Below are 54,781 nucleotides of genomic sequence, written 5' to 3' on the forward strand. Positions count from 1 at the left end.
CGTCGGCTTCGTCCGTGAACGGGATGGCCACAACCACCGGCCCGAAGATTTCCTCTTGCGCGCAGTACAGGTCGTTGGTGCCGGCCAACACCGTTGGGTTGATGTAATACCCGGGCCGGTCCGGGATGGGGTCGGCATTCGCGCCGACCAGCCTGGCACCGTCTTTCAATGCACCCTCGACCATGGTTTTTACGTGGTTGTACTGTTTGGCGTTGTTGATCGGGCCGATTTGAGTCTCAGGGTCGCTCGGGTCGCCGACCTTGAAGTTCGTGGCCGCTTGCGCCAGGGCCTGGGTGAACGTGTCAAAGATCGACGCCTGAACCAGCAATCGCGAGCCCGATACACAACTCTGGCCGGCCCCGGAGAAGATCGCGGCCTGCGCCCCGCGCAAGGCGACGTCCAGGTCAGCGTCCTCGAACACGATGTTTGCCGATTTGCCGCCCAACTCCAGCACGGCAGGGATGCAACGTTGCGCGGCGGCGACGGCGATGTGCCGTCCTGTCGCTGGCGAGCCGACAAACACCACTTTGCGGATGTCTGCCTTGGCAATGAAGCCTTGGCCGATGGTGTGACCGAAGCCGGCGATGATGTTGACCAGCCCTTTGGGCACGCCGGCGCGCTCGATCAACACCGCGACCATCAACGACGACAAGGCCGTCAGCTCGGAGGGCTTGAGAATGACCGCGTTACCCGCCGCGATCGCCGGTGCGATCTGCCAGCCGCAGGTAAAGATCGGTGCATTCCACGGGGTGATTTGCAGGACCGTGCCCAGGGGCTCGTACGTGACGTAGTTCAGGTGCGAGGTCGGCACGGGGATCACTTCGCCGTGCAGTTTGTCTGCCCAGCCCGCGTAGTACTCGAACATTTCGGCGACTTTGGTCACCTCGACCCGGGCGTCACGGATCGGTTTGTTGGCGGTGAGGGATTCAACCTGGGCCAGGCTGTCGCTGTGTTCGCGAATAAGCGCGCCGACCTGGTACATCGCACGACCCCGTGCCTGTGCCGTGAGCGCCCACCATTGCGCCTGTGCGCCTTGGCTACGGCGTCGGTGTGGGCAATCAGCGCGTCATCAGCGTCGGGAAAACTCAGCAGCAGACTGTCGTCATGGGCGTTGCGAACGTCCACCGGCGAGCCGTGGCCGTCGATGAACTCGCCACCGACAAAGCTGCCGATCACGCTCCGGTCACCCCAGAAGGGGCGCATTAGGTCGAGGATGTTTTGCGTGCTCATTGATTATTCTCCACGGCCGAAAAGCTGGGCGTCGGTGCGCTGGACAATCGCGCAAAAGTCTTCGTTATCGGGCAGCGATTCGCGGCTGGCTTGCCATAGCTGGGCGACGATCCGTGACAGGGGCAGATCCAGGTCCAGGCTGTCGGCCAGGTCGCTGGCAAGGCCGACGTCTTTGCGCATCAACCCCATGGTGAAGCCGGAGTCATAGGCTTTGTTCAGGACCCAGGTGGGGAACATGATCTGGGTGGCGCCGCTGCGGCCCGAGCCGGCGTTGAGTCCTTGCAGGAGCTTTTCCGGGTCCACGCCTGCTTTCGCGGCCATCGACACGGCTTCGGCGGTGCTGATCAGGTGACAGGCAGCCAGCATGTTGTTGGCGATCTTGGCCACGTTGCCGGCGCCACATTTGCCGACGTGGACGCGGGTGCCGCTCATGCCTTCCAGCACCGGCATGGCGCGTTGCAGGTCCCCATCCTCGGCACCGATGACCATGGACATGGTGCCGGTCGCGGCCCCTTTGGGGCCCCCGGAGACCGGCGCGTCGATAAAGGCGATGCCCATCCTTGCCAGGGCGGCAGCGACCTTGCGGCTGGCTTCCGGGGTGGAGGTGGTGGTGTCAACCACGATCAAGCCTTCACGGCCAAACTCGATGACGCCGCCTGGGCCCAGGCAGACGGCTTCCACGTGCTCGGCTTTTGGCAGCGACAGAATCAACATATCCGACTGTTGAATCAGTTGATGGCGGTCGCCGACGGGTTGGACACCTTTGCATTTGGCCTGGGCCAGCGCCGCGTCGGACAGGTCGAATCCGCTGACATCAAAGCCTTTGCTGGCGAGGGTCGCGGCCATGCCGCCGCCCATATTGCCCAAGCCAATAACGCCTACTTTCATGGTCATTTCAACAGTCTCAGTTAGATGTTCTGCACGAATTCGAGGATGACGTTGCCGGCCGCTTGCGGCTCGACCAAGACCCGGCCCGGGACCTCGTGATGAGGAACCTGGTTGTGTTCGAGGATCGAGCGTAGGGCGCTCAGGCTTCGGGTGTGCAGGCGGATGGAAATCCCATGGGGGCGCTCCTCGGCACGCTTGGGAAGGGCGATACCCGGGAACTCCAGGGCCGCGGTGGCGGCGTCGATGGCGCGCAAGACGCCGCATCGGGTATCGGCTTCCAGGACCGCCCCGTTGTAGCTCACGGCATCGCCGTAGAGGGCTCGCCAGCGAGGTTCAAGGCGCTTGGGGTCTGCCAGGTACGTGATGGCGAGAATCCCGTCTGCACCATTGGGATGGTCCTGCCAGCCGCGAACCCAGATCAGTTCGGGGCGATGCTGGTGGCAGATAAAGTTGGAGGCATCGGGTAACTCCGGGTCGATGAACAGCGCCAGGGACACCACGGCTTCATCGGGGCGCCCATCAGGCAGGGTCATAGGGCGGCGAAAATCAATGCGGCCCTGGCTTTGCAGCCCGGCCTCGACCATCCGCGCATGATCGGCGTCGGCATCCTGGCTGTGCAGCGCCACCAACGACACACCTTCCTCGCCGCGATCAAGGAACTGCCCGAGCTGGCGCCCGAAACAGAAGCCGTTCACCGAATGGGTACCGAACTTGGAAGGGTCATCGACCCCAATCAGCTCGATGAAGTTGCTGGGGAACATCATCAAGGAGGTGACGCTGCCCCAGGGGTGATAGCTCACCGGCGAAGGCGAAAACCCCATCTTGCGGTACAGCTCCAAAGCCTCGGCGTGATGGCGCACGGTGACCAGGGGGTGATCGATACCCTGCGGAAATTGAGCGACGGCGGTCATGGTGGTAGCTCCTGGTCAGCCTTTGGATTTAGCGGTGAAGGTGGCAAGGGTGGCCGGGGCGTTGCCGACCACCTTGGCTGGGGCCCCGGCAACAACGGTCCCCGCGGTCACGGGTTTGAGCACCACGGAGTTGGCCGCGACGATGGCTTGGGCACCCACTTCAATGTTTCCGAGAACCGTGGCGCCTGCGCAAATCAGGGCCCCACGGCGAACCTTTGGGTGTCGGTCACCGGCCTCGCTGAGGGTGCTGCCCAGCGTGACGCCGTGCCAGAGGCTGACTTCATCCTCGACCACGGCGGTTTCACCAATCACCAGGCCAATGCCATGGTCGACGAACAGCGATTGCCCAGCCGGGCAGCGGGATGGATGTCGACGCTCCAGGTATTGGCCGCCCAGTTCTGCAGCAGCACTGCGCTTTGCACGTCCCCCTCACGCCACAACGCATGGGCGATGCGGTGCGCCTGCACGGCTTGAATGCCGCGGAACGTCAGAAAGGCCGTGAGGTGGTCAGGGCAGGCCGGGTTGACGATTTCCAGGTGCTGGATGTCCGCGGCTGCGGCCTCGGCAATGGACGGGTTGGCGTCGATGATCGACTTGAACCAGGGCTCCAGGGCGACGTTGCTCGCTTGCGCCTGCATCTGGCGGGCCAGGTTTGCGGCGAGTGCCGCCTCGAAAGAGGCATAGGCCAGCAGGTGGCTGGTTGCGTAGTCGTGCAGTACGGGATTGCGTTCGCTCAACTGCTGGGCTTGGTCGCGAAGGCGCTGCCAAAGAGGGCTCATTTCCATCTCCTGTTACTGATGGACCGAGTATGGACACGCCGCAGGTGAGCCAGCAATAATCGCAAATTCAATCTTTTGTTGCTTTTAACGCAACACAGGCAGCCCATGAGCCAAGTACAAGATCGGCGGATTCTTTATTTTTTCGAAGCGGTCAGGCTGGGCAGCGTGCGAGCGGCCGCTGATGTCCTCAACGTCGCGCCATCGGCTGTCAGCCGCCAGATAGGGCAGTTGGAACAGGAACTGGGCAGCCCACTGCTGGAGCGCCACCGACGTGGGGTAAGGCCTACGGAGGCCGGTGATCGGGTGCTCGGTTACTACCGGCAACGCCTGACTCACCAGGAGCTGCTGCTGGATTCGCTGCAGGCATTGAGAGGGCTGCAGAGCGGCTCTGTCGTCCTGGCCGTGGGGGAGGGGTTCATCGATGGGCTGGCGGGCCCGCTCAGCAACTTTTCCACGCTGTACCCCAAGATCGAGATTCAGGTGAATGTGTGCGGAACCAACGAGGTGATACGCCAGGTCGTGGAAGATGAGGCGCATTTAGGCCTGGTGTTCAACCCGGCCGCCGACCCGAAAATCCGCTCCCATGCCTCGCAACCCCAGCCGGTCTGTGTGGTGGTGAACCCTCAGCATCCCCTGACCCAAAGCGTTGGCCCGATTCCGCTGGCGGGCCTGGATGCCCATCGCCTGGCGTTACCGGGGGTTTCATTTGGTATACGCCAGATACTGACCCAGGCCGAGCATCAGTTGGGGCTGATGCTCAGCCCCACCTTGACCTGCAATACCATCGCCATGCTCAAGCGCTATGCCATGCAAGGCGGGGTGACGCTGCTACCGACCTTTGTGGTGGATGAAGAGGTGCAGGCCGGCCGCCTGTGCACACTGCCTTTGCATAATGAAATCTTTGCCAGCCCGCGGGTTCACCTGATCAGTCGTCTCGGGCGCCAATTGAGCGTGGGCTCCAACCGTTTGCTGACGATGCTGCTGCAAGAGATGCCTGCTTTCAAACCCCGTTGAGTTCCAGGCGGTGGTGATGCAAAAGACCCCAACGGACGGCTGAAATCATGGCAAGGTTGCGGCTGGTAAACCTCTCGACTCAAGGACGCGACACTTATGGACACTCCCTTTTCTGCAATCAGCGAGCGCTTGAACAATCGCCGATTTACCGTTGCAGGCAATAGCCACGGGGTCTCCGGCGCCGGCACGGTGTTTCATTATCAGGTCGAGGGAAATGACATTTCCAGCACCTACCAGGGCGGCCGGATCCGCATGGGGCACCAAGTGGGGCGCGCCACGGGGCCCGACAGCATTGAGCTGCTTTATCACTGCGTCACGACAGAGGGGGAGATTCTGGCCGGCTGGTCGCGTGGCACGGTCGGTGTTGATCACGCAGGGCGCACCACCCTTGCCTTCGTCTGGGGCTGGTTGTCGGGCGCGACGGGGGGCGGGGAATCGAGCTACGTCGAGCTGGCCGAGTAAGGCTCAAGTCTGGGTGATGGCACCGACTCCGAGCGTCCTTGCACGCCGCTCGGTCAGCCGTTGAGTGCCTGTGACAGGCCACTGGACGGCGCATCACTCTGCTGGGAGCCTGATGGCGCCATGCGCAAGGTATTGCGCCCCAGGCCCTTGGCCTCGTACAGCGCGGCATCCGCCCTGGCCAGCAGGCTGGCGGTGGTGTCGCTTTCCTCGGGCACCCCGCAGCAAACGCCGATGCTGATGTGCAGCACAATGCTCGACTGAGCGTAGTGCGCCGGTGCCTCGGCCAGGGAGGCGCGCAGTTCATCGAGCACGGCGATGGCACCATCGGGGTTGGTGGCCGGCAGCAACAGCAGGAACTCCTCGCCCCCGTAGCGACCAATGCTGTCGGAATGCCGCAGGCGCTGGGTGAGGTGGTTGACGCAGTGGCAAATCACTTCGTCGCCGGCCAGATGGCCATGCACGTCATTGATCTGTTTGAAGTGGTCGATGTCGACCATGGCCACCGCCAGGCAGGAACGGTCTCGGCGCGCACGTTCCAACTCGGTGGAGAACTGCTCGAGAATAGCCCGTCGGTTGAGAATGCCCGTCAGCACGTCGCGCAGCGCCATGTGTTGAAGCAACGATTCACTGCGCTCTTTCGCCAGCAGCACCAGGCCGAGGGAAATCATCATCGCAGTGAACGTACCAATGCTGACCGAGATGGTTTGCTTGAGGTTGCTGACGTCATAGCGCATCTCCGCCGCACCGCCGCCGAGCACCGCCACCACCCGCATGCCCAAGCCGATCAGGCTGATGCTCGAACCAATGATCAACAGCATGCGCGCACGGCCCTGAGCGGGGATGTAGCGACGGGTCCAGTAGATGATCAAGGCGCACTGCAGCATCAAGACCAGAGAGGCGGCGAGCATCCGTGGCTCCAGGGTATCGATCAGGCTGACCATCAACACCAGCATCAATGCCGCCGGCGCGAACACCCGCCACCAGGACATGGGCCTCTCGATAATCCGAAACAGGCTGGCGCCATAAAAGGCCAGCGCCACCGCCAGCAAGGAGTTGGCCGCGCCATAGGTAAACCACAGCGGCGCATGACCGTAAAAGGTGTAGCCCACATAGGCCAAGGCATGGGCCAGCAAACCAAAACCAATGGTGAGCAAACCGTCACGCTGATTGAACTGGCCGACCAGGATTAGACAGAACGCCATGATCGTCGCCACTAAAGCAACACAGGCAAACAGCGTGGGGGTATGGGCAATCATGGCGTTTCACCAGGCACGGGTAGAAGCAGTTCTGGTCGCCAGTTTAGTTGAGCCGGTCAATCGTTGGTGAGTTGTTTCGCCCTATTGGTCAGGGGGCGAGCCCAACGGCGCGGGAATGCCCCGTGCCCGGTAGCAGCGTCCGTCTCATCCCTGGGAGATGAGACGGACGTCGTTTTAACGTTGCTCGATCAAGCCATCGATCAACTGTCGCTGGAACGCCAGGAGTGCCTCCTTGGGCTGCTGCAACTGCATGAATTCCAGCAGCGGGTCGGTCACTTCGGTCCTGATACCCGCCAACTCTTCAATCGTCGCCAACCCGCAGAACGGCACGTAGGCTTCGGAATACCCGCCCTCATGCACCAGAACCAGCCGTCCCTGGCACAGGCGTTCGGCGGCTGTGCGCACCAGGCGGGTCATTTCGCGGAACGAGTCGCTGTGCAACAGCATGCGTGCCAGGGGATCGACGGCGTTGGCGTCGTAACCGCAGGCGACGATGATCAGTTCCGGTTCGAATTGCTCCAGTGCCGGGATGACGATGCGCTGCAGGGCATACAGGTACGCCTCGTGACCGCTGCCCGGGGGCAGGGGGATGTTGATGTTGGCCCCCAGCCCCGGCCCTCGGCCACGATCGGTGTCGCCGCTGTAGCCGGCCGGAAAGCAGCCGTCTTGGTGCAGGGAAATGGTCAGTACATCGCCGCGCTCTTCGAAGATCGATTGGGTGCCGTTGCCGTGGTGCACGTCCCAGTCGATCACCGCGACCTTGCCGAGGCCCAGACGTGCTTTGGCGGCTTCGATGGCGATCGGAATGTTGGCCAGGAAACAAAAGCCCATGGCGCTGTCGGCCAGGCAGTGGTGACCTGGCGGACGGGACAAAGCGTAGGCGTTGTCGGCTTCGCCGGACAACACGGCCTCGACCGCGGCCATGGCCAGGCCGGCGGAGAGTGTGGCGATCTCGTAGCTGCCGGGGCCGATGGGGGCGTTGGGGCCCAGCAGGCCGCCGCCGGCATCGCTCATGGCTTTGAAGCGCTGCAGGTACTCAGGTGTGTGCACCCGCAGCAGGTCTTCCTCTGTGGCCGCCTCGGCACTGCGTACGTGCAGCTGTCGGGTCAGGCCGGAGACGTCCAGCAGGCTCTTCAGCCGCCGTTTGGTTTCCGGTGATTCGGCATGCCCGGCGGCGGCTGGAGGTTGCACCCAGCCACCCACCGGCAAGATCAGCGCGTGGGGGCCGGCGCTGTGCCAGAGGCTGAGTTCGTCGAAGAAAAATGCACTTTTTCGGCTCATGTCTTTTCCATTTCTCGAGGGTAAAAGGGTCACTCAAGCTTTTGTGCGGCAGCTGAGAATCAGCACCAGGGAGAGCAGGGTGATGGCGGCGGCACCGATCAGTAACGGCTGGTAACCACCGGTGTTTTCGATCAGGTGCCCGGCGACGGTGGGGCCGATGGCCAGGCCGCCGCCGATCACCAGGTTGGAGGCGTTCATCAGCTTTCCGGAGCGGTCGAGCTCTGCCAGGCTGGCGAGGATCAGCGGCAGGATGAAGGTCCAGGTGAATTTGAAGGCCAGGGCTGCCAGGGCCAGGCGGGCCAGGGGTGGCTGATCCAGGAGGAGCAGCACCGAGCCGGCCATCAAGCCGTAACCGAGCAGCAGCAACAGAGGCCGTGGCAGGCGGTCGCCGATCAGTGAGGCGCAGCCAGCACCGACAATCCCCATCAGGGTAGCGATGGCGAGGACCTCGCCGCTGGATTCGGCGGAAATTCCGGCGTTGGCGCTGATGGCACCGATAAAGGTCCAGACGCCACTCAGGCTGATGTAAAAAGTCAGGATGCCGAGAATGCCCAGGCTGACCTTCCAGGTAGCGGCCCGGGTGGACTTTTCGGCGCTGCTTGCCGCCACCGGCGCGCCCTGGGGAAAGTAGCGTGCCAGTGGCAGAAACAGCGCCATCAGCAGGGCCAGGATCAGGTAGCAGGCCCCTAACCCATAGTGTTCGAACAGCCGCGGCAGGATGCTCAAACCAATGGCGCCGACCACCAGTTGGCCCATGACCCACAAACCGTAGACCCGGCTCGGGTTGGCGGTGGACGCTGCGCTGGACAGGCAGACGATCATCAGTGATCCCCCGGCCAGGGCGCTGCAAAAGCGCAGAGCGAGCAGGGTGCTGTAATCCTCGGCCCAGATGGAGAGCAGGTTGGCGGCGATGAAGATCACCCCGGCCAGGGCGGCGGCGCGACGCCAATTGATGCGCTTGAGCCACCAGAAAGCGGGCAGGGTGGCCAGGCTCATGGCGCCCAGCTCGGTGGAAAACAGGTCGCCGATCTGTGACGGGCTGAGGTGCCATTGCGTGGCCAATTGCGCGGCGATCGCCGGGGCGGTCATGAGAATGGTCGGGGTTATTGCGCCGAACAGCACGATGGCTGCCAGCAGGGCCCGTTGCGACGCGGTGAACAGGGCGTCGCCGGACAGGGGTTGAGGCTGGGCGTTCATGGGCAAGCTCCGGGAAAGTCGATTCAGAACACGTGAACCAGGCGCAGCAAGGCGTCGGTGCCGTGGTAGCCGTTATCGGTGGCGAGGTTTTGCGAGAGGCTGAACATCACTTGGTTCTGTTTATCCAGCCAATGCCCGACCTCGAAGCCGGCCTGGGTGTAGCGCTTGTGGGTGTCGTCGATGCGTTGGTCGTTGATCCGCAGTTCGCCGCCATCGGCGTGGATCAGGCGCAGGGCGCCGTAGGTTGCGGGGGTGAAGTCATAGGAGGCGAAGGCTTGCAGGCGATAGAGCGGGTCCTGTTTCAATTCGCTGCCGAAGTAGTCGTCGTTTTTGCCGTAGAGCTGGGCTTCGAGGTTGGCTTCCAGCACCCACTTTTCGCCGACCCCCTGGGTGTAGTTGTAAACGAAGGTGGTGCCCCAGCGATTGGCCCCGGGGGACACGTCGGGGCGGGTGGCGTGGTACTCGCCGACCGGCAGGGTGACCAGGGTCAGCAGCCCGCTGTAGGTGCGTGTGGCCGGATCATTGATGAAAAACACGGTGCCGCCGACTTGCGGGTCGCCGAAGCCACGCTCTGCGGTGTGCTGGCTGGAACCGGGCAAGCGGGCATCGATATCAGCGAATGGCACGATGAATTGCGGGGTGCACAGGGTGCCGCACAGGTCGGTGAAAAACACTTGGCGATAGGCCACGGCGTTGACCTTCAGCTCGGCCTTGCCGTTGCTGTCGGCCGGGCCGTGGAAGTCATCGGCGCGGGTGGCCGGAAGGTACAGCACGCCCAGGGAGGTGCCCGAAGGGGCGCCGAAAAAGTCCCGGGCGTTGAGGTCGGCGGCGCTGGCCGGCAGGCTCAATAGTCCGTTGCTGAAGGCCAGTCCGGTGGTGAAAGCCAGTGTTCGGGTGAAGGTGTTGTTCATGGGCGTAGCGCCTCTCGTTGAGTGGTGGTGTGGCGAACGGTTCGCCGGTGCTGGGCAGTCAAAAAAGTGCAGTGGCAAAAAAAAGGCAAAGGGCGCCTAAGGCCGTCAAAACGACAGCGCAAAAATCAGCGTGGGTCAGCGGTGGGGGTCAGTCGGGGGTGCTATGCAGCAGGTGGGCGATGCGGGCTTTGTCCTTGACCCCCAGCTTGCTGTAGATGGCGCGGATGTGATGGCGCACGGTGTTGGGCGACATACCCAGGTCCCGGGCGACTTCCTTGTAGGTCTTGCCTTCGCCAAAGCCTTGGGCGACGTCGTTTTCCCGGGGGCTCAGTTGCACGAACACGTTGCGGCTGCGGGCGGCCAGCAGGAACAGGTCACCCACCGCCGACGCCTCGATCTGCAAGTGCTTGCCCTCATATCCGCGGGCGTCCATGGCCACGGGCAAGAACGGCCCCGTCCAGTCCGGCCACTCGCTGAGCAGCAAGTCGACAAAACCTCGTTCCGCGCAGTGCAGGGCGCCGCGTGGGTCACTCACCGCCAGGGCCAGGTGGCGTGAGGCGGTGATGGTTTCGCGCTTGGCCACCAGGGTCCGAATATGATTGGCCGACACCGCTGCCACCAGGTGCAGCATGGCGTTGTTCACGATCAGGCAGTCGTGGGGGGTAAAGCCTGGGGCGCCGGGCTGGCGATACAGGGTGAGGTGATCGCTGAGGTGGGTTCGCGGGTCGACGTACACCACGCAGAGCAGTTCGCCAATGCCGTAGGTCTGGCCAAGCCAGGTCAGGCCGGGACCGTTGGCCGGGTCGCCCATGTCCACAATGACGGCTTGCCCGGGCTGCTCGTAGACCCGGTCGATGGTCACGTCGGTGTGGCGAATCGATTGCCAGTCCGCCAGGTAGCTCGGGGGCAGGTTGTACAGGTAGGAACTGTGTTCTACCGGCAACCCGTCAATCATCGCCGCGCGCCCCCACCAGGCACTGTCGAAGGGCAGCAACTGAGCGATGCAGCTCAGGGCGGGCTGGTGAAAGTGCTCGATATCCTTGTTCTGCGCCAGGCGCTGAAGCTCCAGAGTCATCGTGCTGAACGCCCCAAGAAGGCTGGCGAGACGGTGTTCTTGACGGCTCATTGGTGAGTACCTCTGTGCGACTGTTTTTATTGGTTTCGTCACGGGGTCAGTAAGGACCGGAACGTCGTGCAGACGTGGGCAGGGCCTGGCTCGAAGTATCGGAGGATTGCGGCGCGATCACTATCCTACAGATGCAGGATGACAGGGTTTTTCTTCATCAAAGGTGCTCGCAGGTTGGGTTTGCGGCCTTGCAGCGGCGGTACCGGCTCGAGCTGCCGATGTTCAGCACCCGCGAAACGCCTCGGAAAATAGATGAATTTTTCCGGCCTCGGTGACTCGAAATCACTGACTGGGGCTGTTGTATCCATTTGGCGGATCGGTTGTACGGATTCCGCTAATCTTGTGTACTCTTTCCGGCTGCTTTTCTTTGACCCATGGCCGTGATGAGGCCCGACCGCTAGAGCTTACTTACATGCAATCAGATGCCCGTAGCGTCGTTGTGCCCTTGCTGCTTCAGAACCTGAGGTCAGGTACAGCCTCGTTGCACACCGCCCTGGAGAAACGCCTGCCGTTTTTCTCGCCGGCCTTGAATACCCCCCATTACCTGCGCTTGATTCAAGCCTATTACGGTTTTTATCTGCCCCTGGAACAACGCCTGCTGGAAAGCGGTGTGGTTTTCCAGGACTTTGACTTGGCCGAGCGCCTCAAGACCGCCACCTTGCACCGCGACCTCAAGGCCCTGGGGCTGACGGAACAGGCCATTGCCGATTTGCCGCTGTGCGGGTCGCTGCCCGCTACCCCGTCCGCTGCAGCGTGCCTCGGGGTGTTGTACGTGCTGGAGGGCGCGACGCTGGGCGGGCAGATCCTGCGCCGTGAAATCGCCGCCCGGCTCGAACTGGACGCCAGCACCGGGGCGGCGTTCCTGGATATCTACGGCGCCGCCACCGGCCAGCGTTGGCGCGAATTTACCCAGGCCCTGGGCACTTCATCCCTGACTGAGGGTGAGCGGCAAACCGCCGTCAGCGCGGCCCAGGAAACCTTTGCCTGTTTTGAACACTGGCTTGATCGCTCAGAGGTGCTGTTATGAATCCGCTTGAAAAGAAAGCCTTTGAGGAGCTGTTGGCCAACTGTGCCAACGAGCCCATTCGTACCCCGGGCGCCATTCAACCCCACGGGGTCCTGTTGACCCTGTCCGAGCCCGAGATGCGTGTGGTGCAGGTCAGTGCCAACGTCCAAGCCCTGCTCGGCAAGGCCGTGGACGATGTGCTGGGTGCGCCGCTGGCCCTGTTGCTCGGTGAGGATTACGCGCAGCAGGTGCAGTTGGCTGCGCAGCAGCATCATCCGCTGGATGCGCCGGAGCTGTATTTCACCCTCAATGGCGGCGTCTTTGAAGGCTTTGTGCACCGGCATCAAGGGGTGCTGGTGTTGGAGCTGGAAGTCCAGGCCAAACCGATCGAGTCTCTAGGGGCTGATGGTCGTCTCAACAACCTCGGTCGCATGCTCCAGCGCTTGCATGCGGCGAAAAGCCTTGAGGCCTTGTATGACGTCAGCGTCAAGGAAATCCAGGCGATCACTGGGTACGACCGGGTCCTGATTTATCGCTTCGAGGAGGAAGGCCACGGCCAGGTGATCGCCGAAGCGTCGTCGCCGTCCATGGAGGTGTTCCAGGGGCTGTTTTTCCCCGCCTCGGACATCCCCGAGCAGGCCCGGGAGCTGTATCGCACCAACTGGTTGCGGATCATCCCGGACGCGGATTACCAGCCGGTACCGCTGGTGCCGAAGCTGCGCCCTGACACCGGCCAGCCGCTGGACTTGAGCTTTGCCAGCCTGCGCAGCGTCTCGCCCATTCACTGCCAGTACATGAAAAACATGGGGGTGCTGTCGTCCATGAGCATTTCCCTGCTCAAGGATGACAAGCTGTGGGGGCTGATCAGCTGTGGCCATCGTCAGCCATTGCATGTGCCCCATGAATTGCGCAGTGCCTGCCAGACCATTGGCCAGGTGCTGTCCCTGCAGATCAGTGCCATGGAAGCGCTGGAAGTCAGCCGGCAGCGGGAAGAAAAGGTCGACACCCTGGCGCTGCTCAATCAAGCAATGATCGACTCGCCGGAAAACGTCTTCGATGGCCTGGCCCAGCAACCGGCCTTGCTGATGGCCCTGACCCAGGCCGGTGGCGTGGCAATCATTGAAGACAAACAACTGCACCGCTATGGCAACTGTCCGGAGCCGGAGGAGATCCGCGCGCTGCACAAGTGGCTGCAATCCTCTTCTCAAAAAGTGTTTTCCAGCCATCAACTGTCGCTGGTCTATCCGCCTGCCGAAGCCTTCACCCGGATCGCCAGTGGTGTGCTGGCGATGAGTTTGCCCAAGCCGGTGGATAACGGCGTGATCTGGTTTCGCCCAGAGGTGAAAGAGAGCATCAACTGGAGCGGCGACCCGAGCAAACCCCTCAATATGGAAGACTCGGAATCGGGGTTGCGCCTGCGGCCGCGCACGTCCTTCGAGATCTGGAAGGTGGAGATGGCGGGTATTTCCACCCAGTGGACACCCGGCGACCTGTTTGCCGCCAATGACCTGCGGCGTTCGGCCCTGGAAAGTGACCTGGCGCGACAGGTGCTGCGTGAGCAGCGTGCGGTGCAGGCGCGTGATGAACTGGTGGCGGTGGTATCCCACGACCTGCGCAACCCGATGACGGTGATTTCAATGCTCTGCGGCATGATGCAGAAGGCCTTCAGCTCCGATGGCCCTCACACCTCTCGGCGCATCTCCACGGCCATCGACACCATGCAACAGGCGGCGGGCCGTATGAACACGCTGCTGGAAGATTTGCTGGACACCTCGAAGATCGACGCCGGGCGCTACACCATCACCGCGCAGCAGCTGGAGGTTGCGGAGATGTTTGAAGAGGCCAACGCGCTGCTCTCGCCCCTGGCGCTGGATAAAGACATCGAGATTTCCTTTCATTCCGAGCCGGCGCTGACGATTCACGCCGACCCCGAGCGGCTGTTCCAGGTGCTGTCCAACCTGGTGGGCAATGCCATCAAGTTCACCCCCCGTCGCGGCAAGATCGGCGTGGTGGCCATGGCGGCTGGCGATGACATTGTGTTCAGCGTGCGTGATACCGGGGAGGGGATTGCCAAGGACCAGTTGCCCCATGTGTTTGATCGCTACTGGACCTTGAAGGAAGGCAACCCCACGGGCACCGGGCTCGGGCTTTACATCACCCAAGGCATTGTCGAGGCCCACGGCGGGCGCATCGTGGCCGAGAGTGAAGAGGGCTGCGGCACGGAATTCCGCTTCACGGTGCCGAAAAGCCGGACGTAAAGGGGGGCCGTTATTCGTGCCCCGCCTTTACGCGGGGCCCGGGATGATGTCAGCCAATCGCCGTGCCACGCTCGCCGCTTGTTCGGCACTGGCGATGTTGGTGAAGCCCATGACCAGACCCTGCCTGGGCTCGGCTTCCAGGTACCACTGCGACAGCGGTTCCATGGCGATGCCCAGGCCCCGGGCGCGTTGGGCGACCTGGACATCGTCAGCCTCGAGAAGGCCCGCCACCAGGTGCATGCCGCCCGCCTGGGGGTTGATCAACAGGCGTTCCCCCAGGTGTTGCAGCAGCGCCTCCACCAGCCATTGCCGGCGGCGTGGGTAGAGGTTGCGCATCTTGTTTAAATGCCGGGCGAAATGGCCCTCGTTGAGGAACACGCTGACGGTCGCCTGCAGCAGCGTCGGGCAGTGGTTATGCAGGCGGTCCGCCTGTTGGGCGAAGGCTTCGCTCTGTTCCGCCGGCACCACCAGGTAGGCCAGGCGCAATCCGGGAAACAGCACCTTGCTGAAGGTCCCGGTGTAGAGCACACGGCCTTGTTGGTCGAGGCTCTTGAGGGCGGGCAGGGGCTTGCCCTGGTAGCGGTATTCGCTGTCGTAATCGTCCTCGATGATCCAACTGCCCTGGCGGTTGGCCCACTCCAGCAACGCCAGCCGACGCGGCAATGACAGCGACACCCCCAGCGGGCTCTGGTGGGTCGGCGTGACCACCGCAAAGCGCGCATCGGCCGCCCGGGCGATGCCTTGGGCGACGTCCAGCCCATGGTCATCCACCGGGACCGGCACCAACTGGGCCCCGGCCTCTAGAAGTGCATTCCTGGCCATGAAATAGCCGGGCTCTTCCAGCCAGCAACGATCGCCGCGCTGCATCAGGGTGTGGCTGATCAGGTCCAGGCAGGCGCGATAGCCGGCGCAGACGAAAACCTGCTCCGGGCGGCAGGTGATCCCCCGTGAAATCCCCAGGTAAGTCGCAATGGCCGAGCGCAACGGCGCATAACCTCTTGGGTCCGGGTAGACCAGCCCTTCGACGCCGGCCTGGCGTAACTGTCGGCCGGCCAAGCGGGTCCACAGCTTGCGCGGAAAGGCATCCAGCGCCGGCAGGCCCATCTGCAGGGCCAGGGGCAAGGTCCCGGAATGAGTGGCGGGGGAGGCTGGCTGTGCCATTGGCGCCTGCAGTGGCGGCGCAGCCACCGGTGGCAACAACGGCGTGACAAAGGTCCCGGCGGCCCCGCGAGTGATCAGGTAACCCTCGCCAATCAGCAGTTGGTAGGCCGCTTCCACCGTGCCGCGCGCCAGGTTCAGCTCGGCGGCCAGGGCGCGAACGGCCGGCACCCGATCGCCCGAGCGCAGGCGGCCGTCGGCAATCGAGGCACAAAATCGCTGATACAACTGACGGTAGATCGGTGCTGACTGGCTGCGGTCGAATTCGAAGGGAAACATCATGGCCTAGTCGTTTATGCATTTTTCGGCCCTGTAGCATAAGGCATAGGCACCTTAAGGTGAGCGAACTCTCTCAGCGGACCACGCCCATGACCGACACACTTCAACACCTTGAGGGCCCGCAAGCCTTTGCGGCCAGTTTCGAGCTGATGCGCGTGTTGCGCCCCCATGTCACTGACCGGGCCGCTTATGTTGCCCAACTGCAGGGCCAGGCTGAACAGGGCTACCGCTTGCTGGCGGCCTGGAGCGGTGAGCGGATAGCCGGCCTGGCCGGTTATCGCGGGCTGGAAAACCTGCTCTACGGTCGTTTTATCTACGTCGATGACCTGGTGGTCAGCCCCGATCTCCAACGCGGCGGTCTGGGCGGTCGGCTGTTGACTGCGGTTCGCCAGGAGGCGCTGCAGCGTGGCTGCGATCACCTGGTGCTGGACACCGGGCTGCATATGCCCTTGGCCCAACGCTTCTATTTTCGCCAAGGGCTGCTGGCCCGGGGCATGCACTTCACCCAAAACCTTCGCGCCGGGAGTCTGGCATGAATAACCTGCTATTGATCAACGCCAGCCCCCATGGGCAGGTTTCCCATGCCAACCAGTTGGCACTGGCGTTAGTGGCCTCACTGCGCCAGCGCTATCCGCGACTGGAGCTGGTGGAACGTGACCTGGGGGCCCAGCCCCTGCCGGCACTGGGCAGCGACTACGCTCGGGCCCTGACCACGGCCACGCCGTTCGACGCACCGGTATTCGACGTTTCCGAAGCACTGATCAGCGAACTGGAGCGCGCCGACGTCCTGTTGATTGCCACCCCGATGCACAACTTCACGTTGCCCGCCGCGCTCAAGCTCTGGATCGACTACGTGCTGCGCATTCACCGCACCTTCAGCTCCGGTCCCGAGGGCAAGACAGGCCTGCTGCGGGACCGCCCGGTGTATGTGCTGGTCGGTTCCGGCGGCTTTCATCAGGGCGAGTCGGCACGCCAGCCGGATTTTCTGACGTCCTACCTGCGGCATGTGCTGAACACCCTAGGGCTGTTCGACCTGCACTTTTCCTACCTCCAGGGCTTGGTGTTCGGTGAAGAGGCCGTCGCGGCCACGCTCGAATCGGCCCGCACGCGACTGGCACTGGAGCCGCTGTTCAGCCCCCTTGTTCGCGCCTGATCCCTTTTTCTACACAGGAGTTTCACCATGAGCCAACTCAGACTGCCGTTTCCTTCCCTGTCGCCTGCGGCCTACCAGGGCCTGCTGGCCTGCAACACCGCCCTGGCGTTGAGCCCGCTCGGCTTGCCGCTGCTGGAACTGGTGTACCTGCGCATCTCGCAGATCAACGGCTGCGCCTTCTGCCTGGGTAAGCACTCCGCGACCCTGCGTGAATGTGACGTGGCGCAAGAGAAGCTGGATTGCCTCGCCGGCTGGCGCATCAGCGAGCTGTTCAACGACCGCGAGCGCGCCGCCCTGGCCTGGGCCGAGACCCTGACCCACGTCAGCGAGAAAGGCGCGCCCGATGAGCTGTACGAACCGTTGCGAGCTCACTTCAGCGATGCCGAAATTTCCGACCTGACCTTGGCCGCCGCTTTGATGAATGCCTTTAACCGCCTTGCGGTAGGGATGAAACTCTAAGGTTCGTGACCAACCTCGCTGAGCCACACTGCTAATAGAAAGCCCTCCGCGACGAGGGCTTTTTTTTGCTTTGCCCGGGCACTTTTCGGCGGTTTTTTCGATATGAACCAACAGCCGTCCCTTTTGACCCGAATTGTGACACCGGGCTTCAGGCGCTGCGTAGACGCCTGGACGGAGGATTTCTTGCCGGGGATTCGGCGCTGAAAAGTACAAAAATAATTTGTGCTTGTGAAAAATATATATTGATTTTTTTAAAGTGGTTACAGCTTTAGCATAAATCCAACTTGAAAAAAGCCGTCGGACAGCCAGTGTGCTGTGCGACTTCATAAGCCAATAAAAACTGTAATCGGAGTCCTGATGAGTCTTTCTCCTTTCCACCTGGCAATTCCTGTTTATGACCTGGCCGCTGCACGTAACTTTTACGGTGAAGTGTTCGGTCTTTCCGAGGGGCGTTCCAGTCATCAGTGGGTCGACTTTGATTTTTATGGTCACCAACTGGTTATTCACGAACATCCAAAGACGGCGTCCCAAGAGAGTGTGCACAGCAACCCGGTTGATGGCCACGATGTACCGGTGCCGCACTTCGGCATCATTCTGCAGTGGGCACAATGGGAAGCCCTGGCCGAGCGTTTGAAGTCCTTTGGTACTGAGTTTGTGATCGAACCCTACATTCGATTCAAAGGGCAGGTGGGTGAACAAGCCACCATGTTCCTGTTCGACCCCTGTGGTAATGCGCTTGAGTTCAAGGCATTCAAGGATATGAGTCAGCTCTTCGCAAAATAATAAAAACCTGGCGCAAGCCCTTTGCGCCAGGAAATCCTAAATGAGCTGGAAGCTCATGAATCTAGCTACTGCCCTCTAGCAGTCCTTTCATTCCAAAAAAAAGGCTAGACATGAAACGTATCCCATTGGTTTGGCAAATTGTTGCCGGGCTGTTGCTTGGCGTGCTCGTTGGTTGGTACTTCAATACTCATCCGCAACATCAGGTTTGGGTCAGTACCGAAATTCTTAAACCCCTTGGCGACATCTTTATCAAGATGATGAAGATGGTGGTAGTGCCCATTGTTTTTTGCTGCATGATCCTCGGTATTGCCGGTGGCGGTGATAACAAGTCCTTTGGTCGCATGGGGGCGAAGTCGCTGGCTTACTTCTTTGCGATTACCAGTTTGGCGATTGTCCTGGGTCTGTGTTTTGCCAATTTCTTTGAACCTGGCCAAGGCACTGAAATTGCCGGCATCTCCCACAGCACATCAACGGTCAACATGGAGCCTTCGAAAGGCGCCCTGATTATCTTGCAGAACATTGTTCCCGATAACGTGGTCGTGGCGATGTCGGAAGGCAAGTTGCTGTCGGTGCTGTTCTTTGCCGTGCTTCTGGGAATGGCGTTGAACACATTGCCCAAACAGAAAAGCGCACCGGTCATAGCGGTGGTCCAGGGCTTGTCGGATGCGATGTTCAAAGTGGTCTCGTTTGTCATGGCTTATGCGCCAATCGGCGTGTTCGGCATGATCGGCGCGACGGTGGCCACCTTTGGCTTCGCCTCGTTGTTGCCGCTGCTCAAGTTGATTGGCGTGGTGTACCTCGCGTTGATCAGCTTTGCCTTGGTGTTCCTGGGGGGGATTTGCTATCTGATTGGCGAAAACATCTTCAGGTTGATCAAGTACTTCCGCGATGAGCTGATTCTGGCGTTCTCCAGTGCGGCGTCGGCGGCGGTCATGCCGCAGTTGATGAAGAAGTTGGAGAACTACGGTGTTCCTCAACGGATCGTCAGTTTCGTGGTCCCGGTGGGGTACGCCTTCAACCTGGACGGTGCTTCCATTTTTCTCGGTGTGGCGACGATATTTATCGCTCAGTTGTATGGCATCGATCTGTCGTTGACTCAGCAGATACTGCTGGTGGTGACGATGGTGTTGACCTCTAAAGGCGCTGCCGGCGTTCCGGGCTTTGCCATCATCATTCTGTCGGCCACCCTGGCCTCTGCCGGGCTGCCGTTGGAAGGGGTCGCATTGATCGCAGGCATCTTCAGAATCATCGATAGCGGAACCACCACCTTGAATGTCTTGGGCAACGCCATTGCCCCCTTGGTTATCGCCAAGTGGGAGAAGGCCAGCCTCGAACCTTCATCCGTCGAGGCAATGGAACACAAGGCTTAACCCGCCCCCAAAAAAGAGTCTTCGGCGTGCCCCATGCCGAGGGCTCTTTTGCTATTCGCGGTGCCGCTAATAACGACGCGTTTCCCACGTGAGCCCGCCGATGGCCGTGCAGCGCTGTTCTACTGCTTTTTCTGCACCTGCTCGGTCATCAACTGGGCCAGCACCTTCACCGGTTCCGTCAGGCTTCTGCGTGCGCGATGCACCAGGCCGATATCGCGGTGGAAGGTCCGTTGCTTCAAGTCCAGCGCGCGTACTTCAGGAGGCCATCCCTGATGCGTGGCGGTTTCAGGGACCAATGCCACGCCGACGCCATTGGCGACCAGCTTGATGATTGCGTCCAGCTCATCGAGCTCGCAGACCTCGCGCAACGACACGTGGGTTTGGCGCAGGAAGCGATCCACCTGCCGGCCACCGAAAGACGAGCGGTCGTAGCGGATGAAGGGCTGGCTGGAAACCAGTTCGGACCAGTCATCCCCTGGCATATCGGCCGGCACAATGAGTCGATAGGGCTCACGGGCCAAGGTTGTCCAGCGCAGGTCGCTTTGCAGTGAAAACGGCGGGCGAATAATTGCCGCCATGTCGATCTCGCCGGCATCCACCTGGTTGACCAACTCCATGGAGAGCCCGGGGATCACGCGGCTGCGGCACTCCGGGCACTGTTGGTGAAAGTGCGCGAGGGCGTCGGGCAAGAAGGAGCGCTGCACAGAGGCAATGGCGCCAATGGTGACCAGGACACTGGCGGGCAGCCCCACGGTGGTGGTGCCGAGGTTGCTGAACTGACGGACCAGCTCCTGCCCCTGCAGCAGAACCTGATGCCCCATTCGGTTCAGGTGGGCGGAACGTCCTTTGCGATCGAACAGTTCGACCCCAAGCTCCGCCTCAAGGCGCTGCATTTGGGCACTGACGGCGGCCTGGGTAAGCCCAATCTTGCTGCCGGCAGCCGCAAAGGTGCCTTCTCTCGCCACGGCGATGAATGTTTTCAGTTCTTTAATCATTGGCAAATATTAATTGTGTTCTGGGTGTGGATGTATTTATTTTTTTTGTAAGGGGCGGGGCTGTCACGCCTGTCGGAACAGGTCCAGATGCACGCTGTGCCTGCGAGGACTGCTGAGGGAGGAGCCAGACGATGGATCGATTTTTTGCTAGCATGCCGCGCACTATGAAAAGACCCCTCAACGACATGCGCCAGCACATCATCGATGTTGCCCGGTCGCTCATGACCCACAAGGGCTACACGGCTGTCGGGCTGACTGAAATCCTGTCTGCCGCAGGCGTGCCCAAGGGCTCCTTCTATCACTACTTCCGCTCCAAGGACGAGTTTGGCCAAGCGCTGCTGGACGAGTATTTCCAGGACTACATCGCGCGGGTCGATTCGCTGCTGGTCGGCGAGGGGGCGGGTGCGGAGCGGCTGCTGAGCTATTTGCGTTACTGGGCCGAGACCCAGGCGTTTGATCACACTGACCAGAAATGCCTGGTGGTCAAGCTAGGGGCCGAGGTGTGTGACCTGTCCGAGAACATGCGTGCCGTACTCGAAAAAGGCACCGCCCTGATCATCCAGCGGATCACCCGTTGTGTCGAGCAGGGGAAGGTGGACGGGTCTATCGCGGCAACCGCCGATGCCGCCACCCTGGCCGCGGCGCTTTACCAGATGTGGTTAGGTGCCTCCCTGCTGGTCAAACTCAGCAGAACCCCGCAGCCCTTTGACGTCGCGACGCAAATGAGTCGCCGTCTTCTGTCACAGCCTTGAGTCCAACGCCCCGGTCACACCTCTGTGTCCGGGGCGATGGGCTTACGCCGTCACGTTGTCGTTGAGGTAGCGTTGAAGGCTTTGGTGGCCGCCCTCGATCAGCGATTGAATACCGGCAGCCTGCTCGCCCTGAGGGTCGGGGTGGCGGGTATCGAAACGTGCCGACCACTGGATGAGCGTCTGGTTTTTCCCTGTCAGTGGAATCAACTTTACGCGGGCCACGTAGTTGTCCACGGGCAGCGGTGCTTCTTCAAAGCGGTAGGAGAACAGCAGATTGGTTTCATCAACGGCCAGCAGTTTTTCACGCAGGATCGCACCGTCTTGCAAGGTCAGTCGCCGAATGCAGCCGACCAGGCCGTCTGGCTGGCCATCTTCAATGAAGCTTTCGGGGATCGCGGGGTGCCATTGGCTGATCTGGCCGAACTGCTTCAGCACATTCCAGACACGAGCGGCGTCGGCCTCAATAAGGGCGCAGTACTCAACGTTTGCCATGGTTTAAAACCTCAATCTTGGGTGATGTTCAGGTGTATGCAGGGGCGGGCGAGGCGCTTTGGATCAGGCGCTCGGACGTCACCACACGGATGCCGGGGACCTGAGCAATGGCGGCGTCCAGCAAGGCGCGAGCGATGACCGCAGGCGGATTCAGGCGCCAACGTCGAGGCAGTAATGGTGCGGCCCACTTTAAGCAGGTCACCAGGACACGTTCGCCAGGCCGGACTTCTTCACGCCGGCCACCGATGACCCCGGGCCGGACATAGGTCAGGGAGTCAAAACCCACCTGCGCCAGTTCCTGCTCCAACTCGCCTTTGACCCGGTTGTAAAAGAACCGCGATTGGGCGTCGGCGCCGATCGCTGAATTGAGCACATAGGTCGGCGTACCACGGCGGCGTGCCAGTTGGGCGACGGCCAGCGGGTAGTCATGATCGACTTGCCTGAACGCCGGCCTGGAGCCCGCAGCTTTCAAGGTCGTACCCAGGGTGCAGATCAGTGCATCGACGTGCCACCAGGGGGCCTGATGATCCAGGCGCTGGAAGTCCGTGATGGGCGCGATGAGTTTCGGATGGTGCGGCAATGCCCGGCGTGTCGGGGCGTACACAACGCTGACCCGTGGGTTCGCCAGCGCCAGCTCCAGAACATGGCGCCCGACCCACCCACTGGCACCGATCAACAGCAATTTCACGGTTCGCTCCTTGTTCGTTTCGATGTTCAATCGCGAGCCAATCGCTGAATTGCCTCACCGACCGGAGTGTCGCCCTGGGCCTCAAGCTCCTGGGCCTGTGACGAATGGCGGTACAGCGAGCGAGTCTGGTGAGCGCGGGCCACCCGTTGTGGAGCAAGGCGCCGGGCGATTTTGCCTGCACCGCCGACGATAAAAACGTTGTTCATGAAATCTCCTGGCCGAGCGACGCTGTGACACCGGCCCGCGTAAACGAGCCGGTGCAGGTCCGTCAGCCTTCGAACTGGTGGTAGACCTTGGCGATGACTTGCCAGCGACCGTCGATTTTGATCAGCGTCAGGTAATCGTTGTAGTCGGCGCCGATGGCATCATTTTCCATGTCCACCCGTACCACGGCGGTGGTGGGGGTGATGGCCAGCACGTCGAGGCGGGTGCTGATGTCCGGTGCCTTGCCATGGGTCTCGACGAAGGCGAACAGGTTACTGATCGGGCCGCCCAGGAGTTGGCCATTGGTGAAACCGTACATGACTGCATCCTGATGAAAGGCCTGGGCCAGCCCTTGTGCGCTGCCTGTCTTCAGGCTGTCGGCATATTGCTGGGCGACAGCGATAACCGCGGTGTATTCCTGGGTGGGTACGGCTTTGATGTTTTTGCTCATCGTCTAGGTCCTTGCGGCGCTGGACGCCATCGGCGTCCGGCGGGCGTAACGTCGGGGGTCAAGGGGCAACGTGGGTGTGGTAGATCTTGCTCACCACGGTCCACTGGCCGTCCACCTTCAACAGGTTGAAAAAGTCGGTGAAGCAGAAGCCGGAGATGTCGTTGGTGTCGATGCGAGCACTGGCGGCCGTGCCGACGATGTCGACGTTGACAATCACGCCCTGGGCTTCTGGGGAGGGGCGGAAGGCGCTGTCGATGATGTCGAACAGGCCCTGGATAGGACCGCCCGTCAACTGGCCGTCGGCATCCACGCCAAAAATGGTGGCCTGCTGGCTGAACGCCGGTTTCATCAAGCGGCTGTTGGCCTGTTTGCCACCTTCGTTGTAGTGGTTCAGCACCTCAACGATGGCCTTGTATTCCTGCACGTAGGTGGGTTTGCTCATGGTGTTTCTCCTGATTTGAATAGGTGCCTTGAGGGCTCGGTGTGGGCTGAAGCCTGAACAGGAGCGAGCCGATTGCAGGCTCGCGTCGATCAGTCTTTCAATATATGTAGTGATCGCTATGAATGTTGAGCATTCTATAGTGATCGATACATATCATGTCAAGGCGTTTGCTCGCCCAGGGGCAGCCGCACACAGATGAGCCACCGGCACGACAGCGGATAAGGGGCAGAGAGGGTGAGCGCCATCGAGGCCGCCGCTAGGTGCGGGGCCCGTTGAGGGCGTTTCTAGAGGGAGGCAGGGTGCCGGGAACCGGTCGAGCGGTGACGAATCGCCGAGCGGCAGCGCGAGGGGGGCTTTCCTGGCTTATCGGCTGGCGGGTGCGGGCAGCATGCCAACGGCGGTGGCGGCGATGCCTTCCAGGGTTTGCCGGCTCAGCCCATCGTGGGCTTGCAACGACATGCCCTCCAGCAAGGTATTCAACGCGGCGGCCAGGATGCGGGTGTCAATCTGAGGTGGCAGCTGCCCATCTCGTACCGCGCGATCGAGTCGTTGCTGCAAGTAATCCCGACCTTCCTGGCGCAATGCCTTGAGGGCATGGGTGATTTCCTGGGCGCTCTCCGACACGTTGACGCCCGCCAAGACCACCATGCAGCCGCAGGGGGCCTCGGGCTCGGTGACGATCGCCGCGGCAGAGAGGAAAAACTCGGAAATGGCGCGGTACAGGTCGGGCTCGCTTTCCATGCGTTCCCAGGTGGCGTCCCAGAACCGGGCTTCGTAATAATTCACCGCTTCCAGAAAGAGCTTCGATTTATTGCCAAACGCGGCATACAGGCTCGGCGGGTTGATCCCCATGGCCGTGCACAACTCCGCCACAGAGGCCGGTTCATAGCCGCGCTTCCAGAACACTTCGAGGGCACTGAAGAGGGCTTGCTCACGATCAAAGGCGCGTGGGCGTCCTTTTCGGGGGCGTACCGGCAAGGCAGAGGAGGGGTCGGTCATGGGTGAGTTGCCTCGATGATGCAGGGCCAATCAGCTAAAGAAGCGGCTCGGTGATGGTCGGGAAAATCGAATGATACACAAAAGGCACGGAGCCCGGCCGTAGCTTTCCAGTGCGGCGCTGCAACCGTTGTGCTTGCTGCGCGCTGGCGAATGACAGTGCAGAACAGCGGTGGCAACCGATGCAATCAGCGGGATTGATCGGTTTCAGCGCGCATCATTGATGAAGTCCACGAAGGCCCTCAAAGGGGAGGGCAGGTAGCGGCGGCCGGGGTAATAGAGGAATGGCCCGGTGAAGCGTTGCCACCAGGGCTCCAGCACGGGCTCAAGGGCGCCGCTGTCCAGGTAGGGGCGAAGCCACTCCTCGAACAGGTAGACAATGCCCAACCCGTCCACCGCTGCCTGGATGTTCAAGTCGATGGCGCCTCCCACTCTGACAATCAACGGCCCGGTCGGGTCCACGCTGACAGTCTCGCCGTGACGCTCGTATTCCCAGAGCGGCATCGCGCCGCTGGGAAATCTGCCCCGCAAACAGGCATGGTTCAACAGGTCCCGCGGGTGCTCGGGCCGACCCCTGGCGTCAAGGTAGGCCGGTGATGCCGCTGTGGCGAAGCGTTGAAATCGCGGGCCGATGGGGACCGCAATCATGTCTTGCTCAAGCCGTTCATCGTAGCGAATGCCAGCGTCACAGCCGGCGCTGAGCATGTCGACGAAGCTCTCTTCAATCATCACCTCCAGGGTGATGTCGGGGTACTTCTGCAGGAAGGGGGTGATGATCGATGGCAGCACCAGCCTTGCGGCACTGGCGGGCACATTCAGCTTGAGGGTGCCCGAGGGGCGATCGCGGAAGTCGTTGACCACATCCAGGGCCGACTCGACTTCGCCAAGGGCCGGCACGATGCGCTCCATCAGTCGCATGCCCGCTTCAGTCGCCGCCACGCTGCGGGTGGTGCGGTTGAGTAGTCGTACGCCGAGCCCGGCCTCCAGGCGGCGCACCGCATCACTGAGGCTGGAGGCGGATCTGCCGGAGGTCTTGGCCCCCTCGCGGAAGCCCCCTGCATTGACTACCGATATGAAGGCCAGCACGTCTTGAATGTGGGTGTTCATTGTTCTCTCTGCCGTACAACCCGTGCCGATTGCACCTGATTATCACTGAAGTGGTCAACGCCTATAGTGCGCTACACATCATCTGATCGAGATTAAGAACATGAACAAAGTGACCAACGCAGGTTCGTTCCTTTTGGGCGATCGTCCAGTCAATCGGATGGGCTACGGGGCGATGCAGCTGGCCGGGCCTAACGCTTTCGGCCCTCCCAAAGACCCGAAAGCGGCCATCGCCGTACTGCGTGAAGCATTGGAAGCAGGCGTGAACCACATTGATACCTCCGACTTTTACGGCCCTCATGTGACGAACCAAGTGATTCGGCAAGCGTTGCACCCGTACCCTGACAACCTGGTGATCGTGACCAAGGTTGGTGCTCAGCGCGGCGCTGACGGTGCCTGGAATCCCGCGCAGAGCCCGGCCGAGTTGACCCGTGCGGTGCATGACAACCTGCGCAATCTGGGGGTCGAGGTTCTGGATGTGGTGAACCTCCGGGCCATGGGTGACCAGGTGTTTCCCACCGAGGGCTCCATCGAAGAGGCCTTCAGCGCGCTTGCACAATTGCAAAGCCAGGGCCTGATTCGTCACCTGGGCGTAAGCAATGTCACGCCCTCGCAGATCCAGCAGGCCCAGGGGATCGCTGACATTGTCTGTGTGCAGAACCACTACAACCTGTCCCATCGCAATGACGAACGCCTTATTGCCGAGCTGGGCCGGCAGGGCATTGCCTATGTACCGTTCTTTCCGTTGGGTGGTTTCACACCGCTGCAATCGCAAACGCTGTCGAGCGTAGCCACGCGCGTCGGCGCTTCCCCCTTGCGCGTGGCATTGGCCTGGCTGCTGCAACGGGCGCCCAATATCCTGTTGATCCCCGGCACTTCCTCGGTGGCGCACCTGCGTGAGAACCTCTGCGCCAGCGAACTGGTGCTGGCGCCTGAGCTGCTCGATGAGTTGGAAACGCTGGGATAACCGGGCCTGGATTATTGGCTGTGTGCCAGGGTGGGATAGTCGGTGTAACCGCGCTCTTCACCTTGGTAGAACGTGGTCGGATCGGCCTGGTTGAGGGGCGCGCCGCGTCGGAATCGCTCCACCAGGTCCGGGTTGGCCAGGAAGGCGCTGCCAAACGACACCAGGTCCGCTTCACCCGAGGCGAGGGCAGCCCCTGCACGTTCTGCGTCGTAGCCGCCATTGGCGATGTAGGTGCCCCCGAAGCGGGACTTCATCTCGCTGAAATTGAAAGGCTCTGCACCCAGTTCCACCACGTGAAGGTAGGCCAGCCCATAGCGGCTGAGCATGTTCGCCACGTGATTGAAAGTCGCCTGGGGATTGCTGTCGCTCATGGAGAAGTAACTGAAGATCGGCGACAAGCGAACCCCCACACGGCTGGCACCAAACACCTCGATAACCGACTCAACAACCTCCTTGAGAAACCGAGCGCGATGCTCGACAGGGCCGCCGTAGAGATCGGTTCGGGCATTGGTGCCATCGCGCAGGAACTGGTCGATCAGGTAGCCGTTGGCGCCGTGGATTTCCACGCCATCGAACCCAGCGCGTTTGGCATGTTCGGCCGCTTGGCGAAAGTCAGCGATCACCCCGGGAATTTCATCGAGCTCCAGCGCCCGTGGCAACTCGTAGGGTTTCAATCCTTCGGGGGTGTAGATCTCGCCATCGGCCTTGATCGATGACGGGGCCACCGGCAGGTTGTGATTGAGTTGCACCAGAGAGTGGGACAGGCGCCCGACGTGCCAGAGCTGGAGGAATATCCGTCCGCCTTGTGCATGGACGGCGTCGGTCACCTGCTGCCAACCGGCGACCTGCTCGTGGGTAAAAATGCCTGGTGTCCTCATATAGCCTTTGCCTTGGGCGGATATTTGCGAGCCCTCGGTAATGATCAGGCCGGCACTTGCACGTTGCCGGTAGTACTCGACCACGCTGGGTGTTGGCACATCGCCCGCACCGGCCCGGCTTCTGGTGAGCGGGGCCATGATCATGCGGTTTTTCAGGGGCAGGCTGCCGATCTGCGTCGGGGACAAAAGCAGTTCGAGATGGCTAGTGGTCATGGTGTCTCTCAATACGGTGGGTAGGAATGAGTGGTGGCGGCAAAAGGCTTTTTGCGAGCTGTCGAGGCGGCTTCAGCCCAGTCGCCCTTGTTGTTGCAGGCGAGCGCCGATGCGCTGGATTTCCCTTTCACCCTGGGCCAGGGCCGCCTTGCTGGTGTGCACCGAGTAATGCCCCGTCACCAGGTCGTGGGGGTGCTTCACCGCCGAGCCGATGACGAATGAGCAGCCGCCCAGTGCCCGCAAATCGATGGGTTGCTCGGACTCTTCGAACACCGCGAGTTCGCCGGTCTCAATCAGGCTTCCGGCATCCAGCCGTCCCGCACTGACTGCGAGCCAGGCAACGCGATGACCGGATGGCGGGGTGTATCGCCAGTGCTCGCCGTCCTTCAAGTCAACCGCGAGATAATTCAGATCGCTCGGCGCTTCAATCGGGCTTTGCGCGGCCTCGTAGCGCCCCAGCAGCACCCGGGCGGGGCCGGCAGTGGGAACCTGGTCGGGCGCCAGGTAGACACTCTGCGCAGGGGCGTTCTCCAGTGCCGGCGGGAGCGCCACCCACAGCTGGAACCCTTGCATCGAGGACTGGTTGGTCAGTGTCGCGTCATGCCAGACCCCATTGCCCGCGCGCATCCACTCGACCCCACCGGCCCGCAACACACCGGTCGCGCCGGTGGTGTCTTCATAGGCGACATCGCCTTTGCTCATGAAGGTGACGGTGGCGATCCCGGAGTGCGGGTGCATGCCGAAATTCGACCGACCGCGACTGGCGTTCAAACTGAAAATATCAAGAAAGATAAAGGGCTTGAGCCGTTCACCCAGGTCACCCGGGCTCACCAGCCGCGTGATCGGGCCATGGGTACTGCCTTGGGTACGGTGGACAATGGCGCGGTGCAGCTTGGCGACGATAGCGGTCATGATTGTTCTCTCGGGGGGTTGAGGGCCTGGGCCAACCTGGCCATGTCGTCGAGCAGCCTATTGGCGGCTTGGGCCAGATCAGTGCGCTGTTTGGCGATCTCGTGGATCCACCGCTCGTGTTTTTCACCGAAGCGAGCCTCATGACTCGAACCGATGACAATGCCGATCAGGGGGGAGGAGGGGTCATGGCGTGTTCCGGGGAGTGGAGGGTCAACGGCGCGATGGGTGAAGGATAGGCCCCTTCGGATTGCTTTATTAGATGGCATAATTGGAGTGAACTGATCCAATAAACGAAGTTAAGGGGCTGGGATGCTGGACCTGAATGACGTCGCTCTGTTTGTCCAGGTGGTGCGCAATGGCAGCTTCGCGCAAGCGGCGCGGCAACTGGGAATGCCCTCCAACACCCTGAGCAGGCGGGTTCAACAACTCGAGGCGCAGCTCGGCATACGGTTGCTGCAGCGCTCCACGCGCAAGCTCACCCTGACCCATGCAGGCCAGGTCTTTCATGACCAGTGCTGCGGGGCGGTGGACGGCCTGTTTGGTGCCGGGCAACAGTTGATGACGGCCAACCAGGAGCCCAGTGGCGTGGTGCGCATTGCGGCGATGGCCGACTTCTTTGATTTTTTTCCGATGCAGTGGGTGGCCGACTTTCTGCAGGCGCACCCACGGGTGCAGTTGGACTTCGTGCTCAGTGATGCCCGTGCCGACTTGATCGCCGATCGGATTGATATCGCGTTCCGAGGCGGCATCTTGCAAGACTCGGGGTACGTCGGTCGGCAACTGATCGCGGCCGGTAACGAGGGCCTGGTCGCCAGTCCTCAGTACCTCGAAAAACGCGGTGTGCCCATGAGGCTGGAGGACCTGGTCAATCATGACGCTGTGAGTTTCGGGCACCCCAGCGGGATCACCACCTGGCGTCTCAGTGGGCTCGACGGTGTCGAGCAAGACGTGCAGATCACTAGCCGTTTCAATGGCAACACCGCCCAGGCCTTGCGGCGGGCGACGCTGGCGGGGTTGGGCATTGCCTTGTTGCCGTCGGCCATGAGCCAGATGGATCTGCAGGCTGGGCGCTTGGTCTCTTTGCTACCGGATTACTACCGCGCGGGTTATGGCTTGCATGTGCTTTACCCCAGTCGACAACATTTGCCGCTGGCGGTCTCGGCGTTCATTGCATTGGTGATGGAAAAGCTCAACGAACAGGCCTTCCCGGCCAGGCTGCAGGCGGATTAGCGGCGCCGTCCCTGAGGCTCGAAGCCCCCAGGCTTTCCAAGGGGGCTTCGAGGCGGGCTCATCAAGGTTCGCCGAAAGCAGGCGTCATCGGCGCGGCAGGAAGGGGCTGTGAGAGACGCTGTTTTAGACCTTTCAAATATTTACTAGACGACTGGTCTAATTTTATCTAGGCTAGCCACCTTATGAAAAAACACCGCACTGAAACCCGCCAACATCTGCTGGCTGTCGCCAGGACCTTGATGACGCGCAAAGGCTATACCAGCGTCGGTCTGGCGCAAGTGCTGGGCGCTGCCGAAGTCCCCAAGGGCTCGTTCTACCACTACTTCAAATCCAAGGACGAATTTGGCCAGGCACTGCTGGAGCAGTACTTTTCCGACTACTTGACGACGGTCGACACCCTGTTGGCTGGCCCGGCGCCCGCTGCAGAAAGGTTGCTCGGGTACTTCCAGTATTGGGCGCAAACCCAATGCTCAGACTCGCCGACGGACAAATGCCTGGTGGTCAAATTGGGCGCTGAAGTGTGCGACCTGTCCGAAGCCATGCGCCAGGTGCTCGACAAGGGCACCCAGGCGGTCATGGCCCGGCTCGAACGCGGCATCGGGCAGGGTCGGGTTGACGGATCGATCACCTGCGCCATTCCCGACCCGCTGCTGGCGCAATCCCTTTATCAGCTTTGGCTTGGAGCCTCGTTGATGAAAAAAATCGGCCAAGACAAGGTTGCTTTCGACCACGCCCTGACCATGGCCAAACGACTCTTGTCGTAGGCCTTTTTTATTTATCACTTCACTAGACGACTGGTCTATTTAATTGAGATTCAGCATGACTGATAACAGTAAACGCACCGATTTGTTTACCCCTATCGCCCTGGGGGCCATGGAGCTTGCCAACCGCATCGTGATGGCGCCTGTCACCCGCAGCCGTTACGCCGAGGATGGCATTCCCAATGAACTGCACGCTGAGTACTACGCCCAACGGGCCAGCGCTGGGCTGATCGTTGCCGAGGCCACCAACATCTCGCCACAAGGGCGGGGTTATGCCGCGACTCCGGGTATCTGGAGCGATGAGCAAGTGGCCGGTTGGAAGACAGTGACCGACGCTGTGCACGCCGCCGGCGGCAAGATCGTCAGCCAGTTGTGGCACGTGGGGCGCTTCTCCAGCGTCGAGTTACAGCCCAACGGCGCCGCACCGGTCGCGCCGTCGGCGATCCAGGCCGAGGGCGAGACCTACACCCCCAAGGGGTTTGTGCCTGTGTCGATGCCGCGAGCACTTGAGACCGATGAGATCCCGGGGATCATCGAGCAGTACAAGCGTGCTGCCGAGAATGCCAAACGTGCGGGTTTTGATGGTGTGGAGGTGCACTCGGCCAACAGCTACCTGCTGGACCAATTCCTGCGCGATTCCACCAACCAGCGTACCGACCACTACGGCGGTTCGATCGAGAATCGCGCGCGGCTCACCCTGGAAGTGACCGAAGCGATCGTCCAGATCTGGAGCCCTGAACGCGTCGGCATCCGCTTGTCGCCGGTCACTCCGGACGCTGGCAACACGCCGCCAGACAGCAATGTCATGGCCCTGCATGGCTACCTCATCCAGCAGTTGAACGCCTTCGGTCTGGCCTACCTGCACTTTGTCGAAGGCGCGACCGCCACCTCCCGCGAGGTCCCCGCCGGTGTGGACATGGACGCCCTCAGCGCGCAGTTCACCGGCCCCTTCATCGGCAACAACAACTACGACCTGGAAATGGCCATCGAGCGGCGTGCGCAGGGCAAGATCGACGCCGTTGCCTTCGGTCGTCTGTTCATCTCTAACCCCGACCTGGTGGAGCGCCTGCGGCGGGGTGCAGAACTGACCATTGCTCCGCGCGAGTCGTATTACGGCGGCGGTGCCAAGGGCTATACCGACTGGCCTGTCGGCCATTACTGAGCCTCCCTGATCATCCGCGATCACCCATCACTGCCCGACAAGAGCGGGCAGTCACTGTCGAGAGAAACCTCAATGAACTACCTGCAAAACAAGACCGCCATCATCACCGGCGCATCGTCCGGCCTGGGTGCTGCATCGGCACGGGCACTGTCGGCGAAAGGCGTTCGCATCGTTGCAGCCGCCTTGGACCAGGAAGGCCTGGACGCCATCGTCAGCGAGTTGAACGCCAATGGCGGCGAAGCGCTGGGCCGGGTCAGTGATGTCACCGACCTGGAGGATATGCGGGCCCTGGCGCAGTTCGCTCAAGACGCCTTTGGCTCGGTTGACATCCTGATCAACAACGCCGGCCTGATGCTGTTTTCCAGCTGGGCAGACCTGGCGGTCGATGACTGGGAAAAGATGATCAACGTCAACATCAAGGGCTACCTGAACGGCATCGCGGCGGTGCTGCCGTTGATGCTGAAGCAACAGGCGGGGCAGATTCTGAACATGGATTCCGTGGCCGGTCACCAGGTAGGGCCGTGTGCTGGCGTCTACAGCGCCACCAAGTTCTTCGTTCAGGCCATGACGGAGTCGATGCGCAAGGAACTGGGCGTGCAGCACGGCATTCGCGTCAACACCATCAGCCCGGGCGTGATCAACACCGGCTGGGCAGACAAGGTCAGCGACCCGGCAGGGCGCCAGGCCGCCCAGGAGTTGAACAAGATCGCCATCGCCCCCGAGGACATTGGGCAAGCCGTGGTCTATGCCTTGAACCAGCCGGCCAACGTCACTGTCAACGACCTGATTATTTCGCCGACCCGCCAGGACTGGTAAGCCAACGCTGAGCGCCCAGGCTCACCTCAACGCCGCCCTTCGAACGCCATGCGCACCGCCAAGCCGGCGAGGACCGTAGCCATCAGCCAGCGTTGCACGCTCTGCCACAGGGGGCGGCTGGCGAGGAAGGCGGCGATGGAGCCCGCCATGAGCGCAATCAGCGCGTTGACGCTGACGCTGATCGTGATCTGGGTGAAGCCCAGCACCAGGGATTGCGCCAACACCGAGCCATGGCCGGTGGGGGTGATGAACTGGGGCAGCAGCGACAGGTACATAACGGCGACCTTGGGGTTCAGCAGGTTGGTGACCAACCCCATCATGAACAGCTTGCGCGGGCTGTCCTGGGGCAAGTCGCGTACCTGGAACGCCGAACGGGCACCGGGCTTGACGGCCTGCCAGGCCAGATACAGCAGATAGAGCGCGCCGCCCAGGCGCAGGGCGTCATAGGCATAGGGCACCGCCAGGAGCAGGGCGGTAATGCCCAAGGCGGCGCACAGCATGTAGATGAGAAAACCCAAGGCCACGCCGCCCAGGGAAATCAGCCCGGCCATGGGCCCCTGGCAGATCGACCGCGAGATCAGATAGATCATGTTCGGGCCGGGCGTCAGCACCATGCCGAGGGAGATCAGGCCGTAGGCAAGCAGGGTGGATAACTCGGGCATCGTCTAACTCCTCAAGCGACAGATAACGAATGGCCAGCCCCGGTACATCAATGCACAACGGTTTTTGCCCTTTCCGAGGCCTGCAACGGGATGACGCAGCCGATAGTAGGGCGCTGAAAAAAACAGTGTTAGACACAGATGGCCGGACAAAACGTCATACAGCGTTCGCATGCTCTGCACCGCGCCGTCCAGTAACAGGGGGGACAATCGTTTCCCATCCCCCCTTACTCCACCGCGATCAGTAGCGAATCATCACCGACTTCAGTTCGGTGTAGTCATCGATAAAAGCACTGCCGAACTCGCGGCCGACCCCCGAGGATTTATTGCCGCCGAAGGGCACGGCCGGGTCCAGCATCGTGTGCATGTTCACCCACACGGTGCCCGCGTTGATGGCCGGCACCATGCGCAGCGCCTTGCTCAGGTCGTTGGTCCAGAGGCTGGCGCTCAAGCCATAGGGCGTGTTGTTCATCAGTTCCAGCAACTCGTCTTCGCTGTCGTAGGGGAAGAAGGTGGCGATCGGTCCAAAGGTTTCTTCGTTGAGCAGGGTGTCGTTGACGCTGTTGGCGAGAATCACCGTGGGTTCGACGTAGCAGCCCGGGCGGTCGATCAGGTGGCCGCCGTGGATGATGCGGTTGTTTTCGGCACGGGCCTTGGCGAAGAACCCTTCCAGCTTCAACTGGTGCTGGCGGTTGGTCACCGGGCCGAACTCGGTGCGCTCATCCAGTGGCGAGCCGATGTTCAGTGTGCTCAGGCGCTGGCTGAGCGTGTCCATCACCGGGTCGATCTGCGAGCGGTGGACGAAGAAGCGTTCGGCGGCAGCGCAGATTTGCCCGGAGTGCAGGAAGCCGGCTTCGATGATGCCGTTGACCGCTTTGTCCAAGTCGACATCGCGCAGGAAGCCGGCGGAGTTTTTGCCGCCCAGTTCCAGGGTCGCGCGGGTCAGGCCGGCGCCCATGGCACTGCGGCCGACCGCAATCCCGGTGGGCACCGAGCCGGTGAACGAGACCTTGTCGGTGCCCGGGTGCTCGATCAAGGCTTTGCCCACCGCGCCGCCACCGGTCAAGACGTTCAAGGCGCCGGCCGGCAGACCGGCTTCGATGGCCAGTTCGGCGATGCGCAGGATGGTCAGCGGGGTGAACTCACTGGGCTTGATGATGATGCTGCAGCCGGTCACCAGCGCCGAGGCGAGTTTCCAGATGGCGATCATGGTCGAGAAATTCCACGGCACGATGCCCACCACCACCCCGACCGGTTCGCGCAAGGTGAAGGCGGTGTAGCGCTCGCCGGCGAAAGACGGCAGCGATGGGGTAATAGTCTGGCCGCTGATCTTGGTGGCCCAACCCGCGTAATAACGCAGGAAGTGGGCGGCCTGGTCCACTTCGAAGGCGCGGGAAATCTGGATGATCTTGCCTGACTGGCACGTTTCGATCTGGGCCAGTTCCTCGCGGTGCTGCTCCAGCAGGTCAGCCAGTTTCAGCAGCACATTGCCCCGCACGGCGGGGGCGACCTGGGACCAGTGTTTGAAGCCCCGGCCGGCCGATTCCACCGCCGCATCGATGTCGGCCGGGTCGGCGTCGGCGACCTGGGCAATGACCTTGCCGGTGGCCGGGTTGATGACCTCCAGGGTTTCGTTGGAATGGCTCTGGACGTAGGCGCCGTCGATGAACAAGGCGTGGCGGCGGCTGAGGAAGGCTTCAACGCTGGGCAGTAACGAAATATCGCTCATGGGCTTTTCCAGTTAGCGAACAAAGAAAAGCCCGAGGTTAAGCCGCACGCTCCGCTGCGGCTTGACTGTGGCTGCCGGGGCGCATGTCTGTGGCTGCCAGTGCGCGCTGGTACAGCCGCTTGCGGTGCAGCTTGGCAGGCAGGAGCAAGCCGCCCAGCAGCCTGGAACAAGTATTCGCTGGCGATTTGCGATCAGATCGAGGGCCTCGACTCGCTGAACAAAGGGCTGGCTGATGTTCTTCCGGAAAAATAAACAGCTGCACGAACTCGCCGCCATCCTCGAGCCCTGGCTGGCCGGTGGGGCCTTGGATGCGCCAGCGCTGGAGGCTTTTCCGCCCTTGCAGGGTTGCCTGCGGCAGTGGGCGCAGCAGCAGGCGCAAGACGCCCGGCAACGCCTGGAGGCTCAGGCCGCCGTCCGCGAGCAAACCGTACAGTTGCAGCGCAGCGAGCAGGCAATACAAGCGCTGCAACTGGAACTGGCGCAGCGTCGGCTCAGTGAGCAGGCCCTGGACGTCGAGTTGAGCCAGCAGCGGGCGCTGTCCCACCAGCATCAGCAGGAGGCGCAGATCTGGGCGCTGCTGCAATCGACCCTGACCGAAGGCTGCTGGGACATCACCGTGGTCAACGGCGACCTGCAAGACCCGGCCAGCCAAATGCGCATCTTCAATCAGTTCCGCCAACTGATGGGCTATGCCGCCCATGAGCTGCCCGATGGCTGGGACGCGCAAGTCAGCATCACCCACCCGGACGATTTACCGAAGATCATGGCAATTTTTGATCGGGAGATTCTTGCCAGCCATGGCAGCGGCGAGTACGTGTTCGAGTACCGGATGCGCCACAAGACCCGGGGCTATATCTGGTGCCGGGAGCGGGGGCGGGCAGTGCGTGATCCGCAGGGGCGCCTGACCCGGGTGATCGGCGCGGTCCGCGACATCAGCGATGAACACTCCGCGAAGATCACCCACCAACAACTGCTGGAGCAGAATCAGGCGACCTACGGCCAGATCGCCACCGTGGTCAGTGTGATCAAGGGCATTGCCGACCAGACCAACCTGCTGGCCTTGAACGCTGCCATCGAAGCGGCCAGGGCCGGGGAGGTCGGGCGCGGCTTTTCTGTGGTGGCCGATGAGGTGCGCAAGCTGGCGGAAAGCACGCGCCACGCCACCCAGCAGATTCAGACGATGCTGCATCAGCACGGGCCGGACCGGCTCTAGGCTTGCCGCTGCGGGGCGCCGAGTGATTGCTCCTGCCGGCGCTACGCGCAGACTTGGCAGGCAGTAACAAAACCGGCGGCAGCCATGGGCAAGACGCTCAGGGTGGCAGGGGCGCACAGTGACCCTGAACACGATGTCGTTCCGATCAGGAAGCGCTTGGGCCCGGCGCCATTGCCGGCTCATTGAACGGCTCGATACATCCACTGAGAAATCCGCTTTCGAGGATCCGCACCATGTCGATCAATGACCGTCTCACCGAGCATTTGAAAAGGGGGTCAGTTGGTTTTCCCACCGCGTTAGCCAGCACCATCGGCCTGATCATGGCCAGCCCGGTGATTCTGACCGCGACCATGGGCTTCGGCATCGGCGGCAGTGCCTTCGCGGTGGCCATGTTGATTGCGGTGGTCATGATGCTGGCCCAGGCCAGCACCTTCGCTGAAGCCGCATCGATCCTGCCGACCACCGGTTCGGTCTACGACTACATCAACTGCGGCATGGGGCGTTTCTTCGCGATCACCGGCACCCTGTCGGCGTACCTGATCGTGCACGTGTTTGCCGGCACCGCAGAAACCATCCTCTCCGGGGTCATGGCGCTGGTGAACTTTGAACACCTGAACACCCTGGCGGAATCGGCCGGCGGTTCCTGGTTGCTGGGGGTGGGGTTTGTCGTGGTGTTCGGCGTGCTCAATGCCTTTGGCGTCAGCGCCTTTGGCAAGGCGGAAATCATCCTGACCTTCGGCATGTGGACCACCCTGATGGTGTTTGGCGTGCTGGGGCTGATCGCGGCACCGGCGGTGGAGCTTGAAGGCTGGTTCGGCGTGTCGCTGGTGGGCACCGATCTGATCACCATTCTGTCGCTGGTAGGCATGGCCATGTTCATGTTCGTCGGCTGCGAGTTCGTCACCCCGCTGGCGCCGGACCTGCGCAACTCAGCCAAGGTCATGCCCAAGGCCATGATCCTCGGATTGCTGAGTGTCGCCACCTGCATGTTTATCTACGGCGCCGCCATGAAGCGCCAGGTCGAGAATGTGCTGCTGGACGCCGCCAGCGGCGTGCATTTACTGGACACCCCGATGGCCATTCCCAGGTTTGCCGAGCAGGTCATGGGCGACATCGGCCCGATGTGGCTGGGCCTGGGCTTTCTGTTTGCCGGGGCGGCGACCATCAACACGCTGATGGCCGGTGTGCCGCGGATTCTCTACGGCATGGCCGTGGACGGCGCGCTGCCCAAGGTCTTCACCTACCTGCACCCGCGCTTCAAGACGCCGCTGCTGTGCATCCTGGTGGCGATGCTGATTCCGTGCCTTTACGCGCTGTGGCTGGGGGGCAACACCGACAACATCATGCACCTGGTGCTGGCCGCCGTGTGTGCCTGGAGTTTCTCCTACCTGCTGGTCACGCTGTCGGTGGTGATCCTGCGCATTCGTCGCCCCGATCTGCCACGGGCCTACCGCTCACCGTTCTTCCCGTTGCCGCAGATTCTGTCCAGCGTCGGCATCTTGCTGGGTATGTGGTTCATCACCCCACCGGGCATGAACCCTGCCGATATCTACGTGCCGTTCGGGGTGATGCTCGGAATAACCGCCACCTACGCGCTGTTCTGGACGTTGGTGGTGCAGAAGGTCAATCCATTCAAGCCGGCTTCGGTAGAAGAAGTCCTGGCCAAGGAGTTTTCCCATGAGCCTGGCAACCCTGAGCACGGTTATCTCAATGCTGCGGCAAAAACTGTCTGAAGCATTCAGCGCGCAGCGGGCCCCGTCCGGCTACCGGCCCGGGGTCACGCTTGAGTACCTTCGGCGCAACCTGGGCCTGGCAAGTTTTACCACCACAGGCCCGGTCCGGGCCGAGCTGGTTCTGCCAGCGCCTGGCGTGCGGGTGGAACTGGTCGAACGCACCGAATCCCAGTTGCTGATGCACCTGGTGATGACCGAGTTCAGGGTCACGGCCAGCACCTCGGAGGAAGGCAACGCGCGCGTTGAACTGCATCACCGCGGGGCCCTTCGCCGCACCGGGCTGGGTTACCGGCAACGCACCGGGGAGCCTGCGCTGCTGACCCGGCTCCAGGCGGGGCTGGAGCACGACAGCACGCTGCATCAAGCGCTGATGCTGCTCGACTTCAAGCGCCTGAGCATCGAGTTGAGCGAACGCGAGTGGCAGGTGCGCCTGGAGCACATGGGCGGTAGCGAGGTGGTCAACCGCATGCCGGCGTTTCGGCGCTACATCGCCTTGAGCGGCGAACAGCGTGATCACCTGTTGACGGTGCTGGCAGGCCTGCCGCGTCTGTTGAGCCAGCTTTGAGGCCCTGGGGTGTGCTTTGAGGCTGCCGTGCCAGGGCGTGGTGCAGTTGATTAACTCGTTAATGAATTGACCTGAGGGGGGCCGATGGATAAGCTTAGCCGGCTTCCTACCTGTCGGTAGGTTGTTTTTCATGCCTCAGGATCAGCAATGACTTCTTCAACCCGCAGCACTCAATCCCACCTGCGCTTTGCCGCCTCACTCGCCGTGATCGGCGCCCTGGGCCCTTCAGCCGTCGATATGTATTTGGCGAGCCTTCCGGACATCGCCCAGGAGTACGCCCGCTCCTATACCCAGGTGCAACTGACCCTGACCGTGTTCCTGCTGGCCATGGGCGCGGGGCAACTGCTGTTCGGGCCGGTGGTCGATACCCTGGGCCGGCGTCGGCCATTGCTGGTGGGCCTGCTGGTGTTCATCCTCAGCTCCTTGCTGGCGGCAGTCGCGCCGAGCCTGGAGTGGCTGTTGCTGGCGCGTTTTGTCCAGGGCCTGGGCAGCGCCCTGACGCTGGTGGTGATCATGAGCATGGTGCGGGATGTCGCCGAAGGCGCACGGGCGGCGCAGATCTTCGCCTTGCTGATGACTATTGAAGGCCTGGCGCCGGTGATCGCCCCCGCCCTGGGCGGCTTTTTGAGTGTGCACTTCGGCTGGCGCGCAATCATGCTGGTGCTGGCGGCCCTGGGCGCGGCGGTATGGCTCAATTCCTTCCTGGTGCTGAAGGAAACCCTGGCCCCGGAGAAGCGTCTGTCGTTCCAGCCACGGGCCATCGCCCGCACCTACAAACACATCGCGGCCGATCCCGGCTTTCTGCGCCCAGCCCTGGCGGTGGCGGCGGTGTTCTTCTTCCTTTTCGCTTACATCGGCGGTGCGGCATTGGTTTATCAGGCCCATTTCGGTTTGTCGGCGTCCAGCTTCGGCTACGTGTTCGGCGGCTCTGGGGTGGCGATCCTGCTCGGCGCCATCAGCGCGGGGCGGCTGGTCAGCCGTTTTGGCCTCGGCACGCTGTCCCAGCTCGGCGCCGCGTGCATGCTGTTGGGCGCGGCATTGACCCTGGTTTCTGCCATGATGGCCGCGCCCCTGGGCGCCGTGGTGGCTGGCGTGGTCCTCAGCCTGTTCGGGCTCGGCCTGTGTGAATCGACACTGATGGCGCTGGCCATGGCGTCCCAGGAGCGGGCACTGGGGTCCACCGCAGCATTGCTCGGGGCCTTGCAGTTGATGATTTCTTCGTCGGCCACGCCCTTGGCCGGTGCGGCGGTGGAAAGCGGTTTGCTCGATTGGGCGGTACTCTTGCTGCTGTCGGCCCTGGTGGTCTGGGGGCTGACCGGGTGGGCGACGCGCAACGCTGCGCTCGCCTCCAAATCGATGGCCGGGCACTGAGCCTTATTTCAATGAGTCAGGGAATCCTCTGTGAAAAAACCACTCACCCCTTCAGCCGTCAATATTTGCGCGATGGCGGTCGAACATTTTGCCGACCTGGGTTATGACGCCTCGTCCCTTAATGAAATCGCGGTCCGCGCGGGCATGCGCAAGGCCTCGCTCTACGCTCACTTTGTCAGCAAGGATGCGCTGTACCAGACGGTGTTCGAGATTGCCCTGGACCATGAGCGCCAGTACATCGCCGGTTGTTTTGAGGAGGAGGGCGAGCGCAGCAGCGTGCCCGGGTACCTGCACCTTGAGCGGCTGATCGGGCGTTATGAAGGGTCGGCGCACCTGCGCTTTTTATTGCGCACGGCCTACTTTCCACCGGCGTCTATCCGCCCTGTCATCACCGTGGGGTTCGAGGCCTACCTGGCCAAGATCCGCCAGTACTTCCAGCACGCCGCCCAGGAGCAATATGCCTGGGCGCGGGCCCAGCCTGACCAACTGGAGGTGTTCTGCGACGCCTACCTCGGCATCGTCGACAGCCTGCACGTGGAGTTGATTTACGCCACGTCCGAGGGCTATGCCAAACGGCTTGCGGCCTTGTCGCGGGTCTTCAGTGATTCACTGTCGATGCTCGAAGGTGCAAGCCGTGGTTGAGGGCGAACGCTCTGGGTGGTTCAGACCTCAGGCAAGGTCGAACCCCCGTCGACCACGAGGGTCTGGCCGGTGATGTAGGCCGCCAGGTCCGAAGCGAGGAAGAGCATGGCCCCGGCAATGTCTTCGGGGCGGCCGAGCCGTCCCAGGGGCACTCGGCTGGCAATGTCCTGATTGAGCTGGTCGTCGCCAAGGTTGCCCATGGCCGGGGTGGCAATCATCCCGGGCTCGACCCCGTTGACCCGCACCTGCAGGCTCGCCAGTTCCAAGGCGGCGTTGCGAATAAAGCCGTTGACCCCAGCCTTAGACGCCGCGTAATGGCTAAGCCCCGGGTACGCCACCCGTGGGCCGGTCACCGAGGAGGTGACCAGCACACAGCCGGCGCCCTGGCGCTGGAACATCGGTAAGGCCGCCTGGGTCAGCCAGAACAGTGCCGAGAGGTTCACTGCCAGGGTGCGTTCGAGGATGGCGGGGGTGATTTCGGCGAATGGGGTCAATGGGAAGTAACCGGCGTTGTGAATCAGAATGTCCAGCCGTCCCCAGTCGCGTTCCAGCCCCTGCACACAGGCAAACACAGCGCAGGCCTGCGCCAGGTCAAGGTCGGTGGCCTCCACCTGGCAGCCCTGGGCCGTCAGTTCGGCGGCCAGCGCCTGGGCCTGTGCCAGGCGCAAGTCGGCGATCATCACCCGTGCCCCGCGCCGGGCAAAGGCTTCGACGATGGCCCGGCCAATGCCTTGGGCACCGCCGGTGACCAGGGCTGTTTTGCCGCTGAAATCGAAGTCTTCAGCCATGGGCGGTCTCCAGATGCGCGTAAGCCAGGGTCGGCACATCGACGATGCTTGAGCCGCCATCGGCGACCAGCGTTGCGCCGGTGATGATCGAGGCGTCGGCGCTGGCCAGGAAGCGGCAGACCTTGGCGATTTCTTCGGCGTTGGCGGGGCGGCGCAACGGCACATCGGCGCAGACCCGCTCATAGGCTTGCTCCAGGGTGTCGCCATAGGCACTCATCAGCGGCTGCATTTCCTCATCGGCCATGGGCGTGGTGACCCAGCCCGGGCACACCGTGTTGACCCGCACGCCGCGTGGGCCGTAATCCCTGGCCAACGAGCGGTTGAGCCCCAGCAGCGCGTGCTTGGCGGTGGTGTAGCCGCAGACTTCGGGGCCGGCGGCCAGCGAGGCGATGGAGCCGATCAGCACAATGTTGCCGGCCCCTTCGATCAGCAACGGCAAACAGGCCCTGGCACTGTAGAACGCGCTGTGCAGGTTGCTGCGCAGCGAGGTTTCCCAGGTGGCCGGGCTGGTCTGGGTGGCGCTGCCCATGCCGTGGCCGCCGGCGCAGGCCAGCAACACATCCAGCCGACCGTAACGCTCGCTGATCTGTGCGATGAACCCGGCCCAGGCGTCCGGGCAGGCGGCATCGCCCACCAGGATCAGGCCGCCGGTGTCGGCGGCCACCTGCTCCAGCGGCTCGCGGCGGCGGCCGATCAGCACCAGGTTGGCCCCTTCGGCGGCGTACAGCCGGGCGCAGGCGGCGCCGATGCCGGTGCCGGCGCCAGTGATGACGACGGTGCGTGAATCAGGCATCGGGGTACTCCGTGCGGTTGAGGACCTGGCAGTACGAACTGACCGGGAAGTTCGAGAGTTCGTCGAAGGACGGGCCGGCGTAACCGAAGATCTTGCCGTCGCTGCGGTGCTGTTGCAGGTCGATCAACACCAGGCCGAGGGTGGGGATGATTTTTTCGCGCCAGACGAACAGGTACAGCTGCTCGGCAATCTTGTAGTAGTGGCAACGGTCGGTGTCGCACAGGCCCTGCTCGACGCCCTTCAGGCACTGCCAGGAGTAGAACTGATCGTTGAGGTAGATGTGCTCGTAGACCTCGCTCGGGCTGTAGCGGTAAAGGTTGCGCAGCCCGTTCAGTTCAGTGGTTGGCGCGTGGGGGCACAGGCCCTCCTGCCAGGGGCGATCCAGGCTGCCGTGGAAGAAATCCACGCTGACCGAGGTCAGGGGCTTGCCGGCCAGGGCGCGGCTGTACAGCCCTTCCTGGGTCTGTTCCTGGGGCGGCATGCGGCCGATCACCGCGGTAAAGGACGCGCTGTGGGTGTCCAGCACCAGGCTCACCGACCAGGCCTGGCCGGCTTCGTGCTTGATGAAGTCCACCAGGTACAGGCCCGGGCGCACCGAGGTGGCGCGGTACGGGGCCGAGCCGCTGGAGTGCCCGTCGGCCGCGTGCCAGTTCAGTGTCTGGCCCTCAAAGCGATGTTCAATCTGCCAGCCGTTGGCGAAGTACAGGGTGAAGGTCTTGCCGCTGAGGTCTGCCAGGTTGGGCAGGATAAAGGCTTCAGGGGCGAAACCGTCGGCAAGGGCGCCAACGGTGATCCAGTCGGAAGGTGTGGTCATGGCAAGGCTCCGGTTGAGTGGGTGAACACCCCGGATCATGCCGCCCGCACCTGGGCCCGCCTATCAACCAAAGGGTTGAGGCGGGCTATAAAAACAGCGTGCTCAGCAACTCGGTGCGGCTGGCCACGCCGGTCTTGCGGAACAGGTTGATCAGGTGGGTCTTGATGGTGGGCAGGCCGACGCCCAACTCCAGGGCCAGTTGCTTGTTGCTCGCTCCCTGGCGCAGCAACAGGGCGATCTGGCGTTCTTTGGGCGTCAGCCCGGCCAGCGCATCCTCATAGGGCTGCATGTTGGCAACGGCCATTTGCAGCAAGGCTTGCAGGGCCGTGAGTTGGGTCAGTTGAGCGGCGGTGAAGGCGCCCTGGTCGGCGGTGCGCAGCAGGGAGATGGCGGCCTGGGGCTGGCCGGCGCGGTGCGCGAGGATCTCCACCACGTCCACCACCCCGTAGCGCTGCAGGAAGTCTTGGTAACGACGACTGTCACGGCTGGGCTGTCGGGCCATGGCCAGGCCCAACGGCACCACCGCCAGGCCACTGGACAGGCAATTGCGCGGTTGCAGCGGGTCGAACTGGCGGTAGTTGTCCAGGTAATCGCGGTGCATGTCACCGCTCATGCGGTGCAGGCTGAAGTCCCGGGCTTGCAGTTGGCGGTCGACACAATAGAACGCGGCCTGGCTGGCCGGCACGAGTTGGGTGAAAGCCTGCAGGCAATGGCCGGCGACTTCCTGGATCGGGATGGCGTGCATGGTGGGTCACCCTCGCCAAAAAAGGCTGCCGGTGGGTGCCGGCAGCCGGGATCAATCAGGCAACGGCGAAATAATGCTTCACAAAGCTTTCGCTGACCACTTCCCAGAGCACGGGCGTGCCCTTGGTCACGAACCAGCTGTCACCCGCTTTGTAGCGGGTGCTCTGGCCAGTGGATTCATCGGTCAGCAGCACTTCACCGGTGACCACGGTGGCCTGTTCGGCGAAGGGGTAAACCATGCGGAACTTGCCTTGGGTGGTGCCGAAATAGGCGCTGCTGACGGGGTCGGTGGGGGCGCCGAAGGTCATTTTGCCAAAGGCTTTGACTTCACCTTCGAGGATCTCGGAACCCAGGTCGGCAACAGTGCCCCAGGCATCCAGTTCGGACAGTTGGATGTCTTGCTTGAGGGGGGTAACGGGCATGGCAGTTCTCCTGTGTATGAAAGGGGGGGCATCAACGGCGACCGTTGAAGTAGCCCGAAAGTTGGTGAAGGCTTTTGCCAGCGGTCAGCAGCAGCGGCCGGATGTGGTCCTTGCCCAGGATCTGTGCGTGCTTGACCGAGCTGATCAGGTCATAGCGCGAAGAGCCTTCGCTCATGCCTTCTGCCAGGACCTTGCAGATGATGTGGCTCGGGGTGACGCCAAAACCGGCGTAGCCCTGTACGTAAAAGGCGTTGGGCCGACCGCTGAGGGTGCCGATCTGCGGGAACAGGTTGGCGCCGGTGGCCATCGGGCCGCCCCAGGCCAGGTCGATGCGCACGTCCTTCAGGTAGGGGAAAATCTTCAGCATCAGGTTGCGGTTCCAGGCCTTCAGGTCCAGCGGGATGTGCTCGACAAAAGGCGTGGCAGCGCCGAACAGCAGGCGGTTTTCGTTGGTCACCCGGTAGTAGTCGATCACCGGACGGATATCGCTGTAGGCCCCGCGAATCGGGCTGATACGGTTGATCAGCTCGTCCGACAGCGGCTCGGTCATCAGTTGGAAGGCGTAGGTGTTCAGGGTGGTCTTGTGCAGCTCGGGCTCCAGTTTGTTGAGGAAACTGTCGCAGGCCCACAGCAGCTTGGACGCCTTCACCGAGCCGCGGCCGGTACGCACGGTGATGCGCTCGCCATAGCTGACTTCCAGGGCCGGGCTGTGTTCGTAGATGCGCACCCCGTGCTCGCTCAGCGCCTTGGCTTCACCCAGCAGCAGGTTCAGGGAGTGCACGTGGCCGCCGCCCATGTGCAACAGCGCGCTGCTGTAGGCGTCGGAACCAATGATCTGCTTGACCTCGGAGCCCGCCATAAAGCGGATTTCGTCCTTGGTGTTGATCGACTTGAAGTCCTTTTCCCAGGCACGCAGGGTCTTTTCCTGGCGGGCGTTGAAGCCCATGTAGCCGTAGCCGTTGCAGAAGTCTGCGTCGATCGAGTACTTGGCGATGCGGTCCTTGATGATCCCGGCCCCCAACTCGCTGATCTCAAAGATCTCCCGCAGCCCTTGCTCGCCCACATGCTTCTTGACCTTCTCCAGGTCGTGGCCGATGCCTGCCATGATCTGGCCGCCGTTGCGCCCCGTGCCGCCGAACCCCAGGTAACGCGCTTCCAGCACCACGATATTGGTGATGCCTTTTTCAGCCAATTCCAGCGCGGTGTTGATACCGGAGAAGCCGCCACCAATCACGACCACATCGGCTTCCACATCCTGTTCAAGGGTGGGAAAGCTCAGGTTGTATTTCTTGGTGGCTGAATAGTAGGTAGGCGTTTCGATATTGATCATGGCGCAGCCTAAAAAGTGAAGGGGAACCCAACTGCAGAACCAGCACCCAACGCTGTTCCTGATGGAAGCTATTAAGTGCCTTCCGAGCGGTAGGTGTCTTGATTCTGTGTGCCGTGGCTTTTGACCAGGGTTGCCAGGACTCACCTTGAGGGTTGCCCCAGGTGCTCACGGCGAGGGGCCTGAATCTAGGCTAAGGCGGCCTTTGCCGCTTGAGCGGGTTTTCTCAGGAAACAGCGCGGATTAGATACCTTAAATAGGGTTTTAACGTTATTTAGGGTGTCGGTATTTTTGTATTCGTTTTTAATAAATACGATTTGCAAATGGTGTTTTATGTTTAAGTAATTGTTTTTATTGGATTTATTTTTTATTTATAGGTTTTTTATGACGCCATTTGGTGCTTTTTAAGTGATACGGATTTTCTTTGAAAATGTTGAATAACTGAGTGGTAAAGGCCTAATCTGTCTCGGCATCGTTTCGCTCACCCCGGAAAGCGCTTCGCGAACCAGAGAGGCGGTAGCCTTCAGGCTGTTCCTGGCGCGAATCCTGCTTCTTCATGAGCTTCGAACGGTGCCGCTGCGCTCCCCGCCGTAACCCGATGGCCGGTCACCCAGGCCCGGGCAGGGCGTGCAGCACGGCAGTGGTGCCGCCATTTATCGTGAAGTGGCGTACATAATAAAAATAAGCCCGCGTGAGGCCCGAGATGATTTCTACACTTGCACAACGCCGTGATGGGTTTGATCAGTGGATCCACCAGATCAACCAGATATGCGGCGCCTTCAACGCACAAACCCTGGGCACCGAATTTTCCGGGCAGATCCGCGAGTGCCAAAACGGCGCACTGGAGCTCAGTTTTGTCGATGCCTGCCAGGCGCGGCTGTACCGCACGCCGCGAGAGGTCGCGGCAGGTGAGGGCGGCAAGTACTTCGCGGTGTTCCAACTCGATGGCACCGCCGGCATGGCCCAGGGCGACAACAAGGCCTTGCTCTCGGCGGGCGACATCACGCTGATCGATGCCTCGCGCCCCAGCGACTTCACCTACAGTGAAAACTCGCGGCAGTTGTCGCTCATTCTTCCCTATCAGTTGGTCGAGCAAACCCTGCGCTTCAGTCAGGTCCGGTGCGGCCAACGGATTGCCGCGACATCCCCCATTGCCCTGTTTTCCCACCGTTTGATATTGGATGCCGCGTCACAACCCAGCCTGAGCCGGCAGGAAAGCGAAGCGACCCTGGAAGCGATTGTCAGCCTGCTGCGCCCGGCGATCAGCCAGGCCGAAGACGGCGGTGATGTGCACGAGCGCCTGTTCCGCAAGACGCTGGGCTGCATTGACGAGCACATCCGTTCGGAAGAGCTCTGCCCTGAATGGCTGGCGCGGGAAGTTGGCGTCTCCATGCGCGGCCTGTATCGGATGTTCGCCAAGAAGGGGCTGGTGGTGGCGCGCTATATCAAGAACCGTCGCCTGGACCTGTGTGCCGAGTCCTTGCGCCAGTCGGGGGTCGAGCAAAAGCTGTCGGCGCTGGGTTACTCGTGGGGGTTCTCCGATTCGAGCTACTTCTCCACGGCGTTCAAGTCGCGCTTTGGCATTTCCCCGGGGGAGTACCGCAAGCAGCACGCTTGACCGATGCGTTCTCCAACACAAAAAAAGAGGCTCCTGGGAGCCTCTTTTTTTATGCGTTTATTGGGGTGAGTTGAGGTTCAACGTCGGGGTTTCATCGAAGAAGTTCCATGGTTTCAACAGCACATGCACCCACTCGGTGGGCATGATCGGCCACTCTTCGGCACGGGCGATGTGGGTGGTGCCGGTGGTCAGCCAGACCACATTGTCGGTGTTCTCGATGGACTGGTTGTCATGGGTGAACTGGCCCAGCCCGGCGTCCTTGTCCGAGCGGTTCGGGTACTTGCCTTCAGGGTATTTTTCCTCGGGGTTGTAGCGCGTTACCCAGAGTTGTTTGTCCATAAAGCTCAAGCGGTGATAGAGCCACTCATCCTTGCCGAAGTTGGCGCCCTTGGCCACCGGGTGAGTGCCGCCGGCGTAAGGGATCAACTGATAGGAAACCGGGTTGCCGACTTTGTTTTCCTTGCTGAAGTTGGTCAGCAGGCGAACGGTCGAAGGGTCGAATTTCTGCGCGGCTTGCTGTTCGCTGCTGACCACCTGCTGCTCGGTCTGCATGGTGCTGGTGCGCGGCCCGCCGCGGTCGTTCTTGGCGACCACCGGGTTCACTTCCACCAGGGAGTTGTTTTCCCCATCCACATCCATGTCCAGGCGGAAGTTGTAGATGTGCTGGTGGGTGGTGCCCACGATGTTGTGGTCGAGCAGGGTGCCGTAGCGGGTGTCTTCCTTGGCGGTGGCCTCGTGCATGGTTTTGGACTTCACCCCCTTGACCGCCTCGATGCCGGTGGCGCCGGCGTCGATGCCGATGGTGCCGTTCTGCTGGAAGACCCAGTCGAAGATGTAGTCGTAGTTGCCGACGGTGCTGATCCACCGCACCACCAGTTCACGGCGTTCGGTGCTGAGGTTGGGCTGGCCCATTTCCTGGTGCTTGTATTCCGGGCCGGCGTAGCGCTCGAACACCGCCATGGCGCGTGGGATCGAGGTCGGTGCGCCGGTGTAGTCGGCCAGGGTGGCGTCCAGGAGCACGGCGTTTTCCGGGGCGTCTTTGCCGCGGGCGATCGGCGAGGTCAAGGTGCCCATGCCGTAGTCGCCCGAGTCCAGGTAGGCCTTGAAATACCAGCCCACATCCGGGTCGCCGTAAGGCACGATCATGCCGCCCAGGGAGCCTTCGTACATGACTTTGCGTTTCTTGCCCTTGTCGTCGTAGGTGACGGTGGACAGCACCGGGCCGACCCGGGAATCGAGGCGGACGTGGAAGTTCCAGTTCTGCCAGTGAATGCTGTTGCCGGTGATGGTGTAGTTTTTCCCCTCGGGCTCGATGATCTCCAACGGCTTGACCTTCACTCCCAGGCGCCCACGCCCGTCATAGGGGGTTGGTTTCATCGGCACCGGGATCAGGGCTTCGTCCTCGATCTTGATCAGTTTCTTCTGCTCCAGGTCGACAATCGCCACCAGGCCCTCGATCGGGTGTGCCCAGTAGTTGCCGTCATCGGTGTTCAGGTAACTGACGATTTTCAGCAGGCGTTTATCCTGGGCCAGGCCGTCCTTGCCGTCGAAATAGCCGACCGTCAGCGGCGTGGCCACGACCTTCTTGACGTCGTTGATGCCACGTTTGGCCAAAGCCTGTGCGTATTCCGGGCTCGACTCAATGGCGGACTGCACGGTGGCAAAGTCATCCAGCAAGACCATGCCGTGGGCACCTTCCACGGGTTTCCAGGACTTCAGCGTCTTGCTGTCCAGATCCACCAGCCCTTCGATCACATGCTTGCCATCGAGCACCACCACATTGGCCTGGCGCGGCTGGCTGACGTTCTGGCCGGTGTAGACGAAGTTCCACACTTGCTCCTTGGGCGGCTCCTTGACGGAGACTTCGGTGAAGCGCAAGCCGGGCTTGTAGTGCTCGGACTGCTTGACGATGGTCACGGCGGCCTTGATTTCGTCGGCGCTCAGCGGGTTGAGCGGGTTGGGGCGAGTCTCGACGACAAAGGTCTTGTCCAGGCCGGACTGGAATACCTGGTTGATGAAGTCCTTGGACATGAACGCGGTCTTGTTCTTGAACACCACCGGCACGGACAGCTCCATGCGCTTGCCGTTGAGCAGTGCCACCTTGCTGTTGGGCTTGACCTTGACGTAGGCACCGTCCTTGGCGATGACGAACAGGTTGGCGTAGTTGTCCCATTTGACCGTGGCGCCAAACGCCTCGAGGGTCGATTGCAGGGGCACCATCTCGGCGGCCGCTCCGTGAGCGTCGGCATTGGGCAGCCAGCACGGCAAGCTGACGGTGGCCAAGGTCATTGCCAGCGCGAGTCGAGCCAGCGGTTTTCTTTTTAGCAACGCTACGGACGTGAACATTTCTGAGTTCCTTGGGACGAGCCGGGGACAGGCACACCTGCACTTTGCTACAGCCGGTGGATCGCTTCTTTTTGATTCTTGCCAGAAACCTTGTGCTCTGTGCCTAAATCAATCGTTCTCGATCGGCACCCCATCGAACCCGGGAGTTTTCGGGGCGTCGAGACGATGCCGCGCAGTGTAAGGCCCAGCGGTCGACGCCGCGCTGTCTGGTTCGCCGAACCGAGATTGGCAGGGACAGAAACCGCTCTGGCACAGATGAAAAGTCCAAGGCCTCATCGCTGACTTAGGCTCTGACGCCAAGCACTGTAACGCCGACCGTGGGGCGGTTGAGGCGTGCAGTGGTGGTTATTTCCAATCGTCTGCGTGAGGCAAGGATCATGAATCATAGTCATAAGGTCGCGACCCTGGACAGGGTCAGCGCCTTCTTGAAGCAACGCCGTGGCTTGTACATCGATGGCGGTTGGGTCAGTGCCCAGTCCACGGCCACCTTGCCGGTCTACGACCCTTCAACCGGCCTGCAGATCGCCTCGACTGCCGACGCCAATGCGTTCGATGTCGAGCGTGCGGTGACGTCGGCCCATGGTGCTTTTGTCTCGGGCGTCTGGTCGCGCCGCCTGCCGGCGGAGCGCGAACGTATTTTGCTGCGCTATGCCGACTTGCTCGAACAGCACGCTGAAGAACTGGCCCAGTTGGAAACCCTGGAGCAGGGCAAGTCGATCGCGGTGTCGCGGGCCTTTGAAGTGGGCTGCACCCTGAACTGGATGCGCTACACCGCAGGCCTGGCCACAAAAATCTCCGGACGCAGCCTCGACCTGTCGCTCCCCGTACCCGCCGGGGCGCGCTACACCGCCTACACCCGCAAAGAGCCGATTGGCGTGGTCGCCGGGATTGTGCCCTGGAACTTCCCGTTGATGATCGGCATGTGGAAGGTGATGCCGGCACTGGCGGCCGGTTGCTCGATTGTGATCAAGCCTTCGGAAATCACCCCGCTGACCTTGATGCGCATGGCCGAACTGGCCACTGAAGCCGGCATTCCTCCGGGTGTCTTCAACCTGGTGACGGGCAGCGGCAGCGTGTGCGGTCAAGTCCTGACCCGCCACCCGTTGATCAGCAAAATCAGCTTCACCGGCTCGACCGCCACCGGCAAGGGCATTGCCCGCGGCGCCGTGGACCGGCTGACCCGCATCACCCTGGAATTGGGCGGCAAAAACCCGGCCATCGTCCTCAAGGACGCAGACCCGCAGCAAGTGGTCGAAGGCCTGATGATGGGCAGCTTTCTCAATCAGGGCCAGGTTTGTGCCGCCAGCTCGCGGATCTACATCGAAGCCCCGTTGTTCGACCGGCTGGTGGGCGACTTCGAGTCGGCGGTCAAAGGGCTGACCTTAGGGGCGGGCATGGACCCCAGCGCCCAGATCAACCCGGTGGCCTCCAAACCCCATCAACTCAAAGTCCAGTCCTACCTGGCCGACGCCCACAGCCACCAGGCCGAGCTGATCAGCGGCGCCCCGGTCCCGGACCACCAAGGGTTTTATGTCTCGCCAACCCTGGTGATCAACCCCGATGACAGGTTGTCGCTGAGCCGGGAGGAAGTGTTCGGGCCGGTCGTCACCCTGACCCGGGTGGCCGACGTCGAAGAAGCCCTGAGCAAGGCCAACGACACCGAATACGGGCTCACCGCCAGCTTATGGACCAACAGCCTGTCCGCCGCCATGGATCTGACCCCACGCATCGAGGCCGGCACCGTGTGGGTCAACAGCCACACCCTTATCGACGCGAACATGCCGTTCGGTGGTTTCAAACAGTCAGGCACAGGGCGGGATTTCGGTGTCGATTGGCTCGATGCCTTTACTGAAAGCAAATCCATTTGCATCCGGCATTGAGCTGTTTTGATCCGGCAAGGCCAGTGTTGGGGCAGGGGTTGAATGCGCCGTTTGATCTGATCTCTAGCTGACTTGCCCAAGGCTGCCTCGAATACTCGAGGCGGCCTTTTTTATGCCAGGGTATCGGTGATCGCCGATTGCATAGAGGTGGCGCTCGGCTCGGTTGGCGGCGATGTTGAGGCGGTCGTGTTGAGAAACGGCTCACCGATCGCCTGGCGTATTTCGCGCACGTTGCGGGCCGGCGAGGCGCCGAATTGCCGGAGGTACTCGCGGCTGAACTGGGAGGCGCTTTCATAGCCGACGGCGAACGCTACGTCAGACGCGCGATGCTCGCCCGCCAGTAAAAGCTGGCGAGCTTCCTGCAACCTGAGCTGCTTCTGATACTGGATAGGACTCAAGCCGGTCATCGACTTGAAGTGCCGATGCAGGCTGGCGCGGCTCATGCCGCTGGCATCGCACAGCGCCTCGATACGCAGCCGCGCACTGTAGTTATCCCTGATCCAGGCCACGGCTCGGCGGATGCTTCCGAGGGCGCCGTCGGGTTGGGCAATCTGGCGCAGTAGCCGGCCTTGAGGCCCCTGAAGGAGACGATAGAGCAACTCCCGTTCGACCAGGGGGCCCAGAACCGGGATGTCGGCCGGTGTGTCGAGCAGTGACAACAAGCGCAGTAACGTGTCGCGAAGCGCCGCGCTCATCGGGTTGATGGTGATGCCAATCCCGTTTTCCGCGCTCTCGCGAACCGGCGGCAGGGTCGCCGCCAGTTCCGCCAGCAGGGCCGGATCCAGCACGAGCGAGACCGCAACGTAGGGCTGCCCCCCTTCCGCATCCAGAATCTGCCCGATCAGAGGCAGGTCCAGGGCGCTGATGAGGTATTGCTGACTGTCGTAGCTCAGAAGATGGTCGTTAAGCGCGACGCGCTTCGAGCCTTGCAGGATGAAGCAGATCATCGAGCGGTACAGGCAGGGTGTCTCGTCTGTAGAGCCTTGCCCGACGCAGAGGTCTACACGCGGGATCGGCGTGCGCGTCAAACCCGGCGGCGCATGGCGCAGGGCGATATCAAGGTGGGGGGCAAGGTCATTATTCATCAGCGGATTATGGCGATGCTCCGGCAGCACGCAAGACGATTGAGACAATCAGGCAATGAATTGAGCTGATCAGGCGTGGGTTGAAAACCGCCCGTTGCCTATCTTGGGCGGGTCAAGCAAGCACCCCAGGGTGCACCTAACCCAGCAGAGACAGACCATGACCCAGCAGATCGCTCTTATCACCGGTGCCAGCCGCGGCCTCGGCCGCAACATGGCCCTTCACCTCGCCAAGCGCGGCGTCCACATCATCGGCACCTACCGCAGCGGCGCAGCAGAAGCCGAGACCTTGAAGCTGGAGATCGAAGCGCAGGGCGGCAAGGCCGCGATGCTGCCGCTCGATATCACCGATACCGCCAGCTATGAGGCGTTCTCAAGCGCAGTGACCCATACGCTGATGGCCAACTTCGGCCGCGAGCGCTTCGACTTCCTCGTCAACAATGCCGGCAATGGTCTTTTTTCCAACTTTACTGACGCGACTCAAGAGCAGTTTGCCTCACTGGTCGCCACGCACCTTCGCGGGCCGATTTTCCTCACTCAGGCGCTGCTGCCCCTCGCCGCAGACGGCGGTCGCATCCTCAACGTGTCCTCCGGTTTTGTGCGCTTTACGCTGCCGGGGTACAGCATTTATGCAGCCGTGAAAGCTGCAGTCGAAGTGCTGACCCGCTACATGGCCGTGGAACTGGGGTCGCGCCGAATTCGGGTGAATGCAATTGCCCCGGGCGCCATCGCAACCGATTTTGGCGGTGGTGCAGTGCGCGATAACCAGGAGGTGAATGCCTACGTGGCACAAGGCATCGCACTGGGCCGTGTCGGCCTGCCGGACGACATCGGCGGTGCGGTGGCGGCCATCCTGTCCGATGACATGGCCTGGGCCAACGGGACCACGTTTGATATTTCGGGCGGGCAACTGCTGTAACCGCAGCGGCGCTCACGCTATTGCGTCGCAGCCCGATACAGAGGCCCACAGGCCGCCCGCTCGACTGACGCTCATCGGTCATCCATTGGCCTCGTTCGTCCAGCGAGCGGCCATCACCGCGGGATACACAGCCATGGGTTTGGCGAAACAGGGGCGGAAGATCTTTTAACAGCATGTGCCCGGGTCGAAGCCGGTGAACCCGCGCACCGGCAGACGATCAGGCCCCAGGCAGGGCATGGGTGCGAGCGCCGGCTGAGCGCAATGTTCAGCGCGGTGTGTGGGTGGTTGGCTTGCGCCCGCGTGAACTGGGTTTTACCGGCACGCTGTTGCCGTATTCGCTCCACCAGGTGGCCAGTGCCTGCATCGTCGGCCCCAGTGCCCGGGCCTTTTCGGTCATTTCATATTCGACGCGTGGTGGCACTTCGGCAAATACCGTGCGTGACACCAACCCGTCATGTTCAAGCTCGCGAAGTTGTGCGGTCAGCATGTGCTGGGTAATACCGCTGATGGCTTTGCGCAGTTCGCCAAATCGATAAATCCGCTGATTCAACAACCACATGATTTCCAGTTTCCATTTGCCTGAAAGCAGGGCAAATGCGCGGCGCATTTCTTCGTGCATGTTGATGTGAGGAACTTCATTAGTCTGGTTTTCCATACTAAGCACCACTTTTTCATCCTACTTGTGAACTTTCATGTTAGGCGACATCGTGAGCCCAAGTCGAAGTAATACACGTGCTCAGGAAGCCGCTTAATGATCGCCATTTATGGGTATTGGATCAGCACCATGCTGTTGTCGTTGATCTATCTAGTCTCCGCAACGTTGTACATCTTCAAAAGAAACTGGGTGCGCGAAGTCTTTGCGGGTCTCGGTTATCCCGAGTACCTGGTGCCGCTGCTGATCGCGGTAAAACTCCTTGTCGTGGCGGTGATTCTGTCGCGCTTCAGTGTGGCGCTGAGTGATCTCGCCTATGCCGGAATGTTCTATCACCTGCTGCTGTCCGCGGCAGCGCATATCGGGGTGGGCAAGCCGCGCGAGGCCCTGCCGGCGGCGCTGTGCCTGGTGCTGCTGGCCACTTCTTTCCTGACTCAAAACAGCGCCCGAGACTGGCCGTCGCCCTACGGGCGGGTGGCCACGGAAAACCTTGCAACCCTTAACTGATTGGAGAACACCATGTCCCGACTCAACGGAAAAGTAGCCATCGTCACGGGCGCCGGCCGCGGTATCGGCCGCGCGACGGCCAAGCTGTTTGCGGCCCAGGGCGCGACGGTCGCGGTGGTGTCGCGCACGGCGGCAAACGTCGATCAGGTGGTGGCCGATATCCAGGCGGCGGGGGGGAGCGCCCTGGGGATTGTCTGCGACATCGCGGACCCTGGGCAGGTCCAGGCGGCGGTCGACCAGGTGGCGTCGGTTTACGGCCGGATCGACATTTTGGTGAACAACGCTTTCGACCCCAGCGCGGTATTTTCATCGGTGCTGGAGTTGCCGGTGGAACAACTGCAGCGCAATTTCGAGATGGGGCCGATTGCCTATCTGCGCACCATGCAAGCCTGC

At 61.8% G+C, this 54,781-nt stretch carries 53 protein-coding genes and 4 pseudogenes (2 of these 57 only partly in view); 26 read left to right on the top strand and 31 right to left on the bottom strand.

What is annotated here, in order from left to right:
- From M1B35_RS14930 to epsC, 4 genes and pseudogenes are all read right to left on the bottom strand, one after another.
- Positions 1-1,230: pseudogene (locus tag M1B35_RS14930) on the bottom strand (aldehyde dehydrogenase family protein); it reaches 287 nt to the left of the window's first position.
- 3 nt (positions 1,231-1,233) lie between these two features.
- On the bottom strand, positions 1,234-2,124 hold the full coding sequence (locus M1B35_RS14935) for an NAD(P)-dependent oxidoreductase (protein WP_268262345.1): 891 nt from the start codon (positions 2,122-2,124) through the stop codon (positions 1,234-1,236).
- Between the two features lie 14 nt (positions 2,125-2,138).
- On the bottom strand, positions 2,139-3,029 hold the full coding sequence (locus M1B35_RS14940; protein ID WP_268262346.1) for a VOC family protein: 891 nt from the start codon (positions 3,027-3,029) through the stop codon (positions 2,139-2,141).
- 15 nt (positions 3,030-3,044) lie between these two features.
- Positions 3,045-3,808 (bottom strand): annotated as a pseudogene (gene epsC / locus M1B35_RS32035) (serine O-acetyltransferase EpsC).
- Positions 3,809-3,913: 105 nt separating this feature from the next.
- Between epsC and M1B35_RS14955 the strand changes: the two are divergent.
- Together M1B35_RS14955 and M1B35_RS14960 are read left to right on the top strand one after the other, a co-directional pair.
- Positions 3,914-4,822, top strand: coding sequence for a LysR family transcriptional regulator (locus M1B35_RS14955; RefSeq protein ID WP_123334086.1), 909 nt, complete (start codon positions 3,914-3,916; stop codon positions 4,820-4,822).
- Positions 4,823-4,918: 96 nt separating this feature from the next.
- On the top strand, positions 4,919-5,284 hold the full coding sequence (locus M1B35_RS14960) for an avidin-fold protein (RefSeq protein ID WP_268262349.1): 366 nt from the start codon (positions 4,919-4,921) through the stop codon (positions 5,282-5,284).
- Between the two features lie 53 nt (positions 5,285-5,337).
- Here M1B35_RS14960 and M1B35_RS14965 read toward each other — a convergent pair whose 3' ends face one another.
- The 5 genes from M1B35_RS14965 to M1B35_RS14985 form a co-directional block, all read right to left on the bottom strand.
- Positions 5,338-6,540: a GGDEF domain-containing protein gene (locus tag M1B35_RS14965; protein ID WP_268262350.1), complete on the bottom strand. Its 1,203-nt coding sequence runs from the start codon at positions 6,538-6,540 to the stop codon at positions 5,338-5,340.
- A gap of 174 nt (positions 6,541-6,714) precedes the next feature.
- A complete protein-coding gene (locus M1B35_RS14970) occupies positions 6,715-7,821 on the bottom strand; it encodes a class II histone deacetylase (RefSeq protein ID WP_268262351.1) in 1,107 nt (368 codons plus the stop codon).
- 33 nt (positions 7,822-7,854) lie between these two features.
- Complete coding sequence (locus M1B35_RS14975) at positions 7,855-9,018, bottom strand: MFS transporter (protein ID WP_268262352.1); 1,164 nt, start codon at positions 9,016-9,018, stop codon at positions 7,855-7,857.
- Between the two features lie 23 nt (positions 9,019-9,041).
- A complete protein-coding gene (locus M1B35_RS14980; protein WP_268262353.1) occupies positions 9,042-9,929 on the bottom strand; it encodes a transporter in 888 nt (295 codons plus the stop codon).
- Between the two features lie 148 nt (positions 9,930-10,077).
- The gene (locus M1B35_RS14985) at positions 10,078-11,055 is read right to left on the bottom strand and encodes a helix-turn-helix transcriptional regulator (protein ID WP_123334075.1); all 978 of its coding nucleotides are present in this window, start codon (positions 11,053-11,055) and stop codon (positions 10,078-10,080) included.
- A 412-nt stretch (positions 11,056-11,467) separates the two neighbouring features.
- Here M1B35_RS14985 and M1B35_RS14990 point away from each other — a divergent pair, with 412 nt between their 5' ends.
- Together M1B35_RS14990 and M1B35_RS14995 are read left to right on the top strand one after the other, a co-directional pair.
- Positions 11,468-12,082 carry a biliverdin-producing heme oxygenase gene (locus M1B35_RS14990; protein ID WP_268262354.1) on the top strand — a complete coding sequence of 205 codons (615 nt, stop codon included), beginning with the start codon at positions 11,468-11,470 and terminating at the stop codon, positions 12,080-12,082.
- Positions 12,079-14,319 (top strand): ATP-binding protein, encoded by a 2,241-nt coding sequence (locus M1B35_RS14995; RefSeq protein WP_268262355.1) that lies wholly within the window; start codon positions 12,079-12,081, stop codon positions 14,317-14,319. The genes M1B35_RS14990 and M1B35_RS14995 overlap by 4 nt, the downstream gene beginning before the upstream one ends.
- 27 nt (positions 14,320-14,346) lie before the next feature.
- Here M1B35_RS14995 and pdxR read toward each other — a convergent pair whose 3' ends face one another.
- Complete coding sequence (gene pdxR / locus M1B35_RS15000) at positions 14,347-15,759, bottom strand: MocR-like pyridoxine biosynthesis transcription factor PdxR (protein WP_268262356.1); 1,413 nt, start codon at positions 15,757-15,759, stop codon at positions 14,347-14,349.
- A gap of 86 nt (positions 15,760-15,845) precedes the next feature.
- Here pdxR and M1B35_RS15005 point away from each other — a divergent pair, with 86 nt between their 5' ends.
- The 5 genes from M1B35_RS15005 to M1B35_RS15025 all read left to right on the top strand — a co-directional run bounded on the left by M1B35_RS15005 (position 15,846) and on the right by M1B35_RS15025 (position 19,521).
- Positions 15,846-16,292: a GNAT family N-acetyltransferase gene (locus M1B35_RS15005; RefSeq protein WP_268262357.1), complete on the top strand. Its 447-nt coding sequence runs from the start codon at positions 15,846-15,848 to the stop codon at positions 16,290-16,292.
- A complete protein-coding gene (locus M1B35_RS15010; RefSeq protein ID WP_268262358.1) occupies positions 16,289-16,909 on the top strand; it encodes an FMN-dependent NADH-azoreductase in 621 nt (206 codons plus the stop codon). Before M1B35_RS15005 ends, M1B35_RS15010 begins: the two co-directional genes overlap by 4 nt.
- A 27-nt stretch (positions 16,910-16,936) precedes the next feature.
- Entirely contained in the window at positions 16,937-17,368 is a 432-nt protein-coding gene (locus M1B35_RS15015; RefSeq protein ID WP_268262359.1) for a carboxymuconolactone decarboxylase family protein, read from the top strand.
- Between the two features lie 357 nt (positions 17,369-17,725).
- The gene (locus M1B35_RS15020) at positions 17,726-18,151 is read left to right on the top strand and encodes a VOC family protein (RefSeq protein ID WP_268262360.1); all 426 of its coding nucleotides are present in this window, start codon (positions 17,726-17,728) and stop codon (positions 18,149-18,151) included.
- Positions 18,152-18,261: 110 nt separating this feature from the next.
- Complete coding sequence (locus tag M1B35_RS15025) at positions 18,262-19,521, top strand: cation:dicarboxylate symporter family transporter (protein WP_268262361.1); 1,260 nt, start codon at positions 18,262-18,264, stop codon at positions 19,519-19,521.
- 119 nt (positions 19,522-19,640) lie between these two features.
- Here M1B35_RS15025 and M1B35_RS15030 read toward each other — a convergent pair whose 3' ends face one another.
- Positions 19,641-20,516 carry a LysR family transcriptional regulator gene (locus M1B35_RS15030; RefSeq protein WP_268262362.1) on the bottom strand — a complete coding sequence of 292 codons (876 nt, stop codon included), beginning with the start codon at positions 20,514-20,516 and terminating at the stop codon, positions 19,641-19,643.
- Positions 20,517-20,680: 164 nt separating this feature from the next.
- On the opposite strand from M1B35_RS15030, the gene M1B35_RS15035 reads away from it, so the two are divergent.
- Positions 20,681-21,268 carry a TetR/AcrR family transcriptional regulator gene (locus M1B35_RS15035; RefSeq protein ID WP_268262400.1) on the top strand — a complete coding sequence of 196 codons (588 nt, stop codon included), beginning with the start codon at positions 20,681-20,683 and terminating at the stop codon, positions 21,266-21,268.
- Positions 21,269-21,310: 42 nt separating this feature from the next.
- Here the strand turns inward: M1B35_RS15035 and M1B35_RS15040 are convergent, their stop codons facing one another.
- From M1B35_RS15040 to M1B35_RS15070, 7 genes are all read right to left on the bottom strand, one after another.
- A complete protein-coding gene (locus M1B35_RS15040; protein WP_268262363.1) occupies positions 21,311-21,760 on the bottom strand; it encodes an SRPBCC family protein in 450 nt (149 codons plus the stop codon).
- A gap of 28 nt (positions 21,761-21,788) precedes the next feature.
- A complete protein-coding gene (locus M1B35_RS15045) occupies positions 21,789-22,448 on the bottom strand; it encodes a Rossmann-fold NAD(P)-binding domain-containing protein (RefSeq protein WP_268262364.1) in 660 nt (219 codons plus the stop codon).
- Positions 22,449-22,474: 26 nt separating this feature from the next.
- Positions 22,475-22,654, bottom strand: a complete 180-nt coding sequence (locus M1B35_RS15050; RefSeq protein WP_268262365.1) for a Rossmann-fold NAD(P)-binding domain-containing protein — start codon at positions 22,652-22,654, stop codon at positions 22,475-22,477.
- A gap of 62 nt (positions 22,655-22,716) precedes the next feature.
- On the bottom strand, positions 22,717-23,103 hold the full coding sequence (locus tag M1B35_RS15055; RefSeq protein WP_268262366.1) for a nuclear transport factor 2 family protein: 387 nt from the start codon (positions 23,101-23,103) through the stop codon (positions 22,717-22,719).
- A gap of 58 nt (positions 23,104-23,161) precedes the next feature.
- Complete coding sequence (locus M1B35_RS15060) at positions 23,162-23,545, bottom strand: nuclear transport factor 2 family protein (protein WP_268262367.1); 384 nt, start codon at positions 23,543-23,545, stop codon at positions 23,162-23,164.
- 363 nt (positions 23,546-23,908) lie between these two features.
- Positions 23,909-24,544, bottom strand: a complete 636-nt coding sequence (locus tag M1B35_RS15065) for a TetR/AcrR family transcriptional regulator (protein WP_268262368.1) — start codon at positions 24,542-24,544, stop codon at positions 23,909-23,911.
- Between the two features lie 204 nt (positions 24,545-24,748).
- Positions 24,749-25,648 (bottom strand): LysR family transcriptional regulator, encoded by a 900-nt coding sequence (locus M1B35_RS15070; RefSeq protein ID WP_268262369.1) that lies wholly within the window; start codon positions 25,646-25,648, stop codon positions 24,749-24,751.
- Between the two features lie 100 nt (positions 25,649-25,748).
- Between M1B35_RS15070 and M1B35_RS15075 the strand changes: the two genes are divergently transcribed.
- A complete protein-coding gene (locus M1B35_RS15075) occupies positions 25,749-26,612 on the top strand; it encodes an aldo/keto reductase family oxidoreductase (protein ID WP_268262370.1) in 864 nt (287 codons plus the stop codon).
- An 11-nt stretch (positions 26,613-26,623) separates the two neighbouring features.
- Here the strand turns inward: M1B35_RS15075 and M1B35_RS15080 are convergent, their stop codons facing one another.
- Positions 26,624-27,703, bottom strand: coding sequence for an alkene reductase (locus M1B35_RS15080; RefSeq protein WP_268262371.1), 1,080 nt, complete (start codon positions 27,701-27,703; stop codon positions 26,624-26,626).
- Positions 27,704-27,775: 72 nt separating this feature from the next.
- On the bottom strand, positions 27,776-28,615 hold the full coding sequence (locus M1B35_RS15085) for a pirin family protein (RefSeq protein WP_268262372.1): 840 nt from the start codon (positions 28,613-28,615) through the stop codon (positions 27,776-27,778).
- A 309-nt stretch (positions 28,616-28,924) separates the two neighbouring features.
- Between M1B35_RS15085 and M1B35_RS15090 the strand changes: the two genes are divergently transcribed.
- From M1B35_RS15090 to M1B35_RS15105, 4 genes are all read left to right on the top strand, one after another.
- Positions 28,925-29,845 carry a LysR family transcriptional regulator gene (locus M1B35_RS15090; protein ID WP_268262373.1) on the top strand — a complete coding sequence of 307 codons (921 nt, stop codon included), beginning with the start codon at positions 28,925-28,927 and terminating at the stop codon, positions 29,843-29,845.
- Positions 29,846-30,027: 182 nt separating this feature from the next.
- Positions 30,028-30,609, top strand: a complete 582-nt coding sequence (locus M1B35_RS15095; protein WP_268262374.1) for a TetR/AcrR family transcriptional regulator — start codon at positions 30,028-30,030, stop codon at positions 30,607-30,609.
- A 55-nt stretch (positions 30,610-30,664) separates the two neighbouring features.
- Complete coding sequence (locus tag M1B35_RS15100; RefSeq protein ID WP_268262375.1) at positions 30,665-31,768, top strand: alkene reductase; 1,104 nt, start codon at positions 30,665-30,667, stop codon at positions 31,766-31,768.
- Between the two features lie 72 nt (positions 31,769-31,840).
- Positions 31,841-32,584, top strand: a complete 744-nt coding sequence (locus M1B35_RS15105) for an SDR family oxidoreductase (RefSeq protein WP_268262376.1) — start codon at positions 31,841-31,843, stop codon at positions 32,582-32,584.
- A 26-nt stretch (positions 32,585-32,610) separates the two neighbouring features.
- Here M1B35_RS15105 and M1B35_RS15110 read toward each other — a convergent pair whose 3' ends face one another.
- Together M1B35_RS15110 and M1B35_RS15115 are read right to left on the bottom strand one after the other, a co-directional pair.
- Positions 32,611-33,246 (bottom strand): LysE family translocator, encoded by a 636-nt coding sequence (locus M1B35_RS15110; protein ID WP_268262377.1) that lies wholly within the window; start codon positions 33,244-33,246, stop codon positions 32,611-32,613.
- Between the two features lie 238 nt (positions 33,247-33,484).
- Positions 33,485-34,972, bottom strand: coding sequence for an aldehyde dehydrogenase family protein (locus M1B35_RS15115; protein ID WP_123334056.1), 1,488 nt, complete (start codon positions 34,970-34,972; stop codon positions 33,485-33,487).
- A 682-nt stretch (positions 34,973-35,654) separates the two neighbouring features.
- Here M1B35_RS15115 and M1B35_RS32240 point away from each other — a divergent pair.
- From M1B35_RS32240 to M1B35_RS15145, 6 genes and pseudogenes are all read left to right on the top strand, one after another.
- Positions 35,655-35,864: pseudogene (locus M1B35_RS32240) on the top strand (PAS domain-containing protein); the annotation flags it as partial.
- A gap of 81 nt (positions 35,865-35,945) precedes the next feature.
- Positions 35,946-36,164, top strand: a pseudogene (locus tag M1B35_RS32245) (methyl-accepting chemotaxis protein); the annotation flags it as partial.
- A gap of 254 nt (positions 36,165-36,418) precedes the next feature.
- Positions 36,419-37,918, top strand: coding sequence for an APC family permease (locus M1B35_RS15130; protein ID WP_268262378.1), 1,500 nt, complete (start codon positions 36,419-36,421; stop codon positions 37,916-37,918).
- Positions 37,863-38,483 (top strand): DUF3156 family protein, encoded by a 621-nt coding sequence (locus M1B35_RS15135; RefSeq protein ID WP_268262379.1) that lies wholly within the window; start codon positions 37,863-37,865, stop codon positions 38,481-38,483. Before M1B35_RS15130 ends, M1B35_RS15135 begins: the two co-directional genes overlap by 56 nt.
- A gap of 147 nt (positions 38,484-38,630) precedes the next feature.
- The gene (locus M1B35_RS15140; RefSeq protein ID WP_268262380.1) at positions 38,631-39,854 is read left to right on the top strand and encodes a multidrug effflux MFS transporter; all 1,224 of its coding nucleotides are present in this window, start codon (positions 38,631-38,633) and stop codon (positions 39,852-39,854) included.
- A 72-nt stretch (positions 39,855-39,926) separates the two neighbouring features.
- A complete protein-coding gene (locus M1B35_RS15145) occupies positions 39,927-40,496 on the top strand; it encodes a TetR/AcrR family transcriptional regulator (protein ID WP_268262401.1) in 570 nt (189 codons plus the stop codon).
- A 20-nt stretch (positions 40,497-40,516) separates the two neighbouring features.
- Here the strand turns inward: M1B35_RS15145 and M1B35_RS15150 are convergent, their stop codons facing one another.
- The 6 genes from M1B35_RS15150 to M1B35_RS15175 all read right to left on the bottom strand — a co-directional run bounded on the left by M1B35_RS15150 (position 40,517) and on the right by M1B35_RS15175 (position 45,387).
- Complete coding sequence (locus M1B35_RS15150; protein ID WP_268262381.1) at positions 40,517-41,284, bottom strand: SDR family oxidoreductase; 768 nt, start codon at positions 41,282-41,284, stop codon at positions 40,517-40,519.
- On the bottom strand, positions 41,277-42,077 hold the full coding sequence (locus tag M1B35_RS15155; protein WP_268262382.1) for an SDR family NAD(P)-dependent oxidoreductase: 801 nt from the start codon (positions 42,075-42,077) through the stop codon (positions 41,277-41,279). The genes M1B35_RS15150 and M1B35_RS15155 overlap by 8 nt, the downstream gene beginning before the upstream one ends.
- On the bottom strand, positions 42,070-42,891 hold the full coding sequence (locus M1B35_RS15160; RefSeq protein WP_268262383.1) for a molybdenum cofactor biosynthesis F family protein: 822 nt from the start codon (positions 42,889-42,891) through the stop codon (positions 42,070-42,072). The genes M1B35_RS15155 and M1B35_RS15160 overlap by 8 nt, the downstream gene beginning before the upstream one ends.
- Positions 42,892-42,976: 85 nt before the next feature.
- On the bottom strand, positions 42,977-43,636 hold the full coding sequence (locus M1B35_RS15165) for a helix-turn-helix transcriptional regulator (protein ID WP_268262384.1): 660 nt from the start codon (positions 43,634-43,636) through the stop codon (positions 42,977-42,979).
- A 55-nt stretch (positions 43,637-43,691) separates the two neighbouring features.
- Positions 43,692-44,057 (bottom strand): cupin domain-containing protein, encoded by a 366-nt coding sequence (locus M1B35_RS15170; protein ID WP_123334038.1) that lies wholly within the window; start codon positions 44,055-44,057, stop codon positions 43,692-43,694.
- Positions 44,058-44,088: 31 nt separating this feature from the next.
- On the bottom strand, positions 44,089-45,387 hold the full coding sequence (locus M1B35_RS15175; protein ID WP_268262385.1) for an NAD(P)/FAD-dependent oxidoreductase: 1,299 nt from the start codon (positions 45,385-45,387) through the stop codon (positions 44,089-44,091).
- A gap of 700 nt (positions 45,388-46,087) precedes the next feature.
- Here M1B35_RS15175 and feaR point away from each other — a divergent pair.
- The gene (gene feaR, locus M1B35_RS15180; RefSeq protein ID WP_268262386.1) at positions 46,088-47,002 is read left to right on the top strand and encodes a transcriptional regulator FeaR; all 915 of its coding nucleotides are present in this window, start codon (positions 46,088-46,090) and stop codon (positions 47,000-47,002) included.
- Positions 47,003-47,059: 57 nt separating this feature from the next.
- On the opposite strand, the gene tynA is transcribed toward feaR, so the two are convergent.
- On the bottom strand, positions 47,060-49,348 hold the full coding sequence (gene tynA, locus M1B35_RS15185) for a primary-amine oxidase (RefSeq protein WP_268262387.1): 2,289 nt from the start codon (positions 49,346-49,348) through the stop codon (positions 47,060-47,062).
- 377 nt (positions 49,349-49,725) lie between these two features.
- Here tynA and M1B35_RS15190 point away from each other — a divergent pair, with 377 nt between their 5' ends.
- Positions 49,726-51,228 carry an aldehyde dehydrogenase family protein gene (locus M1B35_RS15190; RefSeq protein WP_268262388.1) on the top strand — a complete coding sequence of 501 codons (1,503 nt, stop codon included), beginning with the start codon at positions 49,726-49,728 and terminating at the stop codon, positions 51,226-51,228.
- A 110-nt stretch (positions 51,229-51,338) separates the two neighbouring features.
- Here the strand turns inward: M1B35_RS15190 and M1B35_RS15195 are convergent, their stop codons facing one another.
- Positions 51,339-52,313: an AraC family transcriptional regulator gene (locus M1B35_RS15195; protein ID WP_268262389.1), complete on the bottom strand. Its 975-nt coding sequence runs from the start codon at positions 52,311-52,313 to the stop codon at positions 51,339-51,341.
- 157 nt (positions 52,314-52,470) lie between these two features.
- On the opposite strand from M1B35_RS15195, the gene M1B35_RS15200 reads away from it, so the two are divergent.
- Complete coding sequence (locus M1B35_RS15200) at positions 52,471-53,229, top strand: SDR family NAD(P)-dependent oxidoreductase (protein WP_268262390.1); 759 nt, start codon at positions 52,471-52,473, stop codon at positions 53,227-53,229.
- A gap of 265 nt (positions 53,230-53,494) precedes the next feature.
- Here M1B35_RS15200 and M1B35_RS15205 read toward each other — a convergent pair whose 3' ends face one another.
- A complete protein-coding gene (locus tag M1B35_RS15205; RefSeq protein WP_268262391.1) occupies positions 53,495-53,884 on the bottom strand; it encodes a winged helix-turn-helix transcriptional regulator in 390 nt (129 codons plus the stop codon).
- A 96-nt stretch (positions 53,885-53,980) separates the two neighbouring features.
- Between M1B35_RS15205 and M1B35_RS15210 the strand changes: the two genes are divergently transcribed.
- Both M1B35_RS15210 and M1B35_RS15215 read left to right on the top strand, forming a co-directional pair.
- Complete coding sequence (locus tag M1B35_RS15210; RefSeq protein ID WP_268262392.1) at positions 53,981-54,388, top strand: DoxX family protein; 408 nt, start codon at positions 53,981-53,983, stop codon at positions 54,386-54,388.
- A gap of 12 nt (positions 54,389-54,400) precedes the next feature.
- Positions 54,401-54,781, top strand: the 5' portion of a protein-coding gene (locus tag M1B35_RS15215; RefSeq protein WP_268262393.1) for an SDR family NAD(P)-dependent oxidoreductase. It continues 363 nt past the right edge of the window; 381 of the gene's 744 nt are visible here — the first part of the coding sequence; its start codon is at positions 54,401-54,403; the stop codon falls past the right edge of the window.

This window comes from Pseudomonas morbosilactucae (assembly GCF_023241665.1).
GTDB lineage: Bacteria > Pseudomonadota > Gammaproteobacteria > Pseudomonadales > Pseudomonadaceae > Aquipseudomonas > Aquipseudomonas morbosilactucae.

What these genes read in the sequence shown, in the direction of transcription:
- M1B35_RS15160 (WP_268262383.1), bottom strand. Translation starts at nt 42,891, where the DNA reads ATGACCACACCTTCCGACTGGATCACCGTTGGCGCCCTTGCCGACGGT.
- M1B35_RS15010 (WP_268262358.1), top strand. Translation starts at nt 16,289, where the DNA reads ATGAATAACCTGCTATTGATCAACGCCAGCCCCCATGGGCAGGTTTCC.
- M1B35_RS15005 (WP_268262357.1), top strand. Translation starts at nt 15,846, where the DNA reads ATGACCGACACACTTCAACACCTTGAGGGCCCGCAAGCCTTTGCGGCC.
- M1B35_RS14975 (WP_268262352.1), bottom strand. Translation starts at nt 9,018, where the DNA reads ATGAACGCCCAGCCTCAACCCCTGTCCGGCGACGCCCTGTTCACCGCG.
- M1B35_RS15050 (WP_268262365.1), bottom strand. Translation starts at nt 22,654, where the DNA reads ATGAACAACGTTTTTATCGTCGGCGGTGCAGGCAAAATCGCCCGGCGC.
- tynA (WP_268262387.1), bottom strand. Translation starts at nt 49,348, where the DNA reads ATGTTCACGTCCGTAGCGTTGCTAAAAAGAAAACCGCTGGCTCGACTC.
- feaR (WP_268262386.1), top strand. Translation starts at nt 46,088, where the DNA reads ATGATTTCTACACTTGCACAACGCCGTGATGGGTTTGATCAGTGGATC.
- M1B35_RS15080 (WP_268262371.1), bottom strand. Translation starts at nt 27,703, where the DNA reads ATGACCACTAGCCATCTCGAACTGCTTTTGTCCCCGACGCAGATCGGC.
- M1B35_RS14935 (WP_268262345.1), bottom strand. Translation starts at nt 2,124, where the DNA reads ATGACCATGAAAGTAGGCGTTATTGGCTTGGGCAATATGGGCGGCGGC.
- M1B35_RS15060 (WP_268262367.1), bottom strand. Translation starts at nt 23,545, where the DNA reads ATGAGCAAACCCACCTACGTGCAGGAATACAAGGCCATCGTTGAGGTG.
- pdxR (WP_268262356.1), bottom strand. Translation starts at nt 15,759, where the DNA reads ATGATGTTTCCCTTCGAATTCGACCGCAGCCAGTCAGCACCGATCTAC.
- M1B35_RS14940 (WP_268262346.1), bottom strand. Translation starts at nt 3,029, where the DNA reads ATGACCGCCGTCGCTCAATTTCCGCAGGGTATCGATCACCCCCTGGTC.
- M1B35_RS14990 (WP_268262354.1), top strand. Translation starts at nt 11,468, where the DNA reads ATGCAATCAGATGCCCGTAGCGTCGTTGTGCCCTTGCTGCTTCAGAAC.
- M1B35_RS15055 (WP_268262366.1), bottom strand. Translation starts at nt 23,103, where the DNA reads ATGAGCAAAAACATCAAAGCCGTACCCACCCAGGAATACACCGCGGTT.
- M1B35_RS14980 (WP_268262353.1), bottom strand. Translation starts at nt 9,929, where the DNA reads ATGAACAACACCTTCACCCGAACACTGGCTTTCACCACCGGACTGGCC.
- M1B35_RS15175 (WP_268262385.1), bottom strand. Translation starts at nt 45,387, where the DNA reads ATGATCAATATCGAAACGCCTACCTACTATTCAGCCACCAAGAAATAC.
- M1B35_RS15140 (WP_268262380.1), top strand. Translation starts at nt 38,631, where the DNA reads ATGACTTCTTCAACCCGCAGCACTCAATCCCACCTGCGCTTTGCCGCC.
- M1B35_RS15135 (WP_268262379.1), top strand. Translation starts at nt 37,863, where the DNA reads ATGAGCCTGGCAACCCTGAGCACGGTTATCTCAATGCTGCGGCAAAAA.
- M1B35_RS15105 (WP_268262376.1), top strand. Translation starts at nt 31,841, where the DNA reads ATGAACTACCTGCAAAACAAGACCGCCATCATCACCGGCGCATCGTCC.
- M1B35_RS15085 (WP_268262372.1), bottom strand. Translation starts at nt 28,615, where the DNA reads ATGACCGCTATCGTCGCCAAGCTGCACCGCGCCATTGTCCACCGTACC.
- M1B35_RS15030 (WP_268262362.1), bottom strand. Translation starts at nt 20,516, where the DNA reads ATGATTAAAGAACTGAAAACATTCATCGCCGTGGCGAGAGAAGGCACC.
- M1B35_RS14960 (WP_268262349.1), top strand. Translation starts at nt 4,919, where the DNA reads ATGGACACTCCCTTTTCTGCAATCAGCGAGCGCTTGAACAATCGCCGA.
- M1B35_RS14965 (WP_268262350.1), bottom strand. Translation starts at nt 6,540, where the DNA reads ATGATTGCCCATACCCCCACGCTGTTTGCCTGTGTTGCTTTAGTGGCG.
- M1B35_RS15095 (WP_268262374.1), top strand. Translation starts at nt 30,028, where the DNA reads ATGAAAAAACACCGCACTGAAACCCGCCAACATCTGCTGGCTGTCGCC.
- M1B35_RS15090 (WP_268262373.1), top strand. Translation starts at nt 28,925, where the DNA reads ATGCTGGACCTGAATGACGTCGCTCTGTTTGTCCAGGTGGTGCGCAAT.
- M1B35_RS15070 (WP_268262369.1), bottom strand. Translation starts at nt 25,648, where the DNA reads ATGAACACCCACATTCAAGACGTGCTGGCCTTCATATCGGTAGTCAAT.
- M1B35_RS15100 (WP_268262375.1), top strand. Translation starts at nt 30,665, where the DNA reads ATGACTGATAACAGTAAACGCACCGATTTGTTTACCCCTATCGCCCTG.
- M1B35_RS15200 (WP_268262390.1), top strand. Translation starts at nt 52,471, where the DNA reads ATGACCCAGCAGATCGCTCTTATCACCGGTGCCAGCCGCGGCCTCGGC.
- M1B35_RS15130 (WP_268262378.1), top strand. Translation starts at nt 36,419, where the DNA reads ATGTCGATCAATGACCGTCTCACCGAGCATTTGAAAAGGGGGTCAGTT.
- M1B35_RS14955 (WP_123334086.1), top strand. Translation starts at nt 3,914, where the DNA reads ATGAGCCAAGTACAAGATCGGCGGATTCTTTATTTTTTCGAAGCGGTC.
- M1B35_RS15020 (WP_268262360.1), top strand. Translation starts at nt 17,726, where the DNA reads ATGAGTCTTTCTCCTTTCCACCTGGCAATTCCTGTTTATGACCTGGCC.
- M1B35_RS15145 (WP_268262401.1), top strand. Translation starts at nt 39,927, where the DNA reads ATGGCGGTCGAACATTTTGCCGACCTGGGTTATGACGCCTCGTCCCTT.
- M1B35_RS15150 (WP_268262381.1), bottom strand. Translation starts at nt 41,284, where the DNA reads ATGGCTGAAGACTTCGATTTCAGCGGCAAAACAGCCCTGGTCACCGGC.
- M1B35_RS15190 (WP_268262388.1), top strand. Translation starts at nt 49,726, where the DNA reads ATGAATCATAGTCATAAGGTCGCGACCCTGGACAGGGTCAGCGCCTTC.
- M1B35_RS15015 (WP_268262359.1), top strand. Translation starts at nt 16,937, where the DNA reads ATGAGCCAACTCAGACTGCCGTTTCCTTCCCTGTCGCCTGCGGCCTAC.
- M1B35_RS15110 (WP_268262377.1), bottom strand. Translation starts at nt 33,246, where the DNA reads ATGCCCGAGTTATCCACCCTGCTTGCCTACGGCCTGATCTCCCTCGGC.
- M1B35_RS15170 (WP_123334038.1), bottom strand. Translation starts at nt 44,057, where the DNA reads ATGCCCGTTACCCCCCTCAAGCAAGACATCCAACTGTCCGAACTGGAT.
- M1B35_RS15040 (WP_268262363.1), bottom strand. Translation starts at nt 21,760, where the DNA reads ATGGCAAACGTTGAGTACTGCGCCCTTATTGAGGCCGACGCCGCTCGT.
- M1B35_RS14995 (WP_268262355.1), top strand. Translation starts at nt 12,079, where the DNA reads ATGAATCCGCTTGAAAAGAAAGCCTTTGAGGAGCTGTTGGCCAACTGT.
- M1B35_RS15210 (WP_268262392.1), top strand. Translation starts at nt 53,981, where the DNA reads ATGATCGCCATTTATGGGTATTGGATCAGCACCATGCTGTTGTCGTTG.
- M1B35_RS15165 (WP_268262384.1), bottom strand. Translation starts at nt 43,636, where the DNA reads ATGCACGCCATCCCGATCCAGGAAGTCGCCGGCCATTGCCTGCAGGCT.
- M1B35_RS15155 (WP_268262382.1), bottom strand. Translation starts at nt 42,077, where the DNA reads ATGCCTGATTCACGCACCGTCGTCATCACTGGCGCCGGCACCGGCATC.
- M1B35_RS15075 (WP_268262370.1), top strand. Translation starts at nt 25,749, where the DNA reads ATGAACAAAGTGACCAACGCAGGTTCGTTCCTTTTGGGCGATCGTCCA.
- M1B35_RS15035 (WP_268262400.1), top strand. Translation starts at nt 20,681, where the DNA reads ATGAAAAGACCCCTCAACGACATGCGCCAGCACATCATCGATGTTGCC.
- M1B35_RS15065 (WP_268262368.1), bottom strand. Translation starts at nt 24,544, where the DNA reads ATGACCGACCCCTCCTCTGCCTTGCCGGTACGCCCCCGAAAAGGACGC.
- M1B35_RS14970 (WP_268262351.1), bottom strand. Translation starts at nt 7,821, where the DNA reads ATGAGCCGAAAAAGTGCATTTTTCTTCGACGAACTCAGCCTCTGGCAC.
- M1B35_RS15025 (WP_268262361.1), top strand. Translation starts at nt 18,262, where the DNA reads ATGAAACGTATCCCATTGGTTTGGCAAATTGTTGCCGGGCTGTTGCTT.
- M1B35_RS15205 (WP_268262391.1), bottom strand. Translation starts at nt 53,884, where the DNA reads ATGGAAAACCAGACTAATGAAGTTCCTCACATCAACATGCACGAAGAA.
- M1B35_RS15115 (WP_123334056.1), bottom strand. Translation starts at nt 34,972, where the DNA reads ATGAGCGATATTTCGTTACTGCCCAGCGTTGAAGCCTTCCTCAGCCGC.
- M1B35_RS15195 (WP_268262389.1), bottom strand. Translation starts at nt 52,313, where the DNA reads ATGAATAATGACCTTGCCCCCCACCTTGATATCGCCCTGCGCCATGCG.
- M1B35_RS14985 (WP_123334075.1), bottom strand. Translation starts at nt 11,055, where the DNA reads ATGAGCCGTCAAGAACACCGTCTCGCCAGCCTTCTTGGGGCGTTCAGC.